Source organism: Streptomyces sp. ISL-87 (assembly GCF_018614095.1).
Taxonomy (GTDB): domain Bacteria; phylum Actinomycetota; class Actinomycetes; order Streptomycetales; family Streptomycetaceae; genus Streptomyces.
On the sequence record NZ_JAGGOY010000066.1, the window covers coordinates 1 to 41,974 of the forward strand.

Annotated in this window: 41 protein-coding genes and 9 pseudogenes; 30 read left to right on the top strand and 20 right to left on the bottom strand. The window is 70.6% G+C overall.

What is annotated here, in order from left to right; genetic code table 11:
• Positions 1–180 (bottom strand): annotated as a pseudogene (locus J7I97_RS24440) (IS1182 family transposase); the annotation flags it as partial.
• An 883-nt stretch (positions 181–1,063) separates the two neighbouring features.
• Between J7I97_RS24440 and J7I97_RS24445 the strand changes: the two are divergent.
• Positions 1,064–2,209, top strand: coding sequence for a serine hydrolase (locus J7I97_RS24445; protein ID WP_214938518.1), 1,146 nt, complete (start codon positions 1,064–1,066; stop codon positions 2,207–2,209).
• A 236-nt stretch (positions 2,210–2,445) separates the two neighbouring features.
• Here J7I97_RS24445 and J7I97_RS24450 read toward each other — a convergent pair.
• Together J7I97_RS24450 and J7I97_RS24455 are read right to left on the bottom strand one after the other, a co-directional pair.
• Positions 2,446–2,955, bottom strand: a pseudogene (locus J7I97_RS24450) (DUF4232 domain-containing protein); the annotation flags it as partial.
• 116 nt (positions 2,956–3,071) lie between these two features.
• Positions 3,072–3,458: pseudogene (locus tag J7I97_RS24455) on the bottom strand (ATP-binding protein); the annotation flags it as partial.
• 939 nt (positions 3,459–4,397) lie between these two features.
• On the opposite strand from J7I97_RS24455, the gene J7I97_RS24460 reads away from it, so the two are divergent.
• From J7I97_RS24460 to J7I97_RS24480, 5 genes and pseudogenes are all read left to right on the top strand, one after another.
• Complete coding sequence (locus J7I97_RS24460; RefSeq protein ID WP_214938462.1) at positions 4,398–4,730, top strand: MerR family transcriptional regulator; 333 nt, start codon at positions 4,398–4,400, stop codon at positions 4,728–4,730.
• A gap of 745 nt (positions 4,731–5,475) precedes the next feature.
• Positions 5,476–5,679 (top strand): cold-shock protein, encoded by a 204-nt coding sequence (locus tag J7I97_RS24465; protein WP_134068503.1) that lies wholly within the window; start codon positions 5,476–5,478, stop codon positions 5,677–5,679.
• Between the two features lie 357 nt (positions 5,680–6,036).
• Positions 6,037–7,508, top strand: a pseudogene (locus J7I97_RS24470) (DEAD/DEAH box helicase).
• A gap of 46 nt (positions 7,509–7,554) precedes the next feature.
• Positions 7,555–7,962 carry a CBS domain-containing protein gene (locus J7I97_RS24475; protein ID WP_214938464.1) on the top strand — a complete coding sequence of 136 codons (408 nt, stop codon included), beginning with the start codon at positions 7,555–7,557 and terminating at the stop codon, positions 7,960–7,962.
• A 49-nt stretch (positions 7,963–8,011) separates the two neighbouring features.
• Positions 8,012–8,323 (top strand): SCO5918 family protein, encoded by a 312-nt coding sequence (locus J7I97_RS24480; RefSeq protein WP_214938466.1) that lies wholly within the window; start codon positions 8,012–8,014, stop codon positions 8,321–8,323.
• 100 nt (positions 8,324–8,423) lie between these two features.
• On the opposite strand, the gene J7I97_RS24485 is transcribed toward J7I97_RS24480, so the two are convergent.
• Positions 8,424–9,395 (bottom strand): sensor histidine kinase, encoded by a 972-nt coding sequence (locus J7I97_RS24485; RefSeq protein ID WP_214938468.1) that lies wholly within the window; start codon positions 9,393–9,395, stop codon positions 8,424–8,426.
• Positions 9,392–10,156 carry an MEDS domain-containing protein gene (locus J7I97_RS24490; RefSeq protein WP_308364009.1) on the bottom strand — a complete coding sequence of 255 codons (765 nt, stop codon included), beginning with the start codon at positions 10,154–10,156 and terminating at the stop codon, positions 9,392–9,394. The genes J7I97_RS24485 and J7I97_RS24490 overlap by 4 nt, the downstream gene beginning before the upstream one ends.
• Before the next feature lie 348 nt (positions 10,157–10,504).
• On the opposite strand from J7I97_RS24490, the gene J7I97_RS24495 reads away from it, so the two are divergent.
• Complete coding sequence (locus J7I97_RS24495; RefSeq protein ID WP_214938472.1) at positions 10,505–11,149, top strand: carbonic anhydrase; 645 nt, start codon at positions 10,505–10,507, stop codon at positions 11,147–11,149.
• A 9-nt stretch (positions 11,150–11,158) separates the two neighbouring features.
• On the opposite strand, the gene J7I97_RS24500 is transcribed toward J7I97_RS24495, so the two are convergent.
• Positions 11,159–11,800, bottom strand: coding sequence for an L-threonylcarbamoyladenylate synthase (locus J7I97_RS24500; protein ID WP_214938474.1), 642 nt, complete (start codon positions 11,798–11,800; stop codon positions 11,159–11,161).
• Between the two features lie 265 nt (positions 11,801–12,065).
• On the opposite strand from J7I97_RS24500, the pseudogene J7I97_RS24505 reads away from it, so the two are divergent.
• Positions 12,066–12,208, top strand: a pseudogene (locus J7I97_RS24505) (cold-shock protein); the annotation flags it as partial.
• Positions 12,209–12,507: 299 nt separating this feature from the next.
• Positions 12,508–12,867 carry a PRC-barrel domain containing protein gene (locus J7I97_RS24510; protein ID WP_214938476.1) on the top strand — a complete coding sequence of 120 codons (360 nt, stop codon included), beginning with the start codon at positions 12,508–12,510 and terminating at the stop codon, positions 12,865–12,867.
• Between the two features lie 109 nt (positions 12,868–12,976).
• Here J7I97_RS24510 and J7I97_RS24515 read toward each other — a convergent pair whose 3' ends face one another.
• The gene (locus J7I97_RS24515) at positions 12,977–13,762 is read right to left on the bottom strand and encodes a hemolysin III family protein (protein WP_214938479.1); all 786 of its coding nucleotides are present in this window, start codon (positions 13,760–13,762) and stop codon (positions 12,977–12,979) included.
• A 182-nt stretch (positions 13,763–13,944) separates the two neighbouring features.
• Between J7I97_RS24515 and J7I97_RS24520 the strand changes: the two genes are divergently transcribed.
• Positions 13,945–14,499 (top strand): hypothetical protein, encoded by a 555-nt coding sequence (locus J7I97_RS24520; RefSeq protein WP_214938481.1) that lies wholly within the window; start codon positions 13,945–13,947, stop codon positions 14,497–14,499.
• Between the two features lie 521 nt (positions 14,500–15,020).
• Here J7I97_RS24520 and J7I97_RS24525 read toward each other — a convergent pair.
• Positions 15,021–15,845, bottom strand: coding sequence for a hypothetical protein (locus J7I97_RS24525; RefSeq protein ID WP_214938484.1), 825 nt, complete (start codon positions 15,843–15,845; stop codon positions 15,021–15,023).
• A gap of 713 nt (positions 15,846–16,558) precedes the next feature.
• On the opposite strand from J7I97_RS24525, the pseudogene J7I97_RS24530 reads away from it, so the two are divergent.
• A pseudogene (locus J7I97_RS24530) lies at positions 16,559–17,054 on the top strand (site-specific integrase); the annotation flags it as partial.
• A gap of 85 nt (positions 17,055–17,139) precedes the next feature.
• Here the strand turns inward: J7I97_RS24530 and J7I97_RS24535 are convergent.
• Positions 17,140–17,775, bottom strand: a pseudogene (locus J7I97_RS24535) (erythromycin esterase family protein); the annotation flags it as partial.
• 61 nt (positions 17,776–17,836) lie between these two features.
• Positions 17,837–18,049: pseudogene (locus tag J7I97_RS24540) on the bottom strand (Tn3 family transposase); the annotation flags it as partial.
• A 213-nt stretch (positions 18,050–18,262) separates the two neighbouring features.
• Here J7I97_RS24540 and J7I97_RS24545 point away from each other — a divergent pair.
• The 4 genes from J7I97_RS24545 to J7I97_RS24560 all read left to right on the top strand — a co-directional run bounded on the left by J7I97_RS24545 (position 18,263) and on the right by J7I97_RS24560 (position 22,557).
• Entirely contained in the window at positions 18,263–19,270 is a 1,008-nt protein-coding gene (locus J7I97_RS24545) for an RNA polymerase sigma factor (protein WP_251049950.1), read from the top strand.
• Between the two features lie 186 nt (positions 19,271–19,456).
• Complete coding sequence (locus tag J7I97_RS24550) at positions 19,457–20,914, top strand: PepSY domain-containing protein (protein WP_214938489.1); 1,458 nt, start codon at positions 19,457–19,459, stop codon at positions 20,912–20,914.
• Positions 20,915–20,945: 31 nt separating this feature from the next.
• Positions 20,946–22,232 (top strand): hypothetical protein, encoded by a 1,287-nt coding sequence (locus tag J7I97_RS24555; protein ID WP_214938490.1) that lies wholly within the window; start codon positions 20,946–20,948, stop codon positions 22,230–22,232.
• Positions 22,233–22,257: 25 nt separating this feature from the next.
• Entirely contained in the window at positions 22,258–22,557 is a 300-nt protein-coding gene (locus tag J7I97_RS24560; protein WP_214938491.1) for a hypothetical protein, read from the top strand.
• A 581-nt stretch (positions 22,558–23,138) separates the two neighbouring features.
• Here J7I97_RS24560 and J7I97_RS24565 read toward each other — a convergent pair.
• From J7I97_RS24565 to J7I97_RS24575, 3 genes are read right to left on the bottom strand one after another with little or no spacing between them, the layout of a single operon-like run.
• Positions 23,139–23,495, bottom strand: a complete 357-nt coding sequence (locus tag J7I97_RS24565; protein ID WP_214938492.1) for an Asp23/Gls24 family envelope stress response protein — start codon at positions 23,493–23,495, stop codon at positions 23,139–23,141.
• Complete coding sequence (locus J7I97_RS24570; RefSeq protein ID WP_214938493.1) at positions 23,492–24,181, bottom strand: hypothetical protein; 690 nt, start codon at positions 24,179–24,181, stop codon at positions 23,492–23,494. Before J7I97_RS24570 ends, J7I97_RS24565 begins: the two co-directional genes overlap by 4 nt.
• Positions 24,172–24,819, bottom strand: coding sequence for an RNA polymerase sigma factor (locus J7I97_RS24575; RefSeq protein ID WP_214938494.1), 648 nt, complete (start codon positions 24,817–24,819; stop codon positions 24,172–24,174). The genes J7I97_RS24570 and J7I97_RS24575 overlap by 10 nt, the downstream gene beginning before the upstream one ends.
• Before the next feature lie 158 nt (positions 24,820–24,977).
• Here J7I97_RS24575 and J7I97_RS24580 point away from each other — a divergent pair, with 158 nt between their 5' ends.
• From J7I97_RS24580 to J7I97_RS24600, 5 genes are all read left to right on the top strand, one after another.
• On the top strand, positions 24,978–25,460 hold the full coding sequence (locus tag J7I97_RS24580; protein WP_214938495.1) for an Asp23/Gls24 family envelope stress response protein: 483 nt from the start codon (positions 24,978–24,980) through the stop codon (positions 25,458–25,460).
• Positions 25,461–25,533: 73 nt separating this feature from the next.
• Complete coding sequence (locus J7I97_RS24585) at positions 25,534–25,713, top strand: hypothetical protein (RefSeq protein WP_214938496.1); 180 nt, start codon at positions 25,534–25,536, stop codon at positions 25,711–25,713.
• Entirely contained in the window at positions 25,710–26,108 is a 399-nt protein-coding gene (locus J7I97_RS24590; protein ID WP_308364017.1) for an Asp23/Gls24 family envelope stress response protein, read from the top strand. Before J7I97_RS24585 ends, J7I97_RS24590 begins: the two co-directional genes overlap by 4 nt.
• 36 nt (positions 26,109–26,144) lie before the next feature.
• A complete protein-coding gene (locus J7I97_RS24595) occupies positions 26,145–26,828 on the top strand; it encodes a DUF6286 domain-containing protein (protein ID WP_251059130.1) in 684 nt (227 codons plus the stop codon).
• Between the two features lie 29 nt (positions 26,829–26,857).
• Positions 26,858–27,463: an alkaline shock response membrane anchor protein AmaP gene (locus J7I97_RS24600; protein WP_214938497.1), complete on the top strand. Its 606-nt coding sequence runs from the start codon at positions 26,858–26,860 to the stop codon at positions 27,461–27,463.
• 37 nt (positions 27,464–27,500) lie between these two features.
• Here the strand turns inward: J7I97_RS24600 and J7I97_RS40410 are convergent, their stop codons facing one another.
• Positions 27,501–27,905 (bottom strand): transposase, encoded by a 405-nt coding sequence (locus tag J7I97_RS40410; protein ID WP_214938498.1) that lies wholly within the window; start codon positions 27,903–27,905, stop codon positions 27,501–27,503.
• Between the two features lie 963 nt (positions 27,906–28,868).
• On the opposite strand from J7I97_RS40410, the gene J7I97_RS24610 reads away from it, so the two are divergent.
• From J7I97_RS24610 to J7I97_RS38850, 3 genes are all read left to right on the top strand, one after another.
• Positions 28,869–29,204 (top strand): MerR family transcriptional regulator, encoded by a 336-nt coding sequence (locus tag J7I97_RS24610; RefSeq protein WP_214938499.1) that lies wholly within the window; start codon positions 28,869–28,871, stop codon positions 29,202–29,204.
• 240 nt (positions 29,205–29,444) lie between these two features.
• The gene (locus tag J7I97_RS38845; RefSeq protein ID WP_251059131.1) at positions 29,445–29,624 is read left to right on the top strand and encodes a hypothetical protein; all 180 of its coding nucleotides are present in this window, start codon (positions 29,445–29,447) and stop codon (positions 29,622–29,624) included.
• A 15-nt stretch (positions 29,625–29,639) separates the two neighbouring features.
• A complete protein-coding gene (locus J7I97_RS38850) occupies positions 29,640–29,861 on the top strand; it encodes a hypothetical protein (protein ID WP_251059132.1) in 222 nt (73 codons plus the stop codon).
• A gap of 38 nt (positions 29,862–29,899) precedes the next feature.
• Here J7I97_RS38850 and J7I97_RS24620 read toward each other — a convergent pair whose 3' ends face one another.
• Positions 29,900–30,523: a LysE/ArgO family amino acid transporter gene (locus J7I97_RS24620; RefSeq protein WP_214938500.1), complete on the bottom strand. Its 624-nt coding sequence runs from the start codon at positions 30,521–30,523 to the stop codon at positions 29,900–29,902.
• Positions 30,524–30,592: 69 nt separating this feature from the next.
• On the opposite strand from J7I97_RS24620, the gene J7I97_RS24625 reads away from it, so the two are divergent.
• Together J7I97_RS24625 and J7I97_RS24630 are read left to right on the top strand one after the other, a co-directional pair.
• On the top strand, positions 30,593–31,501 hold the full coding sequence (locus J7I97_RS24625) for a LysR family transcriptional regulator ArgP (RefSeq protein ID WP_214938501.1): 909 nt from the start codon (positions 30,593–30,595) through the stop codon (positions 31,499–31,501).
• Positions 31,502–31,523: 22 nt separating this feature from the next.
• Positions 31,524–31,916 (top strand): molybdopterin-binding protein, encoded by a 393-nt coding sequence (locus J7I97_RS24630; protein ID WP_214938503.1) that lies wholly within the window; start codon positions 31,524–31,526, stop codon positions 31,914–31,916.
• A 92-nt stretch (positions 31,917–32,008) separates the two neighbouring features.
• Here J7I97_RS24630 and J7I97_RS24635 read toward each other — a convergent pair whose 3' ends face one another.
• On the bottom strand, positions 32,009–32,602 hold the full coding sequence (locus J7I97_RS24635) for a hypothetical protein (RefSeq protein WP_214938505.1): 594 nt from the start codon (positions 32,600–32,602) through the stop codon (positions 32,009–32,011).
• Positions 32,603–32,770: 168 nt separating this feature from the next.
• Between J7I97_RS24635 and J7I97_RS24640 the strand changes: the two genes are divergently transcribed.
• From J7I97_RS24640 to J7I97_RS24650, 3 genes are all read left to right on the top strand, one after another.
• A complete protein-coding gene (locus J7I97_RS24640; RefSeq protein WP_214938507.1) occupies positions 32,771–33,307 on the top strand; it encodes a DM13 domain-containing protein in 537 nt (178 codons plus the stop codon).
• Positions 33,308–33,468: 161 nt separating this feature from the next.
• Positions 33,469–34,551 (top strand): magnesium and cobalt transport protein CorA, encoded by a 1,083-nt coding sequence (locus tag J7I97_RS24645; protein ID WP_214938509.1) that lies wholly within the window; start codon positions 33,469–33,471, stop codon positions 34,549–34,551.
• A gap of 754 nt (positions 34,552–35,305) precedes the next feature.
• Positions 35,306–36,130 (top strand): chitosanase, encoded by an 825-nt coding sequence (locus J7I97_RS24650; protein ID WP_214938524.1) that lies wholly within the window; start codon positions 35,306–35,308, stop codon positions 36,128–36,130.
• Here J7I97_RS24650 and J7I97_RS24655 read toward each other — a convergent pair.
• The 4 genes and pseudogenes from J7I97_RS24655 to J7I97_RS38860 form a co-directional block, all read right to left on the bottom strand.
• Positions 36,103–37,572, bottom strand: a complete 1,470-nt coding sequence (locus J7I97_RS24655) for a glycosyltransferase family 87 protein (RefSeq protein WP_214938511.1) — start codon at positions 37,570–37,572, stop codon at positions 36,103–36,105. The genes J7I97_RS24650 and J7I97_RS24655 overlap by 28 nt on opposite strands.
• Before the next feature lie 264 nt (positions 37,573–37,836).
• Positions 37,837–38,532, bottom strand: coding sequence for a bifunctional 2-polyprenyl-6-hydroxyphenol methylase/3-demethylubiquinol 3-O-methyltransferase UbiG (locus J7I97_RS24660; RefSeq protein WP_214938513.1), 696 nt, complete (start codon positions 38,530–38,532; stop codon positions 37,837–37,839).
• Positions 38,529–39,161: a DUF2064 domain-containing protein gene (locus J7I97_RS38855; RefSeq protein ID WP_215059718.1), complete on the bottom strand. Its 633-nt coding sequence runs from the start codon at positions 39,159–39,161 to the stop codon at positions 38,529–38,531. The genes J7I97_RS24660 and J7I97_RS38855 overlap by 4 nt, the downstream gene beginning before the upstream one ends.
• Positions 39,162–39,379: 218 nt before the next feature.
• Positions 39,380–40,075, bottom strand: a pseudogene (locus J7I97_RS38860) (glycosyltransferase family 2 protein); the annotation flags it as partial.
• Between the two features lie 106 nt (positions 40,076–40,181).
• Here J7I97_RS38860 and J7I97_RS24670 point away from each other — a divergent pair.
• Positions 40,182–40,925, top strand: a complete 744-nt coding sequence (locus J7I97_RS24670) for a response regulator transcription factor (protein WP_251059133.1) — start codon at positions 40,182–40,184, stop codon at positions 40,923–40,925.
• Positions 40,922–41,974: cell wall metabolism sensor histidine kinase WalK (locus J7I97_RS24675; protein WP_214938516.1), on the top strand; the 1,053-nt coding region annotated here is incomplete at its 3' end. The genes J7I97_RS24670 and J7I97_RS24675, both read left to right, overlap by 4 nt.

Sequence of the window (41,974 nt, forward strand, 5' to 3'; positions counted from 1 at the left end):
GTCGAGCACCTGGTCGACCAGGTCGGCTACCAACCGGGCCAAGTGGTCCTGGGGCAGCCAGTCGTCCAGCGACGGGGGCAGCAGCAGGACCTGATGCGGGTCGAAAGCCCGGAACCGCTTGTCCACCGCCGACGGACGACCCTGTGGCTGCTTCTTCTCGACCGGCTCGACCTCGAACAGCCCATCCCCACCACTCATACCGACATCATCCCGCATGAATGATCACGAACCACAGGCGGGTTGCCAGTTACTGACCCACGCTCCTAGCCGGGGCCGTGCGCGCTCCCGCCATGCAGGAACGGCCGCAAGTCGGCGGGGGGAGGTTCGGGAATGGCCGGGAGGCGGAGCGTCCCGTTGAGCGGGTTCAGGCGTTGCACGTAGCCGTCGGCCCAAGCGATCCATGTCTCGCCTCCGTCCCTCTCCGACTACGTACTCGGCCAGGCCCGCTGCGTGGCGCCATGCCTTTTCTTGCGCTTCGAGTCGTAGGGCGCGGGCTGCCTCGGCGTAGTCGATCTTTGCCTGTTGCATCGCAGCTTCCCACTGCAGCCGCTTCTCCCGTGCGGCCTCCAGGTCGGCCAACCGTTTGCGTTCGGCGGCTTCGCCTCGGAGCTCCACCTCCTGCACGATGTCGGCGAGCTGGTCCTCAAGGGGGGCGGGCGTGTCGGCCCACTCTCCGGCCCTGTATCGCAACCCGCCGCTGACGCAGATCCTCAGGCGTTCAGCGGGGGAGTGATCGCACCGATGAATTCTGACCCAGGAGTGCTTCTCTGGGGTCTGGCAAATGAAAAAAACCTTTCAGACTCCCAACTGGTTGGCGCCGAGGAGGCTGACCGGCGGGGCAGGGGGTTAGCCCCACCTCGAAGCAGGTGGCTGACAGGCTCCCGGGCGCAGGCCCTGACCGAAAATACTGGGCCCACAGAGAAGTTGTCGCCCACCGGCCTCGCAGGAGCCTTTCGTGTACGAGCACACGCGTGCAGCAGACGGATCACGTTCGCCCAGGAAGAGGGTTGGCGGCAGGCCCAGGGCGCCGAGGTTGCGGGTGGCTGCTGTCGGGGCGGTCGCGATGGCGGTGGTGACCGCCGGATTCACCCTGCCCGCGTCGGCGGCGGGCGCCGAGGACGCCGGTCAGGCGTCGACCGCACGCGGCGGCCACCAGGCCACGCAGGCGGCCTTGGACGGGGTGGTCCAAGGGGGACCGCCCGGCGCGATCGCGCTCGCCCAGCGCGGGCACGACGTCTGGGCAGGCCGTGCGGGCACTGCCGATCTGGCAACCGGCCGACAGCCGCGGGCCGATGACCGATTCCGAGTGGGATCGATCACCAAGACGTTCGTAGCCACCGTCGTCCTCCAGCTCGAAGCCGAGGGCAGGCTGAGCCTGGACGACACCGTGGACCACTGGCTGCCGGGCGTGGTGCGGGGCAACGGCCACGACGGCACGAAAATCACTTTGCGACAGCTCCTCAACCACACCAGCGGCATCTACAGCTACACCGACGACGCGGACTTCAAACGCAAGGAGTTCAGCACCGACTTCCTCCAGCACCGCTACGACACCTGGACGCAGCAGCAGGTCGTCCAACTCGCCATGACCCACCAGCCGACCTTCGACCCCGGCACAGGGTGGAGCTACTCCGACACCAACTATGTCCTCGCTGCAATGGTGATCCAGAAAGCCACCGGTCACTCGTACGCCCGCGAGATCGAGCGGCGGATCCTGCGCCCCCTGCACATGGACTCCACCACACTGCCGGGCACCCGGGCCCGCGTGCCGGGCCCCAGCGGACGCGCCTACTCAAAGCTGACCGGGGAACTCGCCGGGCCCGCAGATCCGAACAGCCCCACGTACGACGTCACCGAGCTCAACCCCTCCCTCGCAGGCGCCGCCGGGGAAATGGTCTCCAACACCCGTGATCTCAACCGGTTCTACCAGGCCCTGCTCTCCGGTCGGCTCCTCCATAAGCGTCAGCTGGCGGAGATGACCACGACCGAGCCGATCAAGGAGATGCCGACCGTCTCCTACGGCCTGGGCCTGATGAAGATAAAACTGTCCTGCGGCATCGACGTATGGGGACACAACGGCGGCATCCAGGGCTCCATCTCGCAGACCATGGCAACCACGGACGGCGGGCACGTACTGTCATTGAACTTCAACGGCGACTGGAACGTCCACGAACAGCGAGTCGTCGAAGCCGAGTTCTGCGGCGCATGAGTAACGAGAGCGTGACGATCCCCCAGTCGCGGGCGAGGCGGCGGCGCATCCCGACGTAGTCAACCGGAAGCGCCCCGGTCAGCTCGGCACTGACGGCCTGCTCCCCAGCCAGTCCTCACCCTCTCTCACGACGCCCCCACGCCGCATCCGCCTCGGACTCAGCCGAGGTGAGGGATGCGTCCCCGCGCGGTCGGCCAGGGCCCTGCCCAGTCCGGCGACGGCCGGTCAGCTCGGCAGCCCCCACCAGCGCTCCCACACCCAGCATGGGCCGCCAGCATCCGGCCCGTGACGGGCAGCGTGGCGGCGCCCGGCCAGGCGAGGGTGACCGACTTCGTTTCGTCCGGCGGGGCGATCTCCGCCCCGTTCTTGAAGACGGCCAGGCCGGGGTGTGCTCGCCGGTGTGCTTTGCGGACAGCGACCCCGCGCTGGTCTTCAGGTCGACGCCCGCGTACTCGGAGAGCGTGCAGTCCCGACCGCCGCGGTTCTTCAGCTCTACCGCGATGGTGCCGTCGGTGTCGCCACCGATGGTGCTGTCGGTCGCCGTGATCTCCAGGTCGTGGGTGCGGCACTTTGGAGCCCGTTCCGGCGGAGTCCTTCCCGCCGCCCTGATCCGAACTGCCCGAGCTCGAACCGCCGCCCGAGGAGGACGGGGTGGGCGCGGTGGAGGCGGACGACTGGCCGTCTTGTGCCGCGCCGTCTTCGCCGTTCTGGCACGCCGTGAGCGTGAGGCCGAAGGCAACGGCCAGGCCTGCGTGGGCACGCCGAGCACTGGTCGCATCAGGCCGTTGACTTGCTACTTCAAGTTGGCGGAGGCTCGTTGCGGCAATGCCGTCAGGTGGGGGATCCGCTGTGGTGGGTTCTCTCGGGGGAGGAGGGCGCGTACGGTTTTGCCGCCGTCGGGGGTGGCGGTGATGTGAGTGGCGAGGGCGAGATGGTTGACCATGGGCCAGCCGAAGCCTCCCGTGCCGTTGATGAGGTCGGGGGTGCGCATGCGCGGCGCCCGCGAGCTGCCGTCATGGACGGCCACCTCGATGCTGTCGGGGTGGGCGGTCAGGTCCAGTGTGTAGGTGCCGCCCCCGTAGCGCAGGGCGTTGGTGACGAGCTCCGAGACAACCAGGACCACGGTCTCCGCATCCTCGTCGGCGAGAGGGCGGGCGAGACCGCCGAGGAAGAGCTCGGTGCGCTGGCGTGCGTCCGCGGGCGAGGCTGCGGTACGGCCGGTTGCGACGGCGGCGCTCATCATGCCCATCAGGTCACCCTGGTCTCTGATCGTCTGTCCGCGGCTATGCCTGCTCAGCCCTTGTGCCCCGCCCTGTGCGGGTTAATCCGGCAGGGCCCGCCTTGTGTCCGTCCCGTCCGGGGTCGATTACCTCCTCGTCGAACACGCGTAAATCTGTCACAGCTGGAGTAGACATTGGGCGGTGGTGTGGTTATGGTTTCTCTCGTAACGCAGAGAGACCGCAGGGCCTGGCAGAGACGAACTGCCGGGCAGCAGCGCCAGCAGTACACGTACGTGCAGTGCGCAAGACGGTGCGGTGGTGGAGTGTCGAAGCCAGAGCGGTTGTATGACGGCGACGGGGCTGACGACCGGACCGGGTGGCCTGCAGTGATCAGAGGCCGCCACAGGAAGTACCGCAGTTAACGCAGTGGCAGTACCCGCAAGTGCGGTTCGCAGGACCAGCAGTGAAATTGAGTGAGCAGTACCTCGGTGAAGGCGTCGGCTGCGGGCGCGCGCACCGGGAGGTTCGGCAGTGGGGTTCTAAGCCAGAGCAGACGCAGGATGGGCGACGGGGCTGGCTGCCGGAGAGTGACGCTCTGACAGGTCACCAGCAGTACGCAACACCAGCGGTACAAGTAGTTCGCAGTACCCGCGTTACCAGCAGTTCGCAGTATCAGCAGTACGCAGTTCCCGTTTGGTAAGTGAGTGATCCAGAGGGAAGAACGGAGGGATTGGGCACCATCAGGATCGCCCGGACACCACGCGAGTCCGGGTACCGCAGGACATCGATAGTGAGGTGGTCTCCGGTCACGCATCCGCGATCCCCGCACCCCCGACAGCATTCAGGTCGGGCCTGCGGAAACCGAAGGCCGGCGCAGTACCAGGGCCGGTAGATGGTGTAGCAGTTCCTTCGGGGCCCGGGTGCCATACGGCACCCGGGCCCCTCCGCGTGTTCAACAGAGAGGTTCGATGAGAGCAGACGAGTCGCTCGGCCGTCTCGATGACGACAACTACCCCGCTTACACGATGGGACGGGCCGCCGACATGCTCGGTACCACCCAGGGCTTCCTCCGCGCCCTCGGCGAACGCCGCCTCATCACCCCGCTCCGCTCACCGGGCGGACACCGCCGCTACTCCCGCTACCAACTGCGCATCGCCGCCCGCGCCCGCGAGCTCGTCGATCACGGTACGCCCGTCGAGGCCGCCTGCCGCATCGTCATCCTCGAAGACCAGCTCGCAGCGGCACAGCGTTTCAACGCCGAACATCACGGTTCCGAGGCCCGGGACCAGGTCATCGCGTGACAGGTTTTACTGATCGCGCAGGTGAGGATGAAGCAAAAGGCGCACAGGGTCACCCTGTGCGCGAAGGTGGGGGAGGGCTGGCGGACCAGTGCCTGCGGATCCGGGCACTCCCCGTGGTGAAATGTGACCTGTCCGGCGCCAGGTTTCACATCGGCGCTGAGTGACCGACCTGATCGTCCGAACCCGCGAGCTGCACCCCCGAGAGGCCGCCCGCACCTCATCGGGGCGATCGTCGACGCCGGCAACGGCCACCTCGAGGACGGCGCGACCGTCATGTGCCTGGACTGGCACGGCACCGTCCAGTCCCAGCGCGACGCCGCCACCGGCGCCGACCTCACCGACGCCTCACTCCCCTTAACAACAGGACGCACCGCTCCCGGGCAATGACCCGCTGGCCCGCACGGCCCGCACGGCCCGCACGTACGGGAGAGCTCGGTTTCTGGCATCCGCTACGCGCAGGGGATCAAATCTGTGACCGTGAGGTGAGAGTTTGCCGCGCATAAAGGTGAGGGTTTTTATCGCAGGGAACTGAGTAGAATGGCTTTACGTGCGGGGGCTGCTTCGGCGTGCTACTGTCGATCTCAGTTGCAGTCTTGGTTCGCAAAAATTCAAGCGCTTCCCTTGTTGGCGTTCTCGCCCGCTGGAGGCGCTTTGCATTTCCGCCGATTTTCCGGTCGGGGCAATCATCGCGGCGACTCCGGAACCGCACAGTGTGATTCCGGGCACTGCCCCAAAGGAGATTAATATGGCATCTGGCACCGTGAAGTGGTTCAACGCGGAAAAGGGTTTTGGCTTCATCGAGCAGGAGGGCGGCGGCGCTGACGTCTTCGCTCACTACTCGAACATCGCCTCCTCCGGCTTCCGTGAGCTTCAGGAAGGCCAGAAGGTTAACTTCGACGTCACGCAGGGCCAGAAGGGCCCGCAGGCCGAGAACATCGTTCCCGCCTGACGCTGACGCGCACACGTAGCTGGGGTCCGCACCTTGGGGTGCGGGCCCCAGCTCGTTGTTTTTCCCCTCCCACGCCACGTCGGGTCCCGACGGTTTCGCGTGCGCGGCGGGTGACGGCGCCCGGCGCCGGCCCGCCTCACTGTCCGGCCCGGCGGATACGTCGTCACACGACGCCCCCCGCCGCCTGTAAGCCGTCCGCCGTTTCCCCGGCCTCTTTGACGCACTGCGCGGCACTCTTTTCCGCAAGGCCTACCCGCTCTTTTTTCGGCACGGCTCTGCCCCGTCTTTCTTCGGCTCGTTCTCGCGAATACCATGATGGGAATTCCTCGATACGTGCCGCATCGAGGAAGGTTCCGCATGGACCGCACCCCTCGCACGAACGACCGCTATTCCCGCACCCGTACCGGCGGCGGCCAGAGCGGCGCCCCCCGCCCCGCCCGTTCCGGCGCTCCCGCCCGTTCGGGCTACGGCCGCCGTCCCGCCGCCATCCAGGGCGAGTTCGCCCTGCCGAAGACGATCACTCCGGCGCTGCCCGCCGTCGAGGCCTTCGCCGACCTCGACATGCTGGCCCAGCTGCTGGCCGCCCTGGGCGCCGAAGGCATGAGCGTGCCGTTCCCGATCCAGGCCGCGACCTTGCCCAACACGCTGGCGGGCCGCGACGTCCTGGGCCGTGGCCGTACTGGCTCCGGCAAGACTCTCGCCTTCGGCCTGGCCCTGCTCGCGCGTACGGCGGGGCAGCGCGCCGAGCCCGGGCAGCCGCTGGCCCTGGTCCTCGTTCCCACCCGCGAGCTCGCGCAGCAGGTCACCGCGGCGCTGACCCCTACGCCCGTGCGGTGAAGCTGCGCCTGGCCACCGTCGTGGGCGGCATGCCCATCGGACAGCAGGTAGGCGTACTGCGCGCAGGCGCCGCGGTCGTCGTCGCCACGCCCGGGCGGCTCAAGGACCTGATCGACCGCGGTGACTGCCGGCTGAACCAGGTCGCGATCACGGTCCTGGACGAGGCTGACCAGATGGCCGACATGGGCTTCATGCCGCAGGTCACCGCCCTGCTGGACCAGGTGCGCCCCGAGGGCCAGCGGATGCTGTTCTCCGCCACCCTGGACCGCAACGTCGACCTGCTGGTGCGCCGCTACCTCACCGACCCGGTTGTCCACTCGGTGGACCCCTCGGCCGGCGCGGTGACGACGATGGAGCGCCACGTGCTGCACGTCCACGGCGCCGACAAGCAGCGGATGACGACGGAGATCGCGGCGCGCGAAGGCCGGGTGATGATGTTCCTGGACACCAAGCACGCCGTCGACCGCCTGACCGAGCACCTGCTCAACAGTGGAGTGAGGGCCGCTGCGTTGCACGGCGGGAAGTCGCAGCCGCAGCGCACCCGGACCCTGACCCAGTTCAAGACCGGGCACGTCACCGTCCTGGTCGCGACCAACGTCGCCGCGCGCGGTATCCACGTCGACAACCTCGACCTCGTCGTCAACGTGGACCCGCCGACCGACCCCAAGGACTACCTCCACCGCGGCGGCCGCACCGCCCGCGCCGGCGAGTCCGGCAGCGTCGTCACCCTGGTCACCCCGAACCAGCGACGTGAGATGACCCGCCTCATGCAGGCCGCCGGGATCGTGCCGCAGACCAGCCAGGTCCGCTCCGGCGAAGAAGCCCTGAACCGGACCACCGGCGCCCAGGCGCCCTCCGGAATCCCGGTCACCATCACCACACCGGTCTCGGAGCGGCCCAACCGCGGCGCAGCATCCCGAGGCCGGCGTAGGCCCGTTTCGGCTGCCCGGCGGGTGAGCGTGCGGCAGTCCGCCTTCGATGCGGCGGCCTGATAACCACGTGATCCGGAAACTGATCCGTCTATGCAGGAGGCGCGTTGTGACGCTGGTCCAGATGCAGTCCCGCTCGGCGAACGCCAACCTTGTGTGCCGGACGGTGAACGAGGCGATGGACGCGGCCGATCCGCAGGTCTGTGACGACATGACGGTCCAGGTGGCCTTGTCCGTCATGGCCAGCGCCATCAGCGCTGGTCATCTGCTTGTCTGTGACGAGGACGGCCTGTGCACCGGACTGGTCACCCTGGCCCGGCGCGCCGTCGTCCGCGACGGCTCCGCGTACACGGACCAGGTCCGGCTGCGCGACGTCATGGGCGACCGCGGTCCGGTCACCTCGTCGGTGACGACGATGGCCGAGGCCGAGCACGCCATGCGCTACCGCAGGCTCGACGCCCTGCCCGTCGTCGATGAACAAGGCAGCGCTCTGGGCGTTCTCGCCCTTGCCCGCTGAGCCGCCTCACCGCGGCACGACCGTCCCCTACTTCTTCCAGTGAGGCATCATGCGCTGTGTCATCGCCCGTTTCCCGTTCGACCTGACCAAGAGCGGCGTCCTGGAATCGATGAAGGGCATCAAGCCCGAGCAGGTCATCGGCGAGTCCGTGATCATCGGCCGCCGCACCTACCCCGTCAAGCAGGTCGGCCAGGTCATCACCCGCCAGGACCGACGCGACTTCAGCATCGGCGAAGTCCTCCGGGCCATGACCCAGCTCGGCTTCACCTGCCGCGGCCTTCCCAGGGCCGCCGCGCCCACGCGCGTCCTCAGCCCACTCCAGCAGGCTTCCGCGATGCTGGGCATCCCGGTGACCGTCTGACCGTCTGACCGACGGGACCCGCGCGAGCTGGCACACGAACAGTGAGGGCCGTCCGACCGACATGCGCCGGTCGGACGGCGCTCCTCTACGTGGGGGCGGGTCATTGGCCGGGTTGGCTTGAGTCGCCCAACGAGGTGTGCAGGCGGATCGTGGTGCCGCTCTGCGGGGTGGATCGGATTTCGACGAGGTCGCACAGCTGGTGTACCAGCCAGAGCCCGCGGCCGCCGGGGCTTTGGTAGGTGGGCCGGATCCGGCCAGCGAGCGGGTTCTCGATGTGGCCGGTGTCGTGGAACTCGCAGATGAAGGTCGCGTCCTGGGTCCAGGTGCGCAGGGTTCCGTGGCCTCCGCCGTGGCGGATGCTGTTGGTGGCGACCTCGGTGGCCGCGAGGAGGAGTTCGCTGAGCCGGGATTCCGGGAGGTCCGCCTCGGCGGCGCAGGCGGTGATCCTTTCGCGTACGGCGGCCAGGTCTCCGCGGGCGTAGGACAACTCGTCCAGCGGTCCGCAGGGCCCGGCGAGTTCCTCGAACGTGTAGGGGGCGTCCCGGTCGTAGTCGGCGCTCGGTTCGGTGGTTCCGTCGCGGCGGATCAGGGGATGGCAGCGGGTCAGTGCCTGGAGCGAGGCCGGGTCCTCGTCGGCGGTGTCGTAGGGGCACAGCAGCCACCAGGCGGTGCTCTGCGCGAAGGCCAGGTTCAGGAGCCATTCGTGGTAGCGCAGTTCGGCGGCCTCCGAGGGGGTGCGCGCCTGGTGCCAGGCGGACTCGCCGATGCCGCGCAGCGGCCGGCCCTCGGCGGCGTGCCGGGCGATCTCGTCCTGCCAGACGGCGAGGAGCCGGCCGGGGTTGCGGCCGGGGGTCGCGGCGTCAATGAACGTGACGGATTTGGAGTCCGGGAGTTCGGCGCGCAGCAGGGCCTCGCGGTCCCCGGGTACGGAGACGATGACGCCTGCCCGGGCGTCGAGGGCCTCCTGGATGAAGCCCAGGGCGCCGTGTAGGAACGCATCGTCGCCGAGGTAGGGGTAGAGCTCGTGGCGGAAGCCTTCCTGCGGCTGTTCCTGCCGGACGGAGGTGGTCATCCGAGCACCTCCACCGGGACCTCGGGAACGGAGTAGCCGGACAGCTGCCAGGACAGCCGCACGATCCGGTTGGCGCCTTCGACGGTGATGGTCCGGTCGGGCAGGTGCAGCGCGGCGTCGACCAGGGCGCGCATCCCGGCGGCATCGATCAGCTCGACGTCCTCGAAGCGCAGCCGGATCGCGGGCGTGTGGAGCGCTGCGGCCCGCAGCACGGACCCGAACGCGTGTGCCCCGTCCGAGTCGATCACGCCTGTCACCTTCCAGCCCTCGCTTCCCGATCTGAACATGTGAAACCCGGGCAGTTCAGGTCGGTTGCCCAGTGTCTGCGGGTGTACGCACATGACCTGCTCCAGCTCCGCGGCGTCCCACGTACCGGGGAGGTAGGCACACACCACGGTGGCGCCGCTGAGGGCGGCGACCTCGTCGAGGCCCAGCTCACTCTCCAGGAGGGCCGGCATCCCCGGTGAGGCGTCGCCCCCCGACCCGCGGCACGCGAGGACGCGGACGGAACGGAACCCTTCGCGACTCGCCCGCTTGAGCTCTTGGTAGACCGCGGAGACGATGGATCCGGCGGTTTCGAAGGGGTCGATCACCACGGCCGAGGAGGGGAACGCGCGCAGCTTGCGGACCTCCGCCAGCGGCCCGGGAGCGCCGACCAGCACGAGCCGGTCCCCGAAAAGCGCCCCGTCCGCGACGAACGGAGCCGAGTCGGTGGCCAGCCCCCGGGCATCGTCGATCACCCAGCAGACGTGATCTCCCACTTCAACCTCATCCAGCGTAGCCAGAGCTCGCATTCCTCTCACCCGGCCTCCCCACCGTCGCAGCCAAGAATACGCCGCCCGCTGATCGTCATATGGGCCCATGAGGCGGGGGAGGAGCCCACCGGGCAGCAGTTATGGAGCCTCTTCGGCGTGCGGCTGGCACAGTATGCGGATCGAATCGAGTCTGGCTCCGACTGGCCGAAGGGGGGAGTCCCCGGATGAGGCGTGCACCGCACGGCGCGCGATCCTCCCGGTGAACCGTGCGGAGGAGGCCAGGCCCGCACCACAGTCCACGATCGGGATGGGGTGACCTGCGCGGCCCGTGAGCGCAGGCCGTAGCCTTCGGGCATGACCGATGCGCAGACCACGACGCCCCGTGACGCTTTCGAGATGCTGCTGGCCGGTAATCGGCGGTTCGTCGCGGGCACGCCGGAACACCCGAACCAGGACGCCGCCCGCCGCGCCGAGGTCGTCCCGGCCCAGAAGCCGTTCGCTGTGCTGTTCGGCTGCTCTGACTCCCGCCTGGCCGCCGAGATCATCTTCGACCGCGGGCTGGGTGATCTGTTCGTGGTCCGGACCGCCGGGCACGTCGCGGGCCCGGAGGTGCTGGGCAGCATCGAGTACGGGGTGGGTGTGCTCGGCGCCCCGCTGGTCGTGGTGCTTGGCCACGACGCGTGCGGCGCCGTCGCGGCCACCCGCGCGGCGGTCGAGGACGGCACGGCGGCCGGGGGCTACGTGCGGGATGTGATCGAGCGGGTCACCCCGAGCGTTCTGGCCGCCCGCGCCGCGGGGCGCACCGAGGATGCGGACTTCATCGCCGAGCACATACGGCACACCGTCGACCTGCTGCTGGACCGCTCCCGCGTCCTGGCCGAGGCGGTCGACGCCGGGCAGGCCGCGGTGGTGGGGCTGTCCTACCGGCTGGCCGACGGCACCGCCAGCCCGGTCACCGTTCGCGGCATTGAGGACGTGCTGGCCGACTTGGCGCCCTGACGCCGGTCCTCAGCGTTCCTGAAGACCGCGCGCGACCTTGCGGAGTTCGTCGGCGCTGATCGCCCCGGCGCGCAGCAGGACGGGGGAGGTGGCGGTGATGTCCACGATCGAGGACGGCACGTCGGCAGGGGTCGGGCCGCCGTCCAGGTACACGGCCACCGTCTCACCGAGCATCATGTGGGCGGCGTCGCAGTCCTGCGGGGAGGGCTGGCCGGTCAGGTTGGCGCTGGAGACGGCGAGCGGCCCGGTCTCGTTGAGCAGGTCCAGGGCGACCGGGTGCGCGGGCATGCGCAGGGCTACCGTGCCTCCGGTTTCGCCGAGGTCCCACGCGAGCGACGGCTTGTGGCGTGCGACCAGGGTCAGGCCGCCCGGCCAGAAGGCGTCCACGAGCTGCCGTGCCTGCTCGGGCAGGTCGTCGACCAGGCCGTCCAGATCGTCCGGGGAGCCGACCAGTACCGGGGAGGGCATGTTCCGCCCCCGGCCCTTGGCGTCCAGCAGTCGGGCGACCGCCGTGGGGCTGAAGGCGTCCGCGCCCACCCCGTAGACGGTGTCGGTGGGCAGTACCACGAGCTCACCGCGGCGCACTGCCTGTGCTGCCTCGCGCAGCCCGGCGGCACGCTCGGAGGCGTCCGAACAGTTGAAACACGGCATTCCATGTCCTCCCGCTGAGCGAGCCGTCGGCTCGACACCATCGATCTAGACCCGGAGGCTACCGGTCGAGTGGGCGGTGCCTCTGCCCGACGCCCGTCGCCGGGACAGGTCAGCTGCCCCGGGGTATACGAAGGTCCCGCGAGTGATGCGCCCGATTCAACGATGCCGGCTCATCGCGGCGATGCCGGCGCTGCCGTGGGTCTCTCGGGGTAGGAAAGCGCCTAGGGTTTTCCGCCGCCGGGGGCCGTGGTGACGTGGATGGTGCGACGGCGGCGGCCCCGACGTCTTCGCCCACTACTCCGCGATCAACTCCTCGGGCTTCCGTGAGTCCAGGAGGGCCAGGTCGTGACGTTCGACGTCACCCAGGGCCAGAAGGGCCCCCAGGCGGAGAACATCAACCTGGCCTGACCACCCCGCACGCAGGCAAGGAGATCGGCCCGTACGGCTGCCCCGTGCAACCGGTACCGCCCGCAACGGTCGCTGAACTCGTCCGGGGTCTCGGCGGGATCTGAGACGCACACGGATCCCGTGGCCTGGCCCAGACGGTCCTGGACTCTGCGTGGCAGACGCCATGGTGCACCGCCCGGAGCCCCTCCGAGGTCCCTCATCGTCCCTAGGTTGTCCGGCGGGTATTGGGGAACGAGGAGAGACGATACGAGCCGATGATGCTGGCTGGGTTCGGTTGCCGAGGGTGAGGAGACGGGTCTGTGAGCGGTGTGTGGATGTACGCGCAGGACAGCGGCTACACGTCTCGGCAGTCGCTGGTGGGTTTCACCGTGGAGGCCGCTGACGGTGTCATCGGGCACGTGGACCGCCAGCAGGACCAGGCCGGCATGCAGCACCTGGTGGTCGACACCGGGGTGTGGGTGTTCGGCAAGAGCGTCCTGATCCCGGCCGGGGCCGTCACCCGCATCGACACCGAAGCGGGCACGGTGAAGGTCTCGGGGACGCAGGAGGAGATCAAGGCCGCGCCCCGCTTCACCACCGACAGCGAAACGGCTGAACACGGCTACCTCTCCGCGGTCGGCGACTACTACCTCTCGCTCCGCCGCCCCCTCGCACCCTGACCCGCGGCCGGGCGGCCACTCGCCTGCCCGCACCCGCGGTGGCCCTGGGGGTGTGCGGCATACCTCGGCATCCGGCCTGGCCCCAGAGCCCGTCGGGGCATCGTCGTGGTCAGTGGGCGGCGAGGAGGATGGCGATGTAGTGCGCGGTGAAGGCTGCCACGGTCAGGGCGTGGAAGACCTCGTGGTAGCCGAACCAGCGGGGTGAGGGGTCGGGGCGTTGAAGGGCGTAGACGACCGCGCCCGCGCTGTAGAGGAGCCCGCCGGTCACGATCAGGCAGAGTGTGGCCGCTCCGCCGCTGTGCAGGAAGTCCGGCAGGTAACGCACCGGCGCCCAGCCCAGGGCCAGGTAGCAGGGGGTGTACAGCCAGCGGGGAGCTCCGACCCACAGGACGCGGAAGGCGATGCCGGCCAGAGCGCCCGTCCACACGATCCACAGCAGAACGGACCGCTGGCCGGGCGGGAGGAGGAGCACGGCGAGCGGGGTGCAGGTGCCTGCGATGATCAGGAAGATGTTGGCGTGGTCGAAGCGCCGTAGAACGGCCTCACCGAGTGGTCCCCAGGTGCCGAGGTGGTAGACGGCGCTCGTCCCGAACAGCAGCCAGGCGGTGACGGAGTACACGGTGCAGGCCAGGGTGGCCTGCGGTGTCCCTGCCAGGCAGATGAGGACGATGCCCGCGGCCAACGAGGCTGGGACCATGCCGGCGTGGAGCCATCCCCGCAGCTTCGGCTTGACCGGTTCCACGAGATCGGCTGCCCGCTCGACCAGGCCGGCAACGGGGTGTGCGTCCTCGCGTCCTCCCACCGTTGGTGCGGAAGAAGCACTGCCGACTTCGGCGTCGTCTCGGGACACTGCTTCCTGTTCTGACTCGTACTGCTGGGCATCACTGGCAACCATGAGTTCATGCTAGGACCCTGCCCGGAGCAGCATTCCGGAGGTCTGCCGCAGCCGCCCCATGGTTTCGATCCTGGCAGTCTTCGGTCAACTGGAGCCGTGGAACTCGTGTAATTCGGCGGGCCATGGGAACGATCAGGACTTCCGAACGGGCCTCTCCGCTCTCCCACGTCCAAGGACCGCCGATGCTTCCTGAGTTCCGCTCCCACGCGTCCGTCCCCCATCAGCTGGAACAGCGGCTGGGGTTGGACCCACGCCTCGAAGCCGGTCGAATCGACGTGGAGCGCGTGGCGGACATCGCCGTCGTCGCCTCGGCCCACTCCGACGGGTACGCGGCCACCGCGCACCTCCTCGGACTGCTGGCTGCGCTCCCCGCTCCCACCGAGGCCGGAGAGCACTTCTGGTCGGACTTGTGGAGGTCTTCGGGCTCCCTCTACCTGCTGCCTGCCAACATCAAGGCCTGCGTGCTGAGTTCGCTGGCCGGAGAAGGAACCGGTCTGGCCGGGCAGATCCTCTCGGCCATCGACGAGATGACGCCTCCCCAGCGCATCGCAGCCGGAGAGGTCATCGGCCAGGCACTCTCCGAGTCCGACCACCTCCCCGACCTCAAAACGCAGGTCATCGGCGAGCTGTGGCTCCGAGACCTCGAACTCACCGCCTGGCGCGTCCTGCACGCGGACCACAAATCAGCCGATCCGGCCGGGCGAAAAGCCTTCCTCGATGCATGGATGAGTGTCTGATCGGCGAATTTGCCCCTACCGTTCCGCCCCGACGGCGCCCGCGGAGCCGGTGGGGGGAGGGATGCCTGACGCCTCCCTCCCCCCACCCACCGATCGTCAGATGCCCCTCGCTGCTCTCTTGTCGCGGGCAGCGCGAACCCGGGCGTCAATCCCCCCCAGCGACCTCCTGCTGACGTGCGTCATCGGAGTGCTGATAGATCATCGCGCCCTTCTCTGAGGGGCGAGCTCACGCAGAGCGGCTGCGAGTCTGGCGGAGTTCGTCCATGCCCCTGTCGATATTCACCAGGCGCTGGTCGGCACATGGTGTGCGGGTGCATGGTCGTCCGCGCTCTGCTGGTCCTGGTCCGCGTCTTCGGCCGGCTACCCCAGAGCATCGGCAAGGTGCCGCTCACCTGCTGAACGCGGGGACCTACGATTCGAATAGATCAACTACGTGGGTTCGTATGGGACAGGCTGCCCGAGACCTGATGACGTTCGCGTTGGCGATAACCTGACGGCCCAGAGTGCCCGCCTGCTGTGGTCTACCGCCAGGGTGCCTGGGCGCGTTGAGCCTGTCGTTGTGCGGAGACGGCGTCTGCGCGTGCCATGGACAGGAGGTGGGGGAGGCGCCCTGCGGCGTTGGTGTTCCACCAGCAGTGGGCCTCGGGCGAGAATGCGGCTTTGGGCACGTTGTCGATGGCCTCTTGGTAGATGGCCGGTGAGTCGTGCCACTCGACGTCGGCGATCACCTGCAAGGAGCGGCGCGACTGACCGTCGAGGAGGGTGAAGAGCCGTGGGAGGGCGGTCAGGCGGTGTCGGCTGTGGCCGGCTTGCCGGACACCGCCTGGATTCTGGGTCCAGAGGAGGTACTGAGCCGGCCAGGGCAGATCGATCGCCTCGCGACCGTCGTAGGCCACGACCACTGGCTCGGCCATGGAAGCAGCGATGCCGGTCACCAACCCTCGACCCGTGTTGTGCAGTTGATCGACCAGCCTGGGCACCCACGGCTCATCCTGAAGATCGCGCTTGATTTCGCGCTGCAAGGCGTCGTGGGCGCGTGTCCATCGTGCCGCGACAGGCGAGGAGTGGTTGTGCTGCTCGGCAGGGGCGAGATGCATGAGGGCCTTGAGCCACCTCTCGCACCACCGGTCGAATCCGTACTGGTAGTCGTAGCGGTCCGTGCCTGACGAGGTGTCCTCCAGCTCCTGTGCGGCCAGGGCTTCCTCGCAGATCTCTTCCCAGGTCTCCTGCCAGGGGAGCCGGAACTTCCCAGGCCGGCGGCGACGGAAGTCGGAGTCGACGGGAGCGCTGCACACCTCCAGCTGAGCGGACGCGGGGCGAATGCGCCGTCCGTGGTGTCGTCTCACAGGGCCACTGGAGGGTGGCGTCGTGCCGTCGACGCACCCTGCCCGCCTGCGAGCCGCAACATATCGAGTGAACCTCCCGATCCACCGCGATGACCGGCTCGGCTGAGGCGACCGTCGGATCACGATGTTGGGTACCCAGGGAGTGGGAACCGTCACAATGTGACTGGTGCGCCCCCACCCCAGGCTGGGGGACCCGTCCGGAAACCCGGGGGCCGCACGGTGCACTCAACTGGTCCGGGTCCCTCGATCGGGCGCCCGAGCGACACCTCTGGGCGGCGACTGGTTGGGGACCACTTGGGGACCAGCACCTCCGCCTGGAGGTAAACGGCATGCACATTCACGCACGTTACCCGCCCTCAAATAGGGCCACATGTCCTGATTGTGACCCTGGGGCAGCTACTGGGGGTCAAGGGGTCGCAGGTTCAAATCCTGTCGTCCCAACTGTGCTTTATGCACGTCGGAGCCCGTTCTCATCCATGAGAGGGCGTCCTTTCTCGAGTCCGGAGCCGTGGTGGTCGCGGGCGCTCGTTCCCCTGCCTGAGGCTGGCTCGCCTTGCTGCTGAAGCCGGGGATGGGTCCCTTCAGTTCGGTGGTCGGACCTCTTGAACATCCCGCGGCAGGCGGCAGGCGGCAGGTGTATTTCTGCCCCGTGCGCACCTCTCCATACCCCCTTTCTCGGTAACGGCCACGGGAGGTACCAGGCCCTGCGCCCCGTGGCCGGGCGCCGGGCACCGGTGAAGGCGAAGGGGGCGGCCGCGCGGCGCCGGGGCAGTCGGGCGCGTGAGGGCTTCGTGCTGGAGACGGTCCACTGGGACGCCGGCACCGCGCGGCTGCTGCCCCGCCTGATCAAGGGCCGCACCCGCGGCCCGGTGTTCGTCACCCACCGCCGCCCGGGACCGGGCAAGGTCGTCTCGCCGCGGGATGTGTGCCCGGACACCGGGCTATCCCGGCTGTCGTACGGGAGGCCCGCGCGGCTGCTGGACCAGCACACCGCGTCAGCCGGGCAGGGCACCGGCTGGGATCTACACGAATGGAGGCACCCCGGCCTGACCCACCTCGGGGAGGCCGGAGCGAGCCTGCTGATGCTCATGGCCAAGTCGAGTCATCGCAAGCCGGAAAACGTGAAGCGGTACTTCAAGCCGTCACCGGACACCGGAGGCCATCGCGCAGGTCACCAGCCTGCTGGCGCCCGGGGCCGGCCGGCGCTGAGCGGTCGTATTCGCCGTTGACGGCCGGGACGCCTCCCGCGCATCCGAGGCGCCGCGACAGGCCGGACTGCTGATGGTGGCACTGGCTAGCTCTGCGGGACGTCCTTGACGAACACGATGCCGTCGCTGTCCGCCAGGTGGGCCGGGTCAAGCGGGGAGTAGCCGAACCAGGGGGATACGCGGGGCGCGGGCCGCGTGTCGCCGAGGGCGGTGGCCAGCCGCGGGGCGTCGATGACGCAGCGGGCCTCCGGGAGCGCGTACAGGAGTCCTTCGAGGGTGTCCGGCGGCGGTGTGTCCACTCCCTGGTGCCGGATCGTGCCGAGGGCCGTGGCCACGAAGGCGTATCCCTCGCCGAGCTGGGCGCTCACCAGCGCACCGGCGCTCCACCACTCCAGCGGCATCCCGCCCATCCGCATCGTGCTCTTCCGCCGCTGGAGATGGGAGTTGTGCGCGTGGATGAGTGCCGGGCCCCGAGCGGCGACGGCGAGGAGGTTGTGGGCCATCATCTGGTCCCGCACGCCCACCAGCCGGGTCATGCGGGCCGGTGAGGTGTCGGCCATCCAGTAGTGGTAGCGCAGCAGGCCGGTCGCGGTGCGCCCGTACAGGCGCGCCCGGTCCCAGTCGTCCCGCGATGTCGCCGTGATCAGGTGCGGCGTCTGCTCGTCGAGCAGCGCCCCCAGATCTTCGGCGAGCAGCCGCAGCTGACTGGCCTCGGCCGACTGCGGCTGACCCGTCCGCCGATGTCGGCCTGGTCCCGATGTCGGCCTGGTCCCGGGCTGAGCCTTACCCCTCATCGACCGCAGGCGGATCACGCAGGGGCCGCAGGCCACCGGGCAGATCGGGAAGTTGGAAGGAGTACCGGCCCAGGATGTTGATGTGATGCCGGACGAACGGCGAGAGGCGGGACACGTCCTCGTCGCGCACCTCGAAGCCGTCCGCTCGGAGCCGGGTGATCGCGGCGTCCATGTACCTCGTGTTGAACAGCACGAGCGCGTCCGAACGGACTGGGCGTCCGAAATGACCTGCTGCGGAATGAACAGGGCCGACCATCATCCCCTGTGGCGTACTCCGGGGCTGGCGGATGCTCAGGCGGACACCTCGGATAGATTCTCGCGCGGGTTCTTGCGCACGGTGGTGCCGGACTCCTTGATCCTGGTGGAACTGAGAGGTTGTTGTATGCGTCAGATTCCGGATTCCGGGCAATCCGGAATGTCTGCTTACCGATGGCAGCAGATCTGGAGCCACCGCGAGCAGCTGCTGAAGGTGGCGCGACGGCGGTCGATGAGTCTGCAGGACGCCGAGGATGCAGTGCACGAGGCGATGGTCCGGGCGGCGGAATGCCCCCATCTGGACGGAGACCGGCTGGGCGCGTGGCTGACGTCGGTGACCGTGCGGCTGTGCGTTGACCGGTTCCGGCAGCTCAGCCGCGATGCCGAGGTGCATACCCGTTCGGCGCTGACCGCCCCGGGCCAGGTCACCGTGGAGGAAGCGGTATGCGATCGGGCGGAGGCGAGGTGGCTCGCCGGCCGGAGCAGGGACCTTCCCGCCCGGCAGGCGGAGGCACTGCGCCTGAAGGCGGAGGACCTGGACGTGGCGCAGGTCGCCGGACAGCTGGGGCTGAGCTACCGGGCAGTCGAGTCGCTGCTGGTCAGGGCCCGGCGGACGCTGCGCGCCACGCTTGCCGGGACGCTGGCCCTGGCCGCGTGGGCATGGCGCGCCCGTCCGCAGGCGGGCGGGGGCGCGCAGACCGCGGGCCTGGTGTCCGCGGCGGCGACGCTGGTGATCGTGGTACTCACCCTGCCCACGCCCTCTGAGGCGCAGGGCTCACCTCCCGCTCCGCCCCGCCGGTCCGGAGCGGCTTCCCCGGCCGCGCCGGACCCTGCCTCCAAGAGCTTGCCGGCGTCGTACGAGCCGGCCACGTCCCCCGTTCCCGCCGAAGGCAGTGCCGGGTCTGTGCTCCCACATCCGGCGGAGCAGGACGCGAGCGGCCCCTCAGCGGGCGCCGGTGCCCCGCTGCCCGATGCGCCCACCTCGGCCCCGCCTTCGGTACCGGACGCACCCCTGCCGCCTCTCCCGGCCCTGCCGGACGCGGCCCTCCCGGCTCTGCCCACGCCGCCGGACGCGCCCGCCGCCGTCCCGCCGGTCCCGGTCGACAGCGCCCCTGTCGAACTGCCTGGCGGCCTTGTCGACGGGGACGTCCCGCTGCTGCGGCGCTGAGATCCGAGGTCCCCGCCGGTCCACAAAAAATCTCCCCTCCTGTGCGCAGGACGCGCTGCTCGTCCTCGTAGAGCAGATGACAGACCTGCGCCGCTGGTGACAGGTCCAGCGGTGTGACATGGGAGGAGGAGTCACCGAGTGACTCGATGCAGGAACAGGACGAGCGGTGCCGGTGCGCGCCACACGGTGGCACGCACGGTCAGGCCACTATTGGCCCTGTCGCTGGCGGCCGTGGTCTCGACGACGCTGGGGCCGGTCCCCGCGAATGCCGCCAGTGACGTGAACGTCGGCCGCCGGTTCAACGACGGTCTCGACACGCGGTACAGCGCGACCAGCTTCACCGGCGCCGCCCAGTCGATGGGCTACACCGCCACCGGCTACACCAACGGGCGCCAGGTCGACGACGTGTTCAACGATGGTGCGGGCTCAGCGGTGCTCGGCCTCTTCGGCCACGCCAACGCCGGTATCTTCCAGACCGACGAGGGCGCGACCGACTCCCAGGACTCGATCCTGGCGGCCGGCACGACGACCGACGTGGTCAGCCCGTACGCCAACCTGCGGTTCCTCACGGAGTACCTGCCGTACGCGGACGTGGACGACATGCGGCTGCTGATCCTGGCGGGCTGCGACACCGCCCAGTCCGGGATCTGGGGAGACTTCAACAAGGCTGCGGCCTCCCGCGGAATCGACTCGGTGATTACCTTCGCCGACCTCGTGTACTACCCCGGGACCGCCGCAGGAACGGCGATCAGCACCACCAACTACTCCGGAAACTACTTCTGGAGCCGCTTCTCCTACCACGTCACAACCGGGGCGAGCGTCAGCACCGCGCTGGCCCGCGCCAGGACCGACCTCGTGGTCAGGGAGGGCAACGCCGGCGGGTGGGACAAGTATGTGATCCGCGGCGCGGTGGCCAACCCCGGTGGCGTTGTCCTCAAGCCGGCCGGCGCGGGGCAGCCGCTCGACAGCCAGCCCCTGGCCACCCAGCCCGTGCCCACCCCGGCGTTCAGCGGCTTCACCCAGCTCACCCCCGTCGCCTCGACGAGCAGCGAGGGGCCGGACGGCGCCGAGGTCACCAATGTGACGACGGCCGAGGGCGTGCAATACCGGACACGAGCGGACGGCTCCGTCCTCGATGCCGTGGGAACTCCGACCACCAGCGGCGAGACCTCGCTCTCCCCCGAGCGGGCGCGCGAGACCGCGCTGCGGTTCCTCCAGGACAACGTCGCCGGCTTCTCCGCCGACTGGCAGTTCGTCGACGACGAGGCGGTCAGCCACCTGGACGGTGACGCGCTGCGGCTGCTGCGCTGGCGAGCCGTCGAGGCGGGCCAGGCCGGTACCCGGGAAGTCACCGTCGAGATCGACCGGCGGACCGGCGCCGTGGTCTATCTGTCCGCTGCTGGGGGACAAGCCGACGCGGCTTCCTTCCCCGTCAGCCGCGATGACGCGATCGCGGCGGCCCGCGCCGCGGTCGGGGACGACCATTCCCCCGCGACCGCGGTGGGCGACACCTGGGACACCAGCCGGTGGACCGTGACGATCGACCGCGGCCTGGCCGGCCGCTCCGACGCCCAGGTCCCCGATGTGGAGCAGGTCCAGGTGGACGCCCTTACCGGCGCCGTACTGGCCCGCACCACGACCTGATCGCCATCCACCCGGACTCCAGGAGAGATTGATGTTGTTCCACCTGCCCACGGCGCTTCGGCGGCGCCTCGTCCTGCCTTTGGCGACTGCGGTCGTGGCCTCCCTCGTCGCGGTCGGCCCGGCCTCCGCCGAAGCCCAGGCCCCGGCCGGCGTGAGCGTCACCGGTTCCACCGTGCAGCTGAACTGGACCGCGATACCGGACGCATCCGCATACCTGATCGTCGACGACCGCATCCAACGCGTCCTGTGGCGCGGCACTCAGACCTCCGCCGAGCTACCGGCGCACGCGCCGGAGTCGTTCGCCCTGGTGGTCGTGGCCCTGACGGACAACGGTTCCGAGCCCGTCGCCAAGGCCCTGGCGACCGTGCCCGACGCGGCCTCCGGCCTCACTCCGCTCACCGCCGTCACCACCGCCTCCGGCACCACCCTGGGCTGGGGACCCATACCGGACGTCACCACCTACGACGTGACCAGTGAGGGGCACACCCTCGCCCACACCGCCGCGGTGCAGGTGCAGACCCCCGCGACGCTGGGCGAGCAGGCCAAGTACGAGATGCACGCCATGCCTGCGATCACCAGTGAGGTCACCCCTGCCACGGTCACGGATGTCTCTTACGGTGTGGAGCTGACCCCACCGGCCACGGCCACGGACAAGGCACCGGCGGACGCCCAGCCGGGCGACACCCTGCCGGCCAACGTCCGCGTCCTCACCTACTCGCGGAACGTCTACGAGACCTACATCCCGATGGCGTTCGTCGACGCTCCGGAGCACGGCAGCTGGATCGACTGCGACAGCGGCGACGGTGACTCCGACTACTGGTTCGCCGGAGACAACCGCGGCGTCGGCTACGAGACCGGCAAGTACCGGTCGAAGGCCGTCGCCAAATACGACTGGACGTCCGCGTTCACCTTCACCTCGGCCAGCGTGAGCGCGACCCACCGGTACAAGAAGCTCAGCAACGGGACCTTCGCCTTCGACTCGGAGCGCAAGGCGGGCGAAGACGGGGTCGACATCCGCCCGCTGCAGAACGACGGCCGCTACGGCCGTACCGTGATCGACCACGAAGTCCACAACCCGTACTGCTCGCCGGTGGCCGGCATCACCTACACCAACCAGCAGGACGTGTACCAGAACGGCAGCCACTGGATCTATGGCAATCACGACAAAATGCCCAACCACCAGTTCTACCGGTACGACCAGTACTCGGATGGCACATACGCTCTGGATCTGGTGTTCAACCACCCGCTCGACAGTCCCAGCTGCCTGGCAGGATGGATGGGCGGCTGCTCCGCCTGGCAGTACCAGTACACGCGCTGACCCGCTCATGAATCGGGACGTCTCCATGGTGCAACACTCCACGGGCCGACAGCCGCTGCGCTGGTGTCTCGCCGCCGCGGTGTTCCTGGCCTTCGCATACGGGTCGCTGCTCACTGCGACACTCGCCGGCTGGAGCCTCGTTCCGGCGGGCGCCGACCGTCTTCGGGAGGGGCTGGACAGCCTCGTGATCTCCGCGGTCCTGGGGATCGCCGCGGTCGGCGGTGCCCGCCGCATCGTCAACCGACCGTTTCAGTCGCCCTGGCTGCTGATCGCACTCCTCATCCCGGCGTACATGGCGCTGGAACTGGCCGGCGTTATCCGCTGAGCCATGTGGTTGCGGGCCGCCCGGGTGGGGAGCTTGGGCCCGCCCGGATGAATGGGCGGGCCCGGCCCCTGCTCCGGCTCCGGTCAGCCTCTGGCTGGCAACCCGGCGCCCACACTGACACACAACCCTGTCTTCCCGGCTGGAGCCGGGAGGACAGGGTTCTCGCGGGGGTCTGTTCAGGGCCGCAGCCGGACCAGGGACCACCGGTGGCCATCCGCTGGATGTTGGCGTGGTTAGGCTAGCGCGGCGCCTGCGGCCGAAACCTTGTGGACGAACGTTGGGACGCACGCTGGTGCGACGCACGCCGACGCCGCGTGGGACCCGCCTGGCACTCAGCCGATTCGACGTCGGTCGACGGCCGCACGCCGATGGGAACGGTTTCTATGTGCGCCATCAAGCCGCCGGCTGCGGGTCGACTCGTCGGCTGTGCGGCCATTCCTCGACGTCCTTGGGCTGTCACAAGCCGATGGCTTTCGGCGCTCACACCGTAGGTGGCGTCCTTGCGGCGGCCAGCTGGTCCGTCGCTTGCAGTGGGCCCGCCGGGAAGGGGGAGGGGAAGGGCGGGCCCGTCCGCCATTGGGTTACAAGGTGCGGGTGACGGTGACCTGCACGGTGACGGGTGCCGGTGCGCCGTGCTGGGTCAGGTAGGTGCTGACTGCGGTCCGCACGCGTTCGCGTACCTGTCGGGCGACGTCGACCACGCGGCGGCCGTCGTGCAGAACGCACCGTACTTCCACCCGCCAGCCGCTTTCGGGGACGTGTTCGGCCCGGATTCCGGTGACATCGGGATGCGGGGCAGCGCCCACGACGTGCCGTACACGGGAGGCTGCGGCGGCGAGACGGTCGGCGAGGGCGGGCTGGAGGGCTGCCACGCCGGGCACCTCGAGGGCAGCGCGGGCCGCGGTCTGGTGGACGTCTGTGCTGTGGGTGGAGGTCATCGTCTGCTCGCTGCGGGCAGGTCGGGCAGGTCGTCCAAGGGCACGTGGAGGGGGTCCAGCAGGGTGTTGATTTCCAGGTCGACGTCGGTGACGGCGAGGCCGAGTTCGTGCTGCGCGGCGTGGAGGACGGCTTGGCGTACCTGTGCGGCCCGCTCCGGCAGTGGTTGGTCGAGGGTGGTGGCCAGCGTCATGACGACATGCACGGCGGTGTCGTTGCGGGTGGGGGTCAGGCGGCAGCTGGCGGCGCGGGCGCCGGGCACCGTGTCGGCAGCGCGGCGCAGAACTTTCGCGGCGGCGCTTTCGGCGATGCGCAGGCCGTGGTCGGGATCGTCCAGCGGCAGTGACGTGCCGAGTCGTACCTCCGCCCGGACCGCGTTGATGACCCGGTTGGCGAGGTGGTGTACGTCGGGCTGTTCCTCGGCGCGCAGGGTCCGGGTGGCCTGGTCGAGGGCGCGCAGCCCTTCGACCGCCTGCCGGCAGTAGGGGCAGCCGCTGGTGTGTGCGTCGTGTGCCGCGGCGCCTGGGCTGCGGGCCTGCTGCCAGGCGTCGGTCAGGGGGCGGCCGCAGGGCAGCAGTTCGGTACCGGCCAGCAGCTCCGCTTCGGGGAGCAGCGGGGTGTCTGATCTCTGGGTACTGGTGGTCGTCGGGTTGTCGTCTGAGGTGGGATGCGGGTCGTCTAGCGCCATGGGCGCATCGCCTCCGTCAAAGCGCGTCGTGCGCGAAAGAGTCTGCCGCGCACTGTTTGCTCGCTGCTGGCTGTCACGTGGGCGATCTCGTCGTAGTGCAGGCCGTGCAGTTCGCGCAGGATCCAGCAGGCCCGCAACTCGGGGCTGAGTTCCCGTAGTGCCTGTGTCAGTGCGGCCGTCGTAGCGTCCGTTTCGGCTACGCGTGGGGGTGCGCTGCCTGCGTCGGCGGCGACGGGTTCGGGGATGGTGTCCAGGGGGAGAGCGGGGGGCCGGCGGCGCAGTGTGTTGAGACAGCGGTTGGTGACAATGCGGTACATCCAGGTGCCGAACGTAGCGCCATGGCGGAATTCAGGCAGCTGTCGCCAAGCACTGAGGAAGGCGTCCTGAACGGCGTCCTCGGCATCCGCCCGGTTGCCCAGTAGGCGGTAGGCGAGGGCTGTCAGCCTGCCGCTGTGACGGCGGACCAAGGCGGCGAACGCGTCGTCATCGCCTTCTGCAGCCCGTACGGCCAGCAGCCTGTCCGGCAGAGCGCTGCCGGACGAGTCCCAGCCGGCGGGGATGTCGGCGGCGGACCGTGGAGCAGCCTGGCGCGGGTGTGCTGCGCCCGGTGAGGTGGGGGGCCCGCTCCGCTCGCGCATCCGCCGTTCGCTTCCTGTCGGAAACCATCGTCTCGGCCTTCGGCACGCATCTCGATGGTATGCGCGTGCGTGAGCGGCGTGAGGAATGTGCCTGTGGTGTGTCTGAACCTTCGAGGGCACCGCACCGGCGCCTGCACGGACATCCTTTGGAGGTCCTCATGTCGGACAGCATCAGCCCCGCCACAGGTGAGAGCCGGCCGGGCGGCGCGGGCAAGTCTTTGCAGGGCCACAGCGGCGTCGGGGCCCCGCCTGAGACGCGGGGGCGGACCATCATCGCCGACAGCGTGGTCGAGAAGATCGTAGGGATGGCCACCCGAGAGGTACCTGGCATCCACAGCCTTGGGGCCGGAATGACCCGCGCTTTGGGTGCGGTCAAGGACAAGGTTCCGGGCGGACGTCCCAGTGTGAGCCGGGGCGTGAAAGTCGAGGTGGGCGAACGGCAGACGGCCGTGGACTTGGACGTGGTAGTGGAGTACGGCGTGTCCATCGTCGACGTTGCCGGCGACGTCCGCACCAACGTCATCACGGCCGTGGAACGCATGACCGGTCTGGAAGTCGTCGAGGTGAACATCGCCGTCGACGACGTTCACCTCCCCGATGAGGAGGAGGAAGGCGAGGAGAGCGAGAGCCGCGTCCAGTGACGTGGCGCAGCCTGTCCGCCCGCGTTCCGCCGCCGGGCAGGAGACCGATCGACGTGAAATTCAGGTGAGTGAAATGAGCGCAGCGATGGTGGGCCTGCTGTCCGGAATGGCCTTGGGCTTCGCCGCCTTCTTCGGCGGGTTCTGGGCCTTCCTGCTCGTGGCAGTCCTGGGCACGGTGGGCTTGGTGGTCGGCCTCATGGTGCAGGGTGACCTCGAGATGTCCGACTTCAAGCGCTCTCGGGACCGGCAGTGACCTCGCAGCCTGCCGCTGCTCTGCCCCAGGGACCCGCGGGCGCCACGCGGGCGCTGCCACCGGCGGCCGAGCGTGGCGCGACGGTCATCCCGGACAAGGTGGTGGCCCGTATTGCGGCCCGCGCCGCACGCGAGGCCCTGCACAGGCAAGCAGGAACGTCACACATGAATCTGGCCGCTCCGCGCGCCTCCGTGGCTGTCGCCGGTGGATCCGCACGGCTGGGCCTGACCCTGGACCTGCCCTACCCGGCAGAGCTCGCCGGTGCCGCCCGCCAGCTGCAGCACTACGTCGGTGAGCGCGTCGCCGAGCTGACCGGCATGAAGGTCAGCGAAGTCACGGTGACCATCGAGCACCTGGTGCCTGCCTCAGGCGGCGAACGCAGACGTGTGCAGTGACCTCGCCGGGCAACCGCATCGGGAAGGAGAGCCGGTATGACACGGGACCAAGACCCTGCAGCCGAGAGAGAGCAGCCCACCGCCACCGACAAGGCCGCCTCCCGCATGACGGGCCTCCTGGCCAAGCAGCCTTCCGATACCCCGCAAAGGGGGTACGGCAACGACGCGGGTGGCGGCCTGCGCCCTTCGCGCCGCCCGTGGTCCGCACGCCGGATACCTGCCGCGCTCATAGCCCTGGTCATCGGGGCGGCGGCCGCGATCTTGCTGTTCGACGTCGTCAGGGTCCGCGCGGGCAACGTCGCCGCCGCATGGCGCACACGCCTGGCCGACGAACTGGCTACCCGCCCCCTGGATGACATCTGGATACAGGTGGGAGCGGCCGTCCTCACCGTCGTCGGCCTCTGGCTGATCATCCTGGCACTGACCCCCGGCCTGCGCCATCAGCTGCCCCTCAAATCGCCCGATGACCAGGTACAGGCCCTGCTGGACCGCGACGCCGCCGCTCTCTTGCTGCGCGACGCCGCCATGCGCGTGCCCGGCGTCAGTGGCGCCAGGATCCGGGTGGGCCGGAACCGCATCACGGCGCGCGCGGAGGTCCGCTTCCGCGCCCCAGACGACGTCAGGGCTGATCTCCTGACCGCGCTGCTCGAGCAACGCGATCGGCTCGCCCTTGCCCGCCCGCCACGGCTAGCCATTCGGGTACGCCCGGCCCGCAAGTGACTCACCGGGGAGAACAGGAGACGGATCCGATGAAGAGGAAATCCGCAGTCAACCGGGTTCTGCTGGCGGTGACGGGCATCGTCTTGTTCGGCACAGGTCTGCTGATTCTGGCGGGTGGCTTCGACCTGTACCGGCGGTGGAACCTGACGCCTCCCGAGGGCTGGCCGCTGAGCACCCCGAACGCCGTTTTGCTCGGCGCCGCCGACCGCACCCGCTGGACGGACGAGAGCTGGTGGTGGCCCGTGGTCATCGCCGCCCTGGTCATCGTCGTTCTGCTCGCACTGTGGTGGCTGCTGGCGCAGCTGCGTCGCACGCACCCCGGCCACATACCCGTCGGAGGAACACCCGCAGCGGACGGGGTGGAACTGCGCGAGCAGGCCCTCAGCGACGCCCTGGCCGCCGACGTCCGTGATCAGCCCGGCGTGCAGCAGGCACGGGTGCGGATGACCGGCCCCGTCGGCCACCCGGAAGCACGCATCGGCCTCACCCTCACCCCCGGCAGCGAGCCCGGCCCCGTACTGCAGGAACTGTGCGACGGCCCCTTGCCACGCGCACGCCAGTCCACCGGCCGGCCCCGCCTCTCCGCTCAGGCTCGCCTGCGGGTCACCCGGCACAAGCCGCACCGTGCCCAATAGCGGCGTCACAGCTTCCCGGGTAGCTGGCACCACACCCTCAAAGTCCCGGTCGCAAGACACAGCATGCGGCCGAAGCGAATCCGCACGCGGCTTCCGGCCGCGATCGGCAGAACTGTTTCCTCTCCGGGTGGGCGACTGCCCACCAGGGCGGGCATGCCGTGTGGTGGGCCGGCAGCGCACTGACGCCGGAACCCGGATCTCTGGGCAGTACCGGCGGGATGTTCTGCCAGGTGCCGTCGGTGCTCCACAGGCGAAGGCGTTCGGCGCAGCGGTGCCAGGGCCCGTAGCGGGTGGGCAGATCGTGCCAGCGGCGGCCGCCGGTCTGCTGCCACAGGATGCCGTTGACGATGGCCCGGTAGTCAGGCCCCCCGGGCCCGCAGCGGGGAACAAGGGGGCGGACAGCGTCCCATTCGTGGTCATCGAGATCGTCGGATTCGTTCATACCGCTTCAACGATCCTTCCTTCATACCGGGCACGTACCGGCTGACGCATAGAGCTCGTATCAGGATCTTGCTGAAGTGGCCTGGTCGGCCGTGACCGGTGTGAGGATTCGGCCGTTCGTGATGTGTGAGTACTCGGCCGTGGATCGTGGACGACGACTTGTGGGCGCTGATCGAGCCGCTGTTGCCGCCTTGGCCGGAGCGGTCGCCGGGGCCGACTATGCCTCTGCCTCGCGCACGGAAATCTGTTGCGGCCGGAGTAGACATTGGGCGGTGGTGTGGCTATGGTTTCTCTCGTAGCCGAGATCAAGCAAGGCCCGGCAGAGATGAACTGCCAGGCAGCAGTACAGGCAGTTCGCAGGACGGTGCGGTGGTGGAGTTTCGAAGCCAGGGTTGTTGCAGGGCGGCGACGGGACTGACGATCGGACCGGGTGGCCCGCAGTGATCAGGGGCCGCCGTGAGCAGTACCGCAGTAGCAGTTCAGTAGGTGCAGTTCGCAGTACCAGCAGTGCGGTTGTCAGTGGTTCCTCGGTAAAGGCGTCGGCTGCGGGCGCGCGTGCCGGGAGGTTCGGCAGTGGGGTTCTAAGCCAGAGCAGATGCAGGACGGGCGACGGGGCTGGCTGCCGAAGAGTGGCGCTGTTCGAGGCCACCAGCAGTACGCAGTACCAGCAGTACGCAGTTCCCGCTTGGTAAGTAGTTCATCCAGAGGGAAAGAACGGAGGAGTTGAGCGCCATCAGGATCGCCCGGGTGGAAGTCTTGAGCCCGGGTACCGCAGGACATCGATAGCGAGGTGGTCTCCGGTCAAGCAACCGCGATCCCCGCACCCCCGGCAGCATCTCGGTCGGGTCTGCGGAAACAGAAGGCCGACGCAGTACCAGGGTCGGCAGATGGTGTAGCAGTTCCTTCGGGGCCCTGGTGCCGGTATGGCACCAGGGCCCCTCCACGCGTTCCACAGAGAGGTGCAATGACAGCAGACGACTCGTTCGGACGTCTCGATGACGACGACTACCCCGCCTACACCATGGGCCGGGCCGCCGAGATGCTCGGCACCACCCAGGGCTTCCTCCGAGCCATCGGCGAAGCCCGCCTCATCACCCCGCTCCGCTCCGAGGGCGGCCACCGCCGCTACTCCCGCTACCAACTGCGCATCGCAGCCCGCGCGCGCGAGCTCGTCGACCAAGGCACCCCCATCGAGGCTGCATGCCGCATCATCATCCTCGAAGACCAGCTCGAAGAAGCCCAGCGCATCAACGCCGAATACCGCCGCGCCGCCGAATCGGCAAATCCGCCCGTGGCCTGAAGCAGTGCGCCCGCCGGGTACCGGCGGGTCCCCGCACACCCATGTCGGGGTGTGACGCGCGGGTCGTTTCCTATGGTGACAGCGTGTGCGGACGTGTAACGTCTGCGTCAGCTGTCATGGTTCGGAAGTTCCCCTTCGCCCACGTCTTCGGCGTGGGCGTTCTGCTGTGCTGTGCCGCAGGAACCAGGGCGATCACCTCCGCCTTCCGCACATTGCGGGGGCGTACATCGGCTGGAAGGCATGAGAAATCCGGAACTCGTACGGAACTTCTGGCTCTACGAGTACGCGCCCGAGGTCCTCGACACCGAGGCACGGCGGTACCCGCCGGTCGGGAAGATGGCCGCCGCCCTCGGCGGGACCGTCAGTGTGCGGCCCGTGCCGATCCCGTTGGACTGCACCGACGGCTTCAACGAGGCCTAGTACGGACGCCCCGAGATGCTGCTGAACCCCGCTGCCCGCCAGGCCTGTTCAGCCTGGAGCTTCGTCGATGACAGTGTGCGCGAGCGGTTCACCGCCCGGCTGAGCGCCGACCTGGACTCCGGCGCCTGGGACGAGCGATTCGGCCACCTGCGCGGCCGGCCGCTGTACGAGGGCTCGCTGGTCATCGTACGGGCGACACCGGGACAGGAAGAGGAAGAGGAAAAGGAAGAGGGATAGGGAGAAGAGGGATAGGAAGAGGCGGAGGCGGGCGGGCCTCAGGCCCGTACGAGGAGCATGCCGCCCATCGTGACCATGGTGGTGGCGACGAGGCCGTCCAGGACCCGCCAGGCCGACGGGCGTGCGAGCAGGCCGCTGAGCAGGCGGGCGCCGTAGCCCAGGGTGCCGAACCAGGTGAGGCTGGCCAGGGCGGCCCCGGCGCCGAAGGCCCAGCGCAGGTCGCCGCGGTCGGCGGCCAGGGACCCGAGCAGCAGCACGGTGTCCAGGTAGACGTGCGGGTTGAGCCAGGTCATGGCCAGGCAGGTCAGCACGGCCCGGCGGCCGGAGCCGGGGGCGCGGCCCTCGGTGGTGAGGGCCGCGCCGGGGGTGGGGCGCAGCACCCGGCGCGCCGCGAGGACCCCGTAGGAGATGAGGAAGACGCCCCCGGCGATTCCCACCGCGGTCAGCGCGGCGGGCCAGGCGGTGACGACGGCGCCGACACCGGCCACGCCGAGCACGATGAGGGCCGCGTCCGACACGGCGCAGATGGCGACCACCGCGAGGACGGCATGGCGGCGCGCGCCCTGCCGCAGGACGAAGGCGTTCTGCGCGCCGATGGCGACGATGAGGGAGAGTCCGGTGCCGAAGCCGGCGAGGGCCGCCGCGATGATGCCGTTGTTCATGAAAGCGACCGTAGGCGCGGGCCCGTCGACAGTACAGCTAAAGATTTTTACGTACCATTAGCGCTTGTGATGGATGAGCTTCCACTGGACCAGGTGCGGACACTGCTCGCGGTGGTGGACGAGGGCACCTTCGACGCGGCCGCCGCCGCCCTGCATGTCACGCCGTCAGCCGTCAGCCAGCGGGTCAAGGCGCTGGAGCAGCGCACCGGGCGGGTGCTGCTGATGCGGACGAAGCCGGTGCGGACCACCGAGTCCGGACAGGTGGTGGTCCGGTTCGCGCGCCAGCTGGCCCGGCTGGAGCGCGACGCGCGGGCCGAGCTGGGCATGGGGATGGCGGAGGGGCTGGGTCCGGTGCGGCTGCCGATCGCGGTGAACGCGGACTCGCTGGCCACTTGGTTCCTGCCGGCGCTGACCCGGGTGCCGCAGGATCCGCCCGTCTGCTTCGAACTGCACCGCGAGGACGAGTCCCATACGACGGCGCTGCTGCGGGAGGGCCAGGTGATGGCGGCGGTCACCTCCTCGCCGGATCCGGTGGCGGGGTGCACCGTACGGGGGCTGGGGCTGGCGCGGTACCTGCCGGTGGCCAGCCCCGGTTTCGCCGCCCGTCATCTGACGGGAGAGCCGGCGCGGGATCTGCGGGAGGCGCCGGTGATCGTGTTCGACCGCCGGGACGAGCTCCAGGACACCTTCGTGCGGGCGCTGGCGGGGGAGGGCGCGGCGGCCTCGCCGACGCGCCACCACGTGCCGACCTCGGAGGGGTTCCGCGATGCGGTGGCCGCCGGGCTGGGGTGGGGGCTGGTGCCGGAACCGCAGGCCGCGCCGCTGCTGCGGTCGGGGGAACTGGTGCTGCTGGAGCCGCGGCGGCCGATGGACGTGCCGTTGTACTGGCAGCAGTGGAAGCTCGACTCGCCGGCGCTGTCGACGGTCGCCGAGGTGATCGCGCAGGCCGCGGCGCAAGCGCTGCGACCGGCGGGCTGAGCCCCTCCACTAGGCTGCCGCCATGGAGTCCTACACGATCGGCCAGGCGGCACGGCTACTCGGCGTGAGCGTCGACACGGCCCGGCGCTGGGCGGACGCCGAGCGGTTCCCCACGTACCGGGAGGGCACCCGGCGGATGATCCAGGGCCCCGACCTGGCCGCGTTCTGCGTGCAGGCCGCACAGGAGGGCAGCGATGGCGAGGAGGCCCCGTACACCTCGGCGCGCAACGCCTTCCCGGGCATCGTCACCGCCGTGAAGCTCGGCACGGTCGACGCACAGGTCGAGATCCAGGCCGGCCCGCACCGCATCGTGTCCCTGCTGACGCGCGAGGCGGTCGAGGAACTGGGGCTCGAGGTGGGGGCGCAGGCGACGGCCCGCGTGAAGTCGACCAGCGTGTTCGTCGACCGGGCCTGAGAGCGCACCGCCGGTCCGACGCTGGATCGGCGAGGTCCTCGTCGGACAGCATGAGCATGGTGCCGTCCGGAGCCCCGTAGCCCCGCGATCGGCTATCGCGTCGCGGACTTGAGCCGGCCGGCCGCCTCGCGGGCCGCGTCGATCGCCCCGGCGCGGACGGCCTCCCGGTCGGTGTCGGCGCGCTTGTAGCTGAGGTAGACGACCACGTTGCTGCGCCGGAAGACGACCTGGGCCCTGATCTCCGCGCGGCCTTCGGGCGCGGAGAACCGGATGAACGCCTCGTCCCCGACACCGGGGACGTCCGCCACCGTGTCCTTCTCCCAGCCCAGCAGGTTGGTGCGCTCCCTGCGCACCTCGGCGTGGGAAACCTTCTCGTTGGAGCGCAGGGCCAGCAGGTGGATGCCGGCCCCGGACGGGCGCTCGGCGCGCGGGGCGGCCCAGGTGCAGGACGAGGTATCGGCGCGGCCGCCGTACGAGGTGGGCGCCAGGCGGTGCACGGTCTCCGGGGTGAGCAACTCGCAGTACACCGGGTCGGCCTTGAAGTCCCCCGGGTGCGAACGCTCCCAGGACTTGCGCATGGCGAGCGCCGAGCCGGCCACGATGACCACGGCGGCCAGGACGAGCGCGATGAGCCCCGCGATCATCTTGCGGCGGCTGGGCGCGGGCGGTTCGGGGAGTGTGGTCACCGGCGCAGCATAGGGGTTGTGGCCGCCGACCGGACCCGCGCGGCCGTGCCCGTCGCGGATCGGCGCAAGGGCGTAAGGGTTTCGTCACCAGCCGAGGGGTACGGGGATGCGGCCGCGCGCGGTTGGATGGGTGGAGCCGGCGCGGCCGGTGCACGTACGTGGAAGGGGATGGTTGTGGTGGTGCGAGGCAGGTGGCGGTGGGCGGTGCCCGCGGCGGTCGTCGCGGTCGTGGCGCTGGGAGTCGGGCTGTACTGGTTCCAGCCGTGGAAGCTGTGGCAGAACGCGACCGTACGGGAGGCCCTGCCGGGCCCTTCCGCCCCCTCGGCCGCCGCATCCCCGGCGGCGTCTCCCCGCACGCTGGCGGAGGGCGCCCTGATCAGCCACGAGCACTCCACCACCGGCACGGCGAAGGTGATCCGCCTCGGCGACGGCTCGTACACCCTGCGCCTGGAGGACCTCGACACGAGCAACGGCCCCGACCTGCGGGTGCTGTTGACCGACGCCCCCGTCAAGGAGGGCGTGGACGGGTGGCGCGTTTTCGATGACGGCAAGTACGTGAGCCTGGGCAAGCTCAAGGGCAACAAGGGTGACCAGAACTACGAGATCCCGGCCGGGCTGAATCTGTCCGAGTACACCAGCGTCTCCATCTGGTGCGACCGCTTCGACGTGTCCTTCGGCGCGGCTCCGCTCGCGCTGGGCGCGTAACGGCGCGCGGCCCATCGGTCACGGGCAGCATCGCCTTCTTCTTCCGGGTCGCCCGGAGGCCCCCGGCCGCGGAGCGGTAGCCCGGCGGGGGCAGGCGCGGACGGATCGGCGGCGGTGGCAGACTTGCCGGTGATCCGCCGAAGGGAAGTACCGCGTTGTCCATGTTCAGCAGCCTCCGCCGGGCCGTCCGCCGCGGCTACCGGCGAGCCGTCGACCTCAGCCATCCGGCCCGCTCCCCGCTCGGCAGCGCGGTGGTCAACTGCGTGGTCTACCAGGACGGCGTACGGCAGGACGGCTGCGCCGAGGTCGACGAGGCGCTGCGGCGGGTCCGCAAAACGGGCGACGGCTTCGTCTGGATCGGCCTCCACGAGCCGTCGCAGCAGGAACTCGCGGGGCTCGCCGAGCTGTTCGGGCTGCACGCCCTCGCCGTCGAGGACGCGGTCCACGCCCACCAGCGCCCCAAGGTGGAGCGCTACGACGACACACTGTTCTCCGTGTTCAAGACCGTCCGCTACGTCGAGCACGAGGAGCTCACGGCTACCAGCGAGGTGGTGGAGACCGGCGAGCTGATGGCCTTCACCGGTGCGGACTTCGTGATCACCATCCGGCACGGCGGCCACGGCTCCCTCGGCCCGGTGCGCGAGGCCCTGGAAGACGCGCCGGAGCTGCTGGCCATGGGCCCGGCCGCCGTCCTGCACGCCATGGCGGACCTCGTCGTCGACGACTACGTGGCCGTCACCGAGGCCGTGCAGAACGACATGGACGCCGTGGAGACCGCCGTGTTCAGCGTGCACGGCGGCCGCGGCGATGCCGGCCGGATCTACCAGCTCAAGCGTGAACTCCTGGAACTCAGGCGGGCTGTGGCCCCGCTCGGCCGACCGCTGCATCAGCTCGCCACGCAGCCGAGTCCGGTCATCCCGCCGGAGAGCCGCACGTACTTCCGTGATGTGGCCGACCATCTCACCCGCGCCACCGAGCAGATCACCGCCTACGACGCGCTGCTCGACTCCATACTGCAGGCCCATCTCGCGCAGGTGACCGTCGCCCAGAACGAGGACATGCGCAAGATCACGGCGTGGGCGGCGATCGTCGCCGTGCCGACCATGGTCTGCGGGATCTACGGCATGAACTTCGACAACATGCCCGAACTCCACTGGACTTACGGGTATCCGACCGTCCTCGTCGCCATGGCGGTCGCCTGCTTCGTCATCCACCGGGGCTTCCGGCGCAACGGCTGGCTCTGATCGCCCGGCGGCGTCGGGACGGGCGCTACGCCTGATCAGCGTGCTACGCCTCAGTGCGCCGCGCCTGCTCAGTGCGCCGCGCCGCCCTGACGCTCCGCGCGGGCCGCGAAGTGGGTGGCGGCCTTCGCCGCTGCCCCAGCTCAGATCGAGCGCGGTCTGGCCGGGCCACAGCCGCATCCGGGCCAAGGCGGCCTCGTAGCCCGGGGTCTGGTGGGCGAACCGCTCCTCCCAGGCTTCGTGCGGGCCCCGGGGGCGCGAGCGGCAGCCGCTCCGGGCTGCGGTCGGCCGTGGCCGCCCGGGCCGGCAGCGGCGCACCCTCGCCGAGCGCCGGCACCGGCACCTCGGCTGCGAGGGCCGCGCGGAGCAGGGGCAGGGCCCCGGGCGGGGCGGCCGCCAGGACCAGCGCGTCGGCGCCGGTGAGCGTGGCGGGCACCGGGTCCCCGGCCCAGGGCCGGCACAGGTGCAGCCGCAACCCGGCTGCGCCGAGGGCAGCGGCCAACGCGGGCCCTGCCCCGGATGGGTCCCCGGTGCTGGCGGGGGCCGTGCTGCTTGCCCGCGCATCGGACACCGCGATCGGCGCGCACGGGGTCTCCCCTCACCCCGTGGGCGGGCCGGCGGGGCGAGAGAGCCGCAAACGCGGTGCCGGGTGAGGGGTGTTCCCCGCTCCGGATATCTGGTAGGAAAGTTTCCTAACGGAATCGGGAAGCCTCAACCACCCTATGGAGGCCTTGTGTTCACCCCCCACCGCAAGACGATGGCGATCGGCGCCGTCCTCGGCGCGGCACTGCTCGCCGCCCCGGTAGCAGCGCACGCCACCGCCACCCAGGAGCCCTCCGCCGCCCCCGCGACAGCAGTGGCGTCCGCGGCGGCCGTCGGACTCGACGACCCGGCGAAGAAGGACATCGCCATGCAGATCGTCTCCAGTGCGGAGAACTCCTCGCTGGACTGGAAGGCGCAGTACAAGTACATCGAGGACATAGGCGACGAGCGCGGCTACACGGCCGGGATCATCGGCTTCTGTTCCGGCACCGGCGACATGCTCGACCTGGTCGAGTACTACACCGAGATCAAGCCGGGCAACATCCTCGCCAAGTACCTCCCGGCCCTCCGCAAGGTCGACGGCACCGACTCGCACGCCGGCCTCGACCCGAACTTCACCAAGGACTGGGCGAAGGCCGCCCAGGGCAGTGAGTTCAGAAAGGCCCAGGACCACGAGCGCGACCGGGTCTACTTCAACCCGGCCGTCAAGCAGGGCAAGTCCGACGGGGTCGGCGTACTCGGCCAGTTCATCTACTACGACGCCATCGTCATGCACGGCGACGGCGGCGACTCCACCAGCTTCCGCAACATCCGCAAGCGGGCGCTGTCCAAGGCCAAGCCCCCGTCCCAGGGCGGCAACCAGACCACGTGGCTCAACGCCTTCCTCGACGCCCGCGTCTGGGCGATGAAGCAGGAGGAGGCGCACAGCGACACCAGCCGCGTCGACACCGCGCAGCGGGTCTTCCTGAAGAAGGGGAACCTGAACCTCAACACCCCGCTCGACTGGAAGGTCTACGGGGACTCGTTCCACATCGGCTGACGCCCGCCCCGCGGCCCGGGACGGGACCCCTCCCCCTCCCGGGCCGCCACGCGGCGGCGCACCGCCCAGCCGGCGAGCACCGCTGCGCCCGCCAGCCCGTACGCCACTGCGACCGTCTGATCGCCCAGCGCGCGCGAGGACACGTACGCCGCCGCCCCCGCGACCGCGACGCCCAGCCACTCGGCGCGCCCGTCCAGCGCCACCAGGGCGACCAGTAGCAGGGCGTACCAGGAATACCCCGGGGTGAGCAGCAGGAAGGCACAGCCCGTCACCAACAGGGCCCCGCTCCAAGGGCGTTCAGGGTCACCGCGCCACCACACCCGGCCCACCGCCGCCAGCATCCCCAGCGCCACCGCCGGCACGGCCCAGGAATCCGGCAGCGCCAGCCGCAGCAGGGCGTACCGCCCGCCGGCGCCCGGATCCCCGTACCCCTCCTCCTCGGCGTACCCGCCCAGGTAGCCCAGCACCGAGGACCGGGACGCCAGTACGTACGGCAGGTACACCAGCCCCACCACCGCGGCCGTCGGCAGCAGCAGCGCCGCCGCATCCCGCCACCGCCGTACGCCGGCCAGCGCACCCGGCAGCAGCACTGCCGGCAGCATCTTCGCCGCGATCGCCAGCCCGAACAGGGCGCCGCCCGCGGCCCGTCGGCGGACCACCACACCCAGCGCGGCCACGGACAGCAGCACGGCCAGGACATCGACGTGCGCGTTGTTCACCGCCTCCACCGCCACCGCCGGACACCACGCCCAGTACACGGCCGTACGGGGATCCGCGCGCCGCCGCCGCTGAATCAGCAGCAGCGCACCCGTGACACCGACGGCCAGCAGCGCCCCGCCGGTCTGCAGGGCCTTGTGGCGCACGCCGGGCGGGGAGAGGGTGTGCACCACCGCGAAGTAGCCCTCCGCGACGGGCGGGTAAATGGTGTGCACGGCGGGCCGGTTGATCCGGGTGCAGCCCCCCGGCTCGACGCCGACCCGGTCCGGCCCCGCGCAGGCGGCCGCGCCGCGCGGGAACAGCCAGGCGTCGCGCAGGCCGCGCAGGGCCGGGTCCGCGGGGGCGTGGTCGTACGGGGAGATCCCGGCGGCCTGGACCCGGCCGTCCCAGGCGTAGCGGAAGGAGTCGGTACTGGTCAGCGGTGGCCCGGCCAGCCCGGCGGCGGCCACGGCCACCGAACCGGCCAGCACGAGCGGGACCACGTACCGGCCCGGGACGCGGCGCAGCGCATACACCGCCGCGGCGAACAGGGCCCAGGCGGCGGCGTACCGCCAGGTGAGTCCGGCCGGATCGGTGACGTAGTCCTGTTGGCGGACGGCAGGCAGGAGGGCGGCGGTCAGGGCGGCGAGCAGCAGCGCGGTGAGCGCGGTTGCGGTCCGGGCGTGGATCGGTGTGCGGGGGTGGATCCGGATGCGGGTGCGGATGCCTGGGCGGGGGCGGTTCATGCGGGTCAGCGTGGCAGCGGGGCCCGGTGCCAGGGGCGTGACCTGGCCCGACGTCCGCGTTTCGTAAGGTGTCGGACCACCCGCGCGGGCGCCGGACGGCGGTGTGATGGGGGGTATGACTCCCCAAGCTCCACAGCCCCGGCGGGCTTCGGGGCGGCCCCGGCTGCCCCTCCGGGTCCCGCGGATCCCGCGCCGGGTGTCCCTCCCCGAGGGCGTTCGGCCGGGGTGGTGCGACGGAGTCGTGGGGGCCCGGGGCGGGGGTTGTCAGCGCTGGAGCTCTATGAAGACGCGGTCGGCGGCTGTCCAGCGGGCCGTCGGGATCCAGCCCGTGCCGACCGCGTGCGCGGTCAGCGCGGCGGGGCCGACGCGGGCCCACGGGAACGGGGCGCCGAGGCCGCCCCGCCCGTCGGCCACCCGTACCTCGCAGCGCTCGTCGACCTCGACGTCCACGCACTCGGTGATCAGCGCACCGGACCCGGACAGCACCTGGGCCATCCGCCGCAGCAGCTGCGCCGGGTCACCGCCGATGCCGATGTTCCCGTCGATCAGCAGTGCCGTGTCCCAACGCCCCTCTCCGGGAAGGGAGTCGAAGACCGAGCGGCGCAGCGCGGTGCCACCGGAGCGGGCGGTACGGGCCACCGCCTCCGGGCTGACGTCGATGCCCAGGGCCAGGTGTCCCCGGGCGGCGAGCGCGGACACGAGTCGCCCGGGCCCGCAGCCGATGTCCAGTACCGCGCCCCGGCAGCGCCCCAGCACCGTCCAGTCCGCGCCGTCCGGCGCCTCGCACCAGCGCTCCACGTCCAGCGGCAGCAGCCAGCCGTCCCCGCGGCGCAGGTAGAGCGGACCGCGGCCGCGGCGCAGGGCGACGGTGTACGGGTCGGCCGTCCACGCGACGGCGGAGTCAGCGGCTCCTACGGCTCCTACGGCGCCCACAGCGCCCACAGCGCCCACGGCGCTCATCCGCGTACCGCCTGGGTCAGTTCGGCCAGCCGGGCCGCGAAGGAGCCCGCCGGGGCCTGCGCCGCGACCAGCAGGGCGTCCTCGGCGGTGTCCACGTCCCGGAGCAGTGGCAGCCGCCCGATCCGCAGGCCGGCGGCGCGCAGCCGCTCGTACTGCGCGGCGCCGGTCTCCGGGACGGACATCGGTACGCCGCGCAGCAGCGCCGGGTCCGCCGCCGCGAGGCCGAGCGCCCAGAAACCGCCGTCCACGGCCGGCCCGAACCAGGCGTCGTACGTGGACCAGCCCGCCGGATCCGTCCCGACGGCCAGCAGTTCCGGGGTGACCTGCGGGGTGTCCATCCCGATGAGCAACGCGGGCCCGGCGCACGCCCCGAACGCGGCGGCGATCCGCTCGTCCAGGGTCCCGGCCCCCTGCGGAAGCACCTCGAACCCCGGCGGCAGCCACGGCCCGGGCCGCCCCTCCAGTACGAGCACCCGCCGCTCGGCCGGGGTCCGGGCCACGGCCGCCAGGGTGTCGGCGAGCGCGGCCTCGGCCAGCGCGGCCGCCTCGAGCGGTGTGAAGGGCGGGGTGAGCCGGGTTTTGACCCGCCCGGCCACGGGCTCCTTGGCGATCACGAGCAGGGTGGTCACCGGGCACCTCTGGAGGGCGTGGCGGGCGGAGTCGTACGGGCGTGCGCGGCGGCGCCCGGGCCGACCGTGCCGGGGCCGACCGTGCCGGGGCCGACCGTGCCGGGGCCGACCGTGCCGGGGCCGACCGTGCCGGGGCCGACCGTGCCGGGGCCGACCGTGCCGGGGCCGACCGTGCCGGGGCCGACCGTGCCGGGGCCGACCGCGCCGGGGCCGACCGCGCCCGGGTCGGCTGCGGGAGTCGCGGCGGGCTCCTTCAGGACGTGGCTCATGTCGTGTACCGCCTGCCAGGTGCCCCGCCAGGTGCCGGTCACCTTGGACTTGCCGGAGCGGGGGAGGTACGGGACGTCCACTTCCCGGATTCGCCAGCCCGCGTCCGACGCCCTGACGACCATCTGGAGGGGGTATCCGGAGCGGCGGTCGGTCAGGTTCAGGCTCGCCAGTCCATTCCGGCGGGCGGCGCGCATGGGGCCCAGGTCGCGCAGGGGCAGGCCGGTGCGCCGGCGGAGGAGACGGGCCAGTGCCAGATTTCCGGCCCGGGCGTGCAGCGGCCAGCTGCCCCGGCCCTGCGGTCGGCGCCGGCCCAGCACCAGATCTGCTTCGCCGGCCTCGACGCTCGCCACGAAGCCGGACAGCAGCCCCGGGTCCAGCGAGGCGTCGCAGTCGCAGAAGCAGACGATGTCCGCCTCGGCGGCGAGCAGCCCGGCGTGGCAGGCGGCGCCGAAACCGCGCCGGGACTCGGTCACCACGGTGGCGCCGAGCGCGCGGGCGATCTCGGCGGAGCCGTCGGTGGAGCCGTTGTCCACGACCAGGGCCCGCCAGTCGGCCGGAATGCGGGCGAGTACCCAGGGCAGGGCCTCGGCCTCGTTCAGACAGGGGAGTACGACGTCTACGGTCACGGGTTTCACCGTATGAATCGCGGCTCGGCAAAAGGGCCATCCACTCCTTACGAAACGCGGACGTCACCCCGCCCGGGCGCCTCCGCCCCACGGCGGGCGGGCGCCGGATGGGAGGCTGGACCGCATGAGCATGGAATCAGCCTCCGCGTCGCCCCCCGCGCGGATCCTGGTCGTGGACGATGACCCGACCGTCTCCGAGGTCGTCGGTCAGTACCTGCGGCGCGCCGGGTTCACCGTGGAACAGGCCGCCGACGGCCCCGCCGCCCTCGACGCGGCCGAGCGCGCCTGGCCGGACCTGGTGGTACTGGACCTGATGCTGCCGGGGCTGGACGGGCTGGAGGTGTGCCGGCGGCTGCGTGCGGCGGGGCCGGTTCCGGTGATCATGCTGACGGCGCGAGGTGACGAGGACGACCGGATCGCCGGCCTGGAGCTGGGAGCGGACGACTACGTCACCAAGCCGTTCAGCCCGCGCGAGCTGGTCCTGCGGGTCGGTTCGGTGCTGAGGCGCGGTCGGCCGGCGGCCGCGACGCCCGCCGTCGGGCCGGATCACCTGACGGGGGCCGGGATCACGCTGGACCCTGCGACCCACCGGGCCACCAAGGACGGCCGGGCGCTGGCGCTCACCCTGCGCGAGTTCGACCTGCTCGCGCACTTCCTGCGGCACCCCGGTCGGGCACACGGCCGGGAGGAGCTGATGCGCCAGGTGTGGGGCTGGGACTTCGGGGACCTGTCGACGGTCACCGTGCATGTACGAAGGCTGCGCGCGAAGGTCGAGGAGGACCCGGGGCAGCCGCTGCTGATCCAGACGGTGTGGGGCGTCGGGTACCGCTTCGAACCGATGGGGGCCAGGACGGGGGAGTCGCGGTGAAGGACGTACTGCTCATCGCGTTGTTCGCACTGGGTGGGGCGGTGTGCGCGGGGGCGCTCGGGGCGGTCGTGCTGCGGTTGCTGCGGCACCGCTCGGTCGCGGTCTCGCTGACGATCATCGCCGCGGTCGCGGTCACCGCGATGCTGGCCGGCACGCTCGCCGTCGCCCAGGCGATGTTCCTGTCCCCGCACGACCTCGGGGTGGTGACGCTGGTCGTGGCGATGGCGGCGGTGGTCTCGCTGGCCACCGCACTGCTGCTGGGCCGGTGGGTGGTCGCGCGCAGCCGGGAACTCTCCCTGGCCGCGCGGGATTTCGGCGAGGGGGGCAGTTTCGCGGCGCCGGCGGGCCAGGCCACGGCGGAACTGGACGCCCTGTCCCGGGAGCTGGCGACGACCAGCGCGAAGCTGGCCGCCTCACGGGACCGGGAGCGGGCGCTGGAGACCTCGCGGCGGGAACTGGTCGCCTGGATCTCGCACGACCTGCGGACGCCGCTGGCCGGGCTGCGGGCGATGTCGGAGGCGCTGGAGGACGGCATGGCGGCGGATCCGGCTCGGTATCACCGGCAGATCCGGACCGAGGTGGAGCGGCTGAACTCGATGGTGGGGGACCTGTTCGAGCTGTCCCGCATCCACGCGGGGGCGCTGGCGCTGAGCCCGAGCCGGATGTCGGTGTACGACTTGGTCGGGGACGCGCTGTCGGGGGTGGACCCGTTGGCGCGGGAGCACGGGGTGCGGCTGGTGGGGGACGCGGTGGACCGGGTGCCGGTGGAGGTGGACGGGAAGGAGATGACGCGGGTCCTGGCGAACCTGCTGGTCAACGCGATTCGGCACACGCCGGCGGACGGGACGGTGGCGATTGCCGCGGAGCTCCGGGCGGGGGCGGTGGTTCTGTCCGTGACGGACGGCTGCGGGGGGATCCCGGTGGAGGACCTGCCGAGGGTCTTCGACACGGGGTGGCGGGGTAGCTCGGCGCGGACGCCGGTGCCGGTTCCTGCGGCGGGGCCGGGGCCGGGGTCGGTGCCGGCGCCTGCGGCGGGGGCGGGGGCGGGG

Excerpts from the sequence above, each read along its gene's own strand:
- J7I97_RS24670 (WP_251059133.1), top strand. The coding sequence starts at position 40,182 with ATGAGCATGGAATCAGCCTCCGCGTCGCCCCCCGCGCGGATCCTGGTC.
- J7I97_RS40410 (WP_214938498.1), bottom strand. The coding sequence starts at position 27,905 with ATGAACGAATCCGACGATCTCGATGACCACGAATGGGACGCTGTCCGC.
- J7I97_RS24500 (WP_214938474.1), bottom strand. The coding sequence starts at position 11,800 with ATGCCGTGTTTCAACTGTTCGGACGCCTCCGAGCGTGCCGCCGGGCTG.
- J7I97_RS24480 (WP_214938466.1), top strand. The coding sequence starts at position 8,012 with ATGCGCTGTGTCATCGCCCGTTTCCCGTTCGACCTGACCAAGAGCGGC.
- J7I97_RS24555 (WP_214938490.1), top strand. The coding sequence starts at position 20,946 with ATGTTGTTCCACCTGCCCACGGCGCTTCGGCGGCGCCTCGTCCTGCCT.
- J7I97_RS24610 (WP_214938499.1), top strand. The coding sequence starts at position 28,869 with ATGACAGCAGACGACTCGTTCGGACGTCTCGATGACGACGACTACCCC.
- J7I97_RS24655 (WP_214938511.1), bottom strand. The coding sequence starts at position 37,572 with ATGAACCGCCCCCGCCCAGGCATCCGCACCCGCATCCGGATCCACCCC.
- J7I97_RS24600 (WP_214938497.1), top strand. The coding sequence starts at position 26,858 with ATGAAGAGGAAATCCGCAGTCAACCGGGTTCTGCTGGCGGTGACGGGC.
- J7I97_RS24645 (WP_214938509.1), top strand. The coding sequence starts at position 33,469 with ATGTTCAGCAGCCTCCGCCGGGCCGTCCGCCGCGGCTACCGGCGAGCC.
- J7I97_RS38845 (WP_251059131.1), top strand. The coding sequence starts at position 29,445 with ATGAGAAATCCGGAACTCGTACGGAACTTCTGGCTCTACGAGTACGCG.
- J7I97_RS24660 (WP_214938513.1), bottom strand. The coding sequence starts at position 38,532 with ATGAGCGCCGTGGGCGCTGTGGGCGCTGTGGGCGCCGTAGGAGCCGTA.
- J7I97_RS24580 (WP_214938495.1), top strand. The coding sequence starts at position 24,978 with ATGTCGGACAGCATCAGCCCCGCCACAGGTGAGAGCCGGCCGGGCGGC.
- J7I97_RS24485 (WP_214938468.1), bottom strand. The coding sequence starts at position 9,395 with ATGACCACCTCCGTCCGGCAGGAACAGCCGCAGGAAGGCTTCCGCCAC.
- J7I97_RS24520 (WP_214938481.1), top strand. The coding sequence starts at position 13,945 with ATGCTTCCTGAGTTCCGCTCCCACGCGTCCGTCCCCCATCAGCTGGAA.
- J7I97_RS24445 (WP_214938518.1), top strand. The coding sequence starts at position 1,064 with ATGGCGGTGGTGACCGCCGGATTCACCCTGCCCGCGTCGGCGGCGGGC.
- J7I97_RS24465 (WP_134068503.1), top strand. The coding sequence starts at position 5,476 with ATGGCATCTGGCACCGTGAAGTGGTTCAACGCGGAAAAGGGTTTTGGC.
- J7I97_RS24595 (WP_251059130.1), top strand. The coding sequence starts at position 26,145 with ATGACACGGGACCAAGACCCTGCAGCCGAGAGAGAGCAGCCCACCGCC.
- J7I97_RS24495 (WP_214938472.1), top strand. The coding sequence starts at position 10,505 with ATGACCGATGCGCAGACCACGACGCCCCGTGACGCTTTCGAGATGCTG.
- J7I97_RS24560 (WP_214938491.1), top strand. The coding sequence starts at position 22,258 with ATGGTGCAACACTCCACGGGCCGACAGCCGCTGCGCTGGTGTCTCGCC.
- J7I97_RS24620 (WP_214938500.1), bottom strand. The coding sequence starts at position 30,523 with ATGAACAACGGCATCATCGCGGCGGCCCTCGCCGGCTTCGGCACCGGA.
- J7I97_RS24570 (WP_214938493.1), bottom strand. The coding sequence starts at position 24,181 with ATGGCGCTAGACGACCCGCATCCCACCTCAGACGACAACCCGACGACC.
- J7I97_RS24515 (WP_214938479.1), bottom strand. The coding sequence starts at position 13,762 with ATGGTTGCCAGTGATGCCCAGCAGTACGAGTCAGAACAGGAAGCAGTG.
- J7I97_RS24625 (WP_214938501.1), top strand. The coding sequence starts at position 30,593 with ATGGATGAGCTTCCACTGGACCAGGTGCGGACACTGCTCGCGGTGGTG.
- J7I97_RS38850 (WP_251059132.1), top strand. The coding sequence starts at position 29,640 with ATGCTGCTGAACCCCGCTGCCCGCCAGGCCTGTTCAGCCTGGAGCTTC.
- J7I97_RS24460 (WP_214938462.1), top strand. The coding sequence starts at position 4,398 with ATGAGAGCAGACGAGTCGCTCGGCCGTCTCGATGACGACAACTACCCC.
- J7I97_RS24585 (WP_214938496.1), top strand. The coding sequence starts at position 25,534 with ATGAGCGCAGCGATGGTGGGCCTGCTGTCCGGAATGGCCTTGGGCTTC.
- J7I97_RS24545 (WP_251049950.1), top strand. The coding sequence starts at position 18,263 with ATGTCTGCTTACCGATGGCAGCAGATCTGGAGCCACCGCGAGCAGCTG.
- J7I97_RS24640 (WP_214938507.1), top strand. The coding sequence starts at position 32,771 with ATGGTTGTGGTGGTGCGAGGCAGGTGGCGGTGGGCGGTGCCCGCGGCG.
- J7I97_RS24650 (WP_214938524.1), top strand. The coding sequence starts at position 35,306 with ATGGCGATCGGCGCCGTCCTCGGCGCGGCACTGCTCGCCGCCCCGGTA.
- J7I97_RS24565 (WP_214938492.1), bottom strand. The coding sequence starts at position 23,495 with ATGACCTCCACCCACAGCACAGACGTCCACCAGACCGCGGCCCGCGCT.
- J7I97_RS24630 (WP_214938503.1), top strand. The coding sequence starts at position 31,524 with ATGGAGTCCTACACGATCGGCCAGGCGGCACGGCTACTCGGCGTGAGC.
- J7I97_RS24575 (WP_214938494.1), bottom strand. The coding sequence starts at position 24,819 with ATGCGCGAGCGGAGCGGGCCCCCCACCTCACCGGGCGCAGCACACCCG.